This is a genomic window from Vibrio sp. Y42_MX_L11 (assembly GCF_024181785.1).
GTDB lineage: Bacteria > Pseudomonadota > Gammaproteobacteria > Enterobacterales > Vibrionaceae > Vibrio > Vibrio diabolicus.
In genome coordinates this window covers 115343-173013 of the sequence record NZ_JAMZAP010000001.1, presented here as the reverse complement: position 1 = coordinate 173013, position 57671 = coordinate 115343, and the positions used below count along the sequence as shown (strand labels likewise).

Annotated in this window: 58 protein-coding genes, 1 riboswitch and 1 other annotated feature (2 of these 60 running past the window's edge); of the genes, 33 read left to right on the top strand and 25 right to left on the bottom strand. The window is 44.3% G+C overall.

Annotation, left to right across the window (positions count from 1 at the left end; translation table 11 throughout):
- The 5 genes in view from NL643_RS00745 to NL643_RS00725 are tightly spaced (at most 11 nt apart) and all read left to right on the top strand, a layout consistent with a single transcriptional unit that may run on beyond the window.
- On the top strand, positions 1-367 hold the 3' end of the coding sequence (locus NL643_RS00745; RefSeq protein ID WP_253643740.1) for a DUF1365 domain-containing protein. It extends 452 nt beyond the left edge of the window; only the last 367 of its 819 coding nucleotides appear in the window; the start codon falls outside the window, past its left edge; it ends in the stop codon at positions 365-367.
- Positions 361-1617 (top strand): cyclopropane-fatty-acyl-phospholipid synthase family protein, encoded by a 1257-nt coding sequence (locus NL643_RS00740; protein ID WP_253643739.1) that lies wholly within the window; start codon positions 361-363, stop codon positions 1615-1617. Before NL643_RS00745 ends, NL643_RS00740 begins: the two co-directional genes overlap by 7 nt.
- A gap of 6 nt (positions 1618-1623) precedes the next feature.
- Positions 1624-2136, top strand: a complete 513-nt coding sequence (locus NL643_RS00735) for a DUF2878 domain-containing protein (RefSeq protein WP_182036695.1) — start codon at positions 1624-1626, stop codon at positions 2134-2136.
- Positions 2096-2689 (top strand): chalcone isomerase family protein, encoded by a 594-nt coding sequence (locus NL643_RS00730; RefSeq protein ID WP_253643738.1) that lies wholly within the window; start codon positions 2096-2098, stop codon positions 2687-2689. The genes NL643_RS00735 and NL643_RS00730 overlap by 41 nt, the downstream gene beginning before the upstream one ends.
- A gap of 11 nt (positions 2690-2700) precedes the next feature.
- Positions 2701-3222, top strand: a complete 522-nt coding sequence (locus NL643_RS00725) for a DUF3833 domain-containing protein (protein WP_041853046.1) — start codon at positions 2701-2703, stop codon at positions 3220-3222.
- Positions 3223-3338: 116 nt separating this feature from the next.
- On the opposite strand, the gene purB is transcribed toward NL643_RS00725, so the two are convergent.
- The 3 genes from purB to mnmA form a co-directional block, all read right to left on the bottom strand.
- On the bottom strand, positions 3339-4709 hold the full coding sequence (purB, locus tag NL643_RS00720; RefSeq protein WP_005390853.1) for an adenylosuccinate lyase: 1371 nt from the start codon (positions 4707-4709) through the stop codon (positions 3339-3341).
- Positions 4710-4856: 147 nt separating this feature from the next.
- Positions 4857-5474: a high frequency lysogenization protein HflD gene (gene hflD, locus NL643_RS00715; protein WP_253643737.1), complete on the bottom strand. Its 618-nt coding sequence runs from the start codon at positions 5472-5474 to the stop codon at positions 4857-4859.
- Positions 5475-5484: 10 nt separating this feature from the next.
- A complete protein-coding gene (mnmA, locus tag NL643_RS00710; protein ID WP_005390857.1) occupies positions 5485-6609 on the bottom strand; it encodes a tRNA 2-thiouridine(34) synthase MnmA in 1125 nt (374 codons plus the stop codon).
- Positions 6610-6797: 188 nt separating this feature from the next.
- Here mnmA and NL643_RS00705 point away from each other — a divergent pair, with 188 nt between their 5' ends.
- Together NL643_RS00705 and NL643_RS00700 are read left to right on the top strand one after the other, a co-directional pair.
- A complete protein-coding gene (locus tag NL643_RS00705; RefSeq protein WP_005390859.1) occupies positions 6798-7067 on the top strand; it encodes a hypothetical protein in 270 nt (89 codons plus the stop codon).
- A 117-nt stretch (positions 7068-7184) separates the two neighbouring features.
- Positions 7185-8489 carry an inosine/guanosine kinase gene (locus NL643_RS00700; RefSeq protein ID WP_005390861.1) on the top strand — a complete coding sequence of 435 codons (1305 nt, stop codon included), beginning with the start codon at positions 7185-7187 and terminating at the stop codon, positions 8487-8489.
- 127 nt (positions 8490-8616) lie between these two features.
- Here the strand turns inward: NL643_RS00700 and NL643_RS00695 are convergent, their stop codons facing one another.
- Positions 8617-9024 carry an H-NS family nucleoid-associated regulatory protein gene (locus tag NL643_RS00695; RefSeq protein WP_005390863.1) on the bottom strand — a complete coding sequence of 136 codons (408 nt, stop codon included), beginning with the start codon at positions 9022-9024 and terminating at the stop codon, positions 8617-8619.
- Between the two features lie 582 nt (positions 9025-9606).
- Positions 9607-9789: riboswitch (Lysine riboswitch) on the top strand.
- A 109-nt stretch (positions 9790-9898) separates the two neighbouring features.
- Between NL643_RS00695 and tet(35) the strand changes: the two genes are divergently transcribed.
- Complete coding sequence (gene tet(35), locus NL643_RS00690; RefSeq protein WP_253643736.1) at positions 9899-11500, top strand: tetracycline efflux Na+/H+ antiporter family transporter Tet(35); 1602 nt, start codon at positions 9899-9901, stop codon at positions 11498-11500.
- 326 nt (positions 11501-11826) lie between these two features.
- Here the strand turns inward: tet(35) and NL643_RS00685 are convergent, their stop codons facing one another.
- On the bottom strand, positions 11827-12780 hold the full coding sequence (locus NL643_RS00685) for a sigma-54-dependent Fis family transcriptional regulator (protein WP_005390867.1): 954 nt from the start codon (positions 12778-12780) through the stop codon (positions 11827-11829).
- Between the two features lie 365 nt (positions 12781-13145).
- Positions 13146-13283 (top strand) — a sequence feature (His leader region).
- Between the two features lie 53 nt (positions 13284-13336).
- Between NL643_RS00685 and hisG the strand changes: the two genes are divergently transcribed.
- The 8 genes from hisG to hisIE all read left to right on the top strand — a co-directional run bounded on the left by hisG (position 13337) and on the right by hisIE (position 20507).
- A complete protein-coding gene (hisG, locus tag NL643_RS00680; RefSeq protein WP_005390869.1) occupies positions 13337-14233 on the top strand; it encodes an ATP phosphoribosyltransferase in 897 nt (298 codons plus the stop codon).
- Between the two features lie 5 nt (positions 14234-14238).
- Entirely contained in the window at positions 14239-15531 is a 1293-nt protein-coding gene (gene hisD / locus NL643_RS00675) for a histidinol dehydrogenase (protein ID WP_005390871.1), read from the top strand.
- Between the two features lie 18 nt (positions 15532-15549).
- A complete protein-coding gene (hisC, locus tag NL643_RS00670) occupies positions 15550-16590 on the top strand; it encodes a histidinol-phosphate transaminase (RefSeq protein ID WP_006743044.1) in 1041 nt (346 codons plus the stop codon).
- 65 nt (positions 16591-16655) lie between these two features.
- On the top strand, positions 16656-17729 hold the full coding sequence (gene hisB / locus NL643_RS00665) for a bifunctional histidinol-phosphatase/imidazoleglycerol-phosphate dehydratase HisB (RefSeq protein WP_005390875.1): 1074 nt from the start codon (positions 16656-16658) through the stop codon (positions 17727-17729).
- A 26-nt stretch (positions 17730-17755) separates the two neighbouring features.
- Entirely contained in the window at positions 17756-18370 is a 615-nt protein-coding gene (hisH, locus tag NL643_RS00660; RefSeq protein ID WP_047008596.1) for an imidazole glycerol phosphate synthase subunit HisH, read from the top strand.
- A 12-nt stretch (positions 18371-18382) separates the two neighbouring features.
- Positions 18383-19120 (top strand): 1-(5-phosphoribosyl)-5-[(5-phosphoribosylamino)methylideneamino]imidazole-4-carboxamide isomerase, encoded by a 738-nt coding sequence (gene hisA / locus NL643_RS00655; RefSeq protein WP_253643735.1) that lies wholly within the window; start codon positions 18383-18385, stop codon positions 19118-19120.
- Complete coding sequence (hisF, locus tag NL643_RS00650; protein ID WP_004749837.1) at positions 19102-19875, top strand: imidazole glycerol phosphate synthase subunit HisF; 774 nt, start codon at positions 19102-19104, stop codon at positions 19873-19875. Before hisA ends, hisF begins: the two co-directional genes overlap by 19 nt.
- Complete coding sequence (hisIE, locus tag NL643_RS00645; protein WP_104969276.1) at positions 19872-20507, top strand: bifunctional phosphoribosyl-AMP cyclohydrolase/phosphoribosyl-ATP diphosphatase HisIE; 636 nt, start codon at positions 19872-19874, stop codon at positions 20505-20507. The genes hisF and hisIE overlap by 4 nt, the downstream gene beginning before the upstream one ends.
- 283 nt (positions 20508-20790) lie before the next feature.
- Here hisIE and NL643_RS00640 read toward each other — a convergent pair whose 3' ends face one another.
- The 4 genes from NL643_RS00640 to NL643_RS00625 all read right to left on the bottom strand — a co-directional run bounded on the left by NL643_RS00640 (position 20791) and on the right by NL643_RS00625 (position 23992).
- A complete protein-coding gene (locus NL643_RS00640; protein WP_193448130.1) occupies positions 20791-21306 on the bottom strand; it encodes a YchJ family protein in 516 nt (171 codons plus the stop codon).
- 80 nt (positions 21307-21386) lie between these two features.
- Complete coding sequence (locus tag NL643_RS00635) at positions 21387-22601, bottom strand: EAL and HDOD domain-containing protein (protein WP_253643734.1); 1215 nt, start codon at positions 22599-22601, stop codon at positions 21387-21389.
- Between the two features lie 98 nt (positions 22602-22699).
- Positions 22700-23437, bottom strand: coding sequence for a UDP-2,3-diacylglucosamine diphosphatase (lpxH, locus tag NL643_RS00630; RefSeq protein WP_006743038.1), 738 nt, complete (start codon positions 23435-23437; stop codon positions 22700-22702).
- Between the two features lie 60 nt (positions 23438-23497).
- On the bottom strand, positions 23498-23992 hold the full coding sequence (locus NL643_RS00625; RefSeq protein WP_005390900.1) for a peptidylprolyl isomerase: 495 nt from the start codon (positions 23990-23992) through the stop codon (positions 23498-23500).
- Between the two features lie 203 nt (positions 23993-24195).
- Here NL643_RS00625 and cysS point away from each other — a divergent pair, with 203 nt between their 5' ends.
- A complete protein-coding gene (gene cysS / locus NL643_RS00620; protein ID WP_253643733.1) occupies positions 24196-25578 on the top strand; it encodes a cysteine--tRNA ligase in 1383 nt (460 codons plus the stop codon).
- An 87-nt stretch (positions 25579-25665) separates the two neighbouring features.
- The gene (locus NL643_RS00615; RefSeq protein WP_005378154.1) at positions 25666-26244 is read left to right on the top strand and encodes a thymidine kinase; all 579 of its coding nucleotides are present in this window, start codon (positions 25666-25668) and stop codon (positions 26242-26244) included.
- Positions 26245-26305: 61 nt separating this feature from the next.
- Here NL643_RS00615 and NL643_RS00610 read toward each other — a convergent pair whose 3' ends face one another.
- The 3 genes from NL643_RS00610 to NL643_RS00600 are packed head-to-tail and all read right to left on the bottom strand — an operon-like array spanning position 26306 to position 28669.
- Complete coding sequence (locus tag NL643_RS00610) at positions 26306-26944, bottom strand: YdcF family protein (RefSeq protein WP_005390904.1); 639 nt, start codon at positions 26942-26944, stop codon at positions 26306-26308.
- A complete protein-coding gene (locus NL643_RS00605) occupies positions 26941-27768 on the bottom strand; it encodes an NAD-dependent epimerase/dehydratase family protein (RefSeq protein WP_161445668.1) in 828 nt (275 codons plus the stop codon). Before NL643_RS00605 ends, NL643_RS00610 begins: the two co-directional genes overlap by 4 nt.
- Before the next feature lie 22 nt (positions 27769-27790).
- A complete protein-coding gene (locus NL643_RS00600; RefSeq protein ID WP_253643732.1) occupies positions 27791-28669 on the bottom strand; it encodes a LysR family transcriptional regulator in 879 nt (292 codons plus the stop codon).
- 89 nt (positions 28670-28758) lie between these two features.
- Between NL643_RS00600 and NL643_RS00595 the strand changes: the two genes are divergently transcribed.
- Positions 28759-29217 (top strand): PACE efflux transporter, encoded by a 459-nt coding sequence (locus NL643_RS00595; RefSeq protein ID WP_253643731.1) that lies wholly within the window; start codon positions 28759-28761, stop codon positions 29215-29217.
- A 36-nt stretch (positions 29218-29253) separates the two neighbouring features.
- On the opposite strand, the gene NL643_RS00590 is transcribed toward NL643_RS00595, so the two are convergent.
- Entirely contained in the window at positions 29254-29487 is a 234-nt protein-coding gene (locus NL643_RS00590; RefSeq protein ID WP_005378148.1) for a TIGR02647 family protein, read from the bottom strand.
- Between the two features lie 299 nt (positions 29488-29786).
- On the opposite strand from NL643_RS00590, the gene focA reads away from it, so the two are divergent.
- Entirely contained in the window at positions 29787-30647 is an 861-nt protein-coding gene (focA, locus tag NL643_RS00585) for a formate transporter FocA (protein ID WP_005393324.1), read from the top strand.
- A gap of 83 nt (positions 30648-30730) precedes the next feature.
- On the opposite strand, the gene NL643_RS22740 is transcribed toward focA, so the two are convergent.
- Together NL643_RS22740 and NL643_RS00580 are read right to left on the bottom strand one after the other, a co-directional pair.
- Positions 30731-30856, bottom strand: a complete 126-nt coding sequence (locus NL643_RS22740; protein WP_254903806.1) for a hypothetical protein — start codon at positions 30854-30856, stop codon at positions 30731-30733.
- Between the two features lie 366 nt (positions 30857-31222).
- Complete coding sequence (locus tag NL643_RS00580) at positions 31223-32035, bottom strand: ABC transporter permease (protein WP_065645351.1); 813 nt, start codon at positions 32033-32035, stop codon at positions 31223-31225.
- A gap of 462 nt (positions 32036-32497) precedes the next feature.
- Between NL643_RS00580 and torE the strand changes: the two genes are divergently transcribed.
- From torE to NL643_RS00560, 4 genes are all read left to right on the top strand, one after another.
- Positions 32498-32677, top strand: a complete 180-nt coding sequence (torE, locus tag NL643_RS00575) for a trimethylamine N-oxide reductase system protein TorE (RefSeq protein ID WP_005378141.1) — start codon at positions 32498-32500, stop codon at positions 32675-32677.
- Between the two features lie 50 nt (positions 32678-32727).
- Positions 32728-33912: a pentaheme c-type cytochrome TorC gene (gene torC, locus NL643_RS00570; RefSeq protein ID WP_031780338.1), complete on the top strand. Its 1185-nt coding sequence runs from the start codon at positions 32728-32730 to the stop codon at positions 33910-33912.
- A 25-nt stretch (positions 33913-33937) separates the two neighbouring features.
- Positions 33938-36400 (top strand): trimethylamine-N-oxide reductase TorA, encoded by a 2463-nt coding sequence (torA, locus tag NL643_RS00565; RefSeq protein WP_065645350.1) that lies wholly within the window; start codon positions 33938-33940, stop codon positions 36398-36400.
- A gap of 199 nt (positions 36401-36599) precedes the next feature.
- Entirely contained in the window at positions 36600-38339 is a 1740-nt protein-coding gene (locus tag NL643_RS00560; RefSeq protein WP_253643730.1) for a glycoside hydrolase family 36 protein, read from the top strand.
- A 76-nt stretch (positions 38340-38415) separates the two neighbouring features.
- Here the strand turns inward: NL643_RS00560 and NL643_RS00555 are convergent, their stop codons facing one another.
- On the bottom strand, positions 38416-39630 hold the full coding sequence (locus NL643_RS00555) for a putative manganese transporter (protein ID WP_253643729.1): 1215 nt from the start codon (positions 39628-39630) through the stop codon (positions 38416-38418).
- 186 nt (positions 39631-39816) lie between these two features.
- Here NL643_RS00555 and NL643_RS00550 point away from each other — a divergent pair, with 186 nt between their 5' ends.
- On the top strand, positions 39817-40722 hold the full coding sequence (locus NL643_RS00550) for a manganese-dependent inorganic pyrophosphatase (protein ID WP_005393312.1): 906 nt from the start codon (positions 39817-39819) through the stop codon (positions 40720-40722).
- A 75-nt stretch (positions 40723-40797) separates the two neighbouring features.
- Entirely contained in the window at positions 40798-41187 is a 390-nt protein-coding gene (locus NL643_RS00545; RefSeq protein WP_005378129.1) for a DUF2750 domain-containing protein, read from the top strand.
- Positions 41188-41269: 82 nt separating this feature from the next.
- Here the strand turns inward: NL643_RS00545 and NL643_RS00540 are convergent, their stop codons facing one another.
- The 6 genes from NL643_RS00540 to pspF form a co-directional block, all read right to left on the bottom strand.
- On the bottom strand, positions 41270-42061 hold the full coding sequence (locus NL643_RS00540; RefSeq protein ID WP_006742848.1) for an ABC transporter ATP-binding protein: 792 nt from the start codon (positions 42059-42061) through the stop codon (positions 41270-41272).
- Positions 42058-43053 carry an oligopeptide/dipeptide ABC transporter ATP-binding protein gene (locus NL643_RS00535; RefSeq protein WP_005378126.1) on the bottom strand — a complete coding sequence of 332 codons (996 nt, stop codon included), beginning with the start codon at positions 43051-43053 and terminating at the stop codon, positions 42058-42060. The genes NL643_RS00540 and NL643_RS00535 overlap by 4 nt, the downstream gene beginning before the upstream one ends.
- On the bottom strand, positions 43053-43940 hold the full coding sequence (locus NL643_RS00530; RefSeq protein WP_005378123.1) for an ABC transporter permease subunit: 888 nt from the start codon (positions 43938-43940) through the stop codon (positions 43053-43055). Before NL643_RS00530 ends, NL643_RS00535 begins: the two co-directional genes overlap by 1 nt.
- Positions 43927-44889, bottom strand: a complete 963-nt coding sequence (locus tag NL643_RS00525) for an ABC transporter permease subunit (protein ID WP_237308453.1) — start codon at positions 44887-44889, stop codon at positions 43927-43929. Before NL643_RS00525 ends, NL643_RS00530 begins: the two co-directional genes overlap by 14 nt.
- Positions 44889-46508 (bottom strand): ABC transporter substrate-binding protein SapA, encoded by a 1620-nt coding sequence (sapA, locus tag NL643_RS00520; RefSeq protein ID WP_005393298.1) that lies wholly within the window; start codon positions 46506-46508, stop codon positions 44889-44891. Before sapA ends, NL643_RS00525 begins: the two co-directional genes overlap by 1 nt.
- 205 nt (positions 46509-46713) lie before the next feature.
- Entirely contained in the window at positions 46714-47724 is a 1011-nt protein-coding gene (gene pspF, locus NL643_RS00515; RefSeq protein WP_005393296.1) for a phage shock protein operon transcriptional activator, read from the bottom strand.
- A gap of 232 nt (positions 47725-47956) precedes the next feature.
- On the opposite strand from pspF, the gene pspA reads away from it, so the two are divergent.
- The 7 genes from pspA (at position 47957) to NL643_RS00480 (ending at position 55297) form a co-directional block, all read left to right on the top strand.
- Positions 47957-48628 carry a phage shock protein PspA gene (gene pspA, locus NL643_RS00510; RefSeq protein ID WP_005393294.1) on the top strand — a complete coding sequence of 224 codons (672 nt, stop codon included), beginning with the start codon at positions 47957-47959 and terminating at the stop codon, positions 48626-48628.
- A gap of 14 nt (positions 48629-48642) precedes the next feature.
- Positions 48643-48876 (top strand): envelope stress response membrane protein PspB, encoded by a 234-nt coding sequence (gene pspB, locus NL643_RS00505; protein ID WP_005393293.1) that lies wholly within the window; start codon positions 48643-48645, stop codon positions 48874-48876.
- A complete protein-coding gene (gene pspC / locus NL643_RS00500; protein ID WP_253643728.1) occupies positions 48869-49258 on the top strand; it encodes an envelope stress response membrane protein PspC in 390 nt (129 codons plus the stop codon). Before pspB ends, pspC begins: the two co-directional genes overlap by 8 nt.
- 162 nt (positions 49259-49420) lie before the next feature.
- Positions 49421-50452: an efflux RND transporter periplasmic adaptor subunit gene (locus NL643_RS00495; RefSeq protein ID WP_253643727.1), complete on the top strand. Its 1032-nt coding sequence runs from the start codon at positions 49421-49423 to the stop codon at positions 50450-50452.
- A 1-nt stretch (position 50453) separates the two neighbouring features.
- Entirely contained in the window at positions 50454-51551 is a 1098-nt protein-coding gene (locus tag NL643_RS00490) for an efflux RND transporter periplasmic adaptor subunit (RefSeq protein ID WP_006742843.1), read from the top strand.
- Positions 51548-54658, top strand: a complete 3111-nt coding sequence (gene vmeI / locus NL643_RS00485; protein ID WP_253643726.1) for an efflux RND transporter permease subunit VmeI — start codon at positions 51548-51550, stop codon at positions 54656-54658. The genes NL643_RS00490 and vmeI overlap by 4 nt, the downstream gene beginning before the upstream one ends.
- 72 nt (positions 54659-54730) lie before the next feature.
- Positions 54731-55297, top strand: a complete 567-nt coding sequence (locus NL643_RS00480; protein WP_048626232.1) for a DNA-3-methyladenine glycosylase I — start codon at positions 54731-54733, stop codon at positions 55295-55297.
- A 25-nt stretch (positions 55298-55322) separates the two neighbouring features.
- Here the strand turns inward: NL643_RS00480 and NL643_RS00475 are convergent, their stop codons facing one another.
- The 3 genes from NL643_RS00475 to NL643_RS00465 form a co-directional block, all read right to left on the bottom strand.
- Positions 55323-56183 carry a lipase secretion chaperone gene (locus NL643_RS00475; RefSeq protein WP_253643725.1) on the bottom strand — a complete coding sequence of 287 codons (861 nt, stop codon included), beginning with the start codon at positions 56181-56183 and terminating at the stop codon, positions 55323-55325.
- A gap of 12 nt (positions 56184-56195) precedes the next feature.
- The gene (locus tag NL643_RS00470; protein ID WP_253643724.1) at positions 56196-57125 is read right to left on the bottom strand and encodes a triacylglycerol lipase; all 930 of its coding nucleotides are present in this window, start codon (positions 57123-57125) and stop codon (positions 56196-56198) included.
- A 221-nt stretch (positions 57126-57346) separates the two neighbouring features.
- Positions 57347-57671, bottom strand: partial view of a cystathionine beta-lyase gene (locus tag NL643_RS00465; RefSeq protein WP_253643723.1) — the final stretch only. It continues 884 nt past the right edge of the window; only the last 325 of its 1209 coding nucleotides appear in the window; the start codon falls outside the window, past its right edge — the gene reads right to left on this strand; the stop codon is at positions 57347-57349.

The following is a 57671-nucleotide window of genomic DNA, read 5'->3' as shown; positions in this document are numbered from 1 at the left end:
ACAAGAGAAAGCCTTTCATGTTTCTCCGTTTAATCCAATTGACCAACAGTATCACTGGAAGATTAAACCATTGACGGACAAGTTAAGGATTCATCTTGAATGCCACAAAAGCGAAAAGCACTTTGATGCGACGATGACAATGAAAGCTCAAGTGTTTTCGAGCAAAAGCTTATTGAAGTGTTTGATCGTTACGCCAATACAGACGGTAAAAGTAATGGTTGGTATTTATTGGCACGCATTAAAACTTTGGGTGAAAGGCGCGCCTTTTTATTCTCATCCTAAATATTCAACACACGACGAAATAGAAGCCGACACTAAAAAAACAGACAAAAAAAATAAAAAGCACAAGGAGAATTCTGCATGTTAAATACCAGTTCTATGACATTGCCGCGCAAATTGACGACAACACAAAAGGCGGCTCGCGGAGTTATTTTTCAATGTCTACAAAAAATGGAAATCGGCTGCTTAACTGTTATTGAAAGCTTTAAGACGGAAACGACAGAAAGAAGCGAGCGCTTTAATGCGCCCAACGGTGAATACAGCGGTCAGTCTGTTGTGGCGACGATTGAGGTAAAGCATCCTGGCTTTTACTCGCGAATCTTGCAAGGTGGCAGCATTGCAGCGGGTGAGGCTTATATGGATGGTTGGTGGGACAGCCCGGATCTAACCTCGTTAATGAAACTTATGGCTCTCAATATGCGCGCGCTAGATAAACTTGAAGAGAAAGGAAGTTGGCTAACTAAAATACTGTACAAGTTCAGTCATTGGACCAACCGCAATTCTCAAGAGAACTCTCGTAAAAACATTCATGCGCATTACGACTTGGGCAACAATTTGTACGAGTCATTTTTAGACGACAACATGCTGTACTCATCGGCATTATATGTGCAAGACAACGATACTTTGGAACAAGCGCAAATCAACAAGATGGATCGTTTGTGCCAGCAACTTGAGCTTCAACCATCCGATCGAGTGATTGAGATAGGTACAGGGTGGGGGGCTATGGCCATTTACATGGCAGAGCAATATGGTTGTCATGTAACGACAACGACGATTTCTGAAGAGCAGCATGCTTACGCTGAACAAAAAATTAGAGAGCGAAATTTGGGCGACAAGATCACTCTATTAAAACAAGACTATCGAGACCTTTCGGGTCACTACGATAAGTTAGTCTCGATAGAAATGATCGAAGCGGTTGGAAAACAATTTTTGCCTTCCTACATCAAGCAATGCCAATCATTACTCAAGCCGGGTGGTTTAATGGCAATTCAAGCCATCACTATCGCTGACCAGCGTTATGATTACTACAGTAACAACGTTGACTTTATCCAGAAATACATCTTTCCAGGTGGTTTTTTACCTTCGGTTACATCTTTAACTCAAGCTGCGACCAAATACAGTGACTTGGTGGTGAGAGACTTATTTGATATTGGTCTGGACTATGCGAAAACCTTGAGCGAGTGGCACTCTAGATTTAATCAAGCTGAAGAGCACGTACGATCTCTCGGTTATGACGACCGCTTTGTCCGCATGTGGCGCTACTACCTGAGCTATTGTGAAGGTGGCTTTTTAGCTCGAAGTATCAGTGCCGTTCACATGACATTCCAGCGACCTTAAACCGTTATGAAGTTGCTGATTGCCTCTACATGGTTCCAGCTCTGTTGGTTCTCTGCAGTGCTTGGGACCTATCAATGGCAGTGGCTAACACTGATCTTAACATTCCTTACTCTTGTCTATTGTTGGAGGACGGACGCTTCTGCCTTGAAGCACATCGCGAGTATCGTTTTGGCGGGTGTAGTGCTCGATACGCTCAATCAACAGTTTTCTGTTTTTGTCTTTCCAACACAATGGCTACCCATTTGGTTGTTGTGCCTTTGGATTTTGTTCTCTTGGTATGCCTATCAGCTCAAGCCTGTTTTGTACCGTTTCCCAAAAATCTACGTATCAATTGTAGGTGGCGTTGGAGGAACCGTCAGTTACTACGCCGGTTACAAGCTCCAAGTCGTTGAATATGGATTTAATACCAGCGTTACGTTGGTCATTCTATTTGCTGAATGGTTTGCCATGACGCTTTTGATACTCAAGGTATACGGATATGAAAAGCTTGAAGAGAGATTTAACCCAGAGGCTGATTAAGGTAGTTTCTTCTCTAGTAGTTATGGGCTCCTTTGCTCTACAAGCTCAGTCAGTTGGAAACAGTGAAAACGCAGATAAGATGTCGAGTTGGAAGGGGTGGAAAACCGTCGGTGAGGCACAACTCACATGGTTCATCTTCGATATATATCAGTCTCGACTAAGAGCACCTGATGGAAAGTTTATTGTAAATGGCGATGTATCACCGCACCCTCTGGTATTGGAAATTAACTATCAAAGAGACATCAGCAAGCAGCAGTTGCTTGATGTAACTGATGAGCAATGGGCAAAACTTGGTTTTACTGAATCATATCGAAAAAGTTGGATCAGTGAACTAAACCGTATGTTCCCTGATATAAAAAAAGGGGATGAGCTTTCTTACTTAACCGATGGTAAAACTGGTCAGCTTCTATACCGACAAGCTGGCATTGCACAAATCAAGACAGTCGGCTTCGTTCAAGATGAGCGAATGAACGATGCGTTTTTGTCTATATGGTTGTCACCTAATACAGAGTTCCCAAAACTTCGAAAACAATTAATAGGGCAGGTTAGATAGTGCTTAAACGAATTTTAAAATCAGTCGCCTTGGCCGCTGCGGCCTTACTTTCAGCATGCTCAGCAGATATCGATAATTATCAATCATCTACACCGACTTTTGATTTATTCGGCTATTTTGAAGGCGAAACTAAGGCGTGGGGGATGGTCCAAGATTACACTGAACAACAAACTCGTCGTTTTGAAGTCGACATCGTGGGTACTGTGGAAGGTAACACGTTGACGCTGGTGGAAGACTTTGTGTTTGATGATGGAGAGGTTGACCAGCGAATTTGGGTTATTACCAAATTAGAAGATGGACGCTATGAAGGTAAAGCAGAGGATATTATTGGTGTAGCAACAGGGGCTGAGCAAGGCAATGCGTTGCAGTGGCGGTATGACTTTGAGTTGCAAATGGATGACTCAACAGTAACGGTCGCTTTTGATGATTGGCTTTATCGTCAGGACGAGAAGCATGTTTTCAACCTCACCAAAATTAAAAAGTTTGGTATAGAGGTCGGGACAATAACCTTATTCTTCCAAAAACAGCCATAATAGTTGAGGGGTTTATCCTCTTGCATTACTACCAAATAACCGAAATTATTTCTTCCTAACTAAAAAGGTTGACGCTTTCACGTCAACCTTTTCAATTGCAGATCATCAAGGTGTGATTACAGCTTATCTGTCAGCTCAACCGCTTGACCAATGTAGTTTGCTGGCGTCATCTCTTTCAGACGTGCTTTCTCGTGCTCAGGAAGCTCAAGACCGTCGATGAAGTTGCGCATTGCTTCGCCGTCTACACGCTTACCACGAGTTAGCTCTTTTAGCTTCTCGTATGGCTTCTCGATGCCGTAACGACGCATTACTGTTTGTACTGGCTCTGCTAGTACTTCCCAGTTTTTATCTAGTTCAGCAAGAAGCGCTTCACGGTTTACTTCTAGCTTGCTGATGCCTTTAAGCGTAGAAGTGTAAGCGATAATAGCGTAGCCAACACCAACACCAAGGTTACGTAGAACCGTTGAGTCAGTTAGGTCACGTTGCCAACGAGAGATAGGCAGCTTTTGTGCTAGGTGGCCGAATACTGCGTTCGCAAGACCTAGGTTACCTTCAGAGTTTTCAAAGTCGATTGGGTTAACTTTGTGCGGCATTGTTGAAGAACCGATCTCACCAGCAATGGTTTTTTGCTTGAAGTGGCCTAATGCAATGTAACCCCAAACGTCACGATCGAAGTCAATCAGGATAGTGTTGAAACGAGCGATAGCGTCGAACAGCTCAGCGATGTAATCATGCGGCTCGATTTGTGTTGTGTAAGGGTTCCAAGTTACGCCTAGAGACTCTGTAATGAATTCTTCAGAGAACTTGTGCCAATCTAGCTCTGGGTAAGCAGAAAGGTGTGCGTTGTAGTTACCTACTGCACCGTTGATTTTCGCTAGGATCTCAACGTTTTCGATTTGCTTGAATTGACGCTCCATACGGTACGCCACGTTTGCCATTTCTTTACCCATTGTAGATGGAGAAGCAGGCTGGCCGTGTGTACGAGATAGAAGAGGAATGTCGCGGTATTCAACTGCGAGTGCTTTGATAGCGTCAATTAGGTTACGGATTTCTGGAAGAATCACTTGCTCACGTGCTTCTTTTAGCATTAACGCATGAGAGGTGTTATTGATGTCTTCAGAAGTACATGCAAAGTGGAAGAACTCATTAACAGCGTGCAGTTCAGGAACGTCTGCTACTTTCTCTTTTAAGAAGTACTCAACCGCTTTAACGTCGTGGTTAGTTGTACGCTCGATTTCTTTAATACGGCGTGCATCTTCTTCAGAGAAGTTAGCAGCAAGGTCGTCTAGGAATTGGTTAGCTTCTGCGCTGAATGCTGGCACTTCTGCAATTTCAGCAGTAGCCGCTAGCTTCTGTAGCCAACGAATTTCTACGATAGTACGGTATTTTAGTAGACCGTACTCGCTGAAAATTTCGCGTAACGCAATCGTCTTACTTCCGTAACGGCCGTCTACTGGTGAAACAGCAGTCAATGCTGACAGTTCCATGATGTTCTCCTGAATTGGGTTTCTAAATTTCGTGAGCGTTATACCAATAACTGTGGCAATTGTCACGAATATTGCGCAAACGTTTGCGCGGGATTTGTTTTATTCGAAAAAAAGTAGCTCGCGATAAACGCGAGCTAGCAGAGTATTCTACATTCTGGCTAACAGGATTTGAGCCTGTTCGACCATTTTCTTTCGGCCAAAAATTAGATGACGACGTTTACCGCCTACTTGGCGCCACAGAACAGCACTACGAATGCCAGATAGCAGTAGAGCACGGACTTTGTGTTGGCTGGTCGTTTGTTGTAGTACAGAAGGCGTGCCTGTTACTTGAATGCGTGGTCCAATAGGGCTAACAACATCCAAGTAGATGCTCGCTAAATTGCTGATCATTTGATCATCTAGCAGTTCAAAATGCTCTGACTGGCGCTTGGCCATCTGGATACGGTCACCAAGCTGGGACATGGCATCGTTGCGAGCGCTTAACTTACGTTCTAGCGCCATCAAGCTAATGATGTAACGAGTGATCTCACTGCCTGATGGGGTGCTATCAATCCCTTTAACCAGACACTCCAGACCGAGCTTTAGATCGGCTTCGCGACCGAATACGCCAACGGTGTTAGCAGGGTTTGTGCTCAAAATAGCTTTGATTGATGTTTCAAAAGCATCTTGATCACAATGCCCGTTTCTCGCAACTTGTTGAACCAAAGCGACAGCTTGGCAAATACCAGCGAAAGCGATAGTACGGTCATAAAGTGTATTCGCCACGTAACGACTCCTAAGCTTGAGAATATTTAATGCGTTGCTCGATGATGCCGCCACCTAGACATACGTCATCTTTATAAAACACTGCTGATTGACCAGGCGTCACTGCAATTTGTGGTTCATCAAAGATCACTTTAATGTTTTCATCATCGATCGGGATGATTGTACAAGGAATATCTTCCTGACGGTAACGAGTTTTCACTGTGCACTTCATAACATCGCGAATTGGCTCACGATCTACCCAGTGAAGTTGTGACGCAAGTAGACCTTCTGATTTTAGCATCGGGTGGTCTTTACCTTGGACTGCGATTAGCACGTTACGCTCTAGGTCTTTTTCACCGACAAACCACGGCTCTTCGTTACCACCGCCGCCTTTACGGCCACCGATGTGTAGACCTTTACGCTGACCTAGTGTGTGGTACATCAAACCTTGGTGTTGACCGATCACTTCGCCTTCTGGCGTTTCGATATTACCAGGCTGAGCAGGAAGGTAACGACCTAGAAAGTCGGTAAATTTACGCTCACCGATGAAACAAATACCTGTCGAGTCTTTCTTCTTCGCTGTTACTAAACCTTGCTCTTCCGCAATACGGCGTACTTCAGGTTTCTCTAAATCACCAACAGGGAAGAGACTACGGCCAATTTGTTCGTGGCTTAGTGTATATAGAAAGTAGCTCTGGTCTTTGTTGCCATCTAGGCCACGCAACATCGCTGGTTTCTCACCGTTATCCGGGAAAGAGCGACGTACGTAGTGACCCATTGCAATGTAGTCAGCATCAAGCACTTCATCAGCGAATTCTAGGAATGCTTTGAACTTGATTTCTTTGTTACAAAGAATGTCAGGGTTCGGTGTACGACCCGCTTTGTATTCAGCAAGGAAGTACTCAAATACGTTATCCCAGTATTCGGCAGCAAAGTTGATGGTGTGTAGATGAATGCCTAGCTTGTCACATACTGCCTGAGCATCAGCAAGATCTTCTGCTGCTGTACAATATTCTTCGTTGTCATCTTCTTCCCAGTTCTTCATGAACAGGCCTTCTACTTGGTAGCCTTGTTGCTTGAGAAGATACGCAGAAACAGATGAATCAACGCCGCCGGACATACCGACGATGACTTTCTTTTGGCTGTTATCAGACATTACTAAACACCACTTAAATAAACGGGATGCAGATTCTATCAGAATCCACAGACCGGTGACAGATCCGAGATCGAAATCACAATTCGTTTCGCTGCATTTTTCTTCAACAGAAATTCGAACGGGCAATTTCGCAAGTATAGAAGAGGTATATATGGCATAGTTGGCAAAAATCCAAGAGGAAAGTCCAAATGACCGAAGAAAACCAGTTTATGCAAGAAGCCGAGTTGATTGAAATTGTTGAAAACCAACTTGAGGACGGCAATCCATTAAAAGTTAAAGAGACGCTAATGCGCTTAATGATGACAGGGACACCTAGAGAAGAAGCGGTTGCAATGATGGCATGTGCCATGTCGATTGAAATTTTCGATGTGATGAAAAATGAAGGTGAGTTCAACCTAAAGCGTTACTGCGAGCACCTTGAGCAACTGCCAGATCTAAGTTTTATGGAAGGTGAATAAGGAGTCTAGAAGAAAAAAGTGGCTAGCAAACGTTTGCTATAATTGCTTTTATTGCCGCTTTATTATTAGCGGTATAGAATCCGTTCTCCTTTTCATCCCCTTACTCAGACTGACAATATGAAATTTCCTGGACAACGCAAATCGAAGCACTATTTTCCTGTTCATGCTCGTGACCCGCTGGTGAGCCAAGCACAAGAAAGCAAGAAGATGACGCGCACTCACATCATTGGTATTGACCAAACTTTGGTTGATATTGAAGCTAAAGTTACAACGGATGTGATTGAAAAGTACGGTCTGAGTAAAGGTCACTCTTTGGTTATTGATGACGAAAGAGCAGAAGAGTTGTACCAGCAACTTAAAGAAGAGAACTTAATTACCAATGAGTATGCGGGTGGCACAATTGGTAACACGCTACACAATTACTCTGTGCTAGCAGATGATCGCTCTACGCTGCTTGGAGTGATGAGCCAGGATATCAAAATTGGCAGCTATGGCTACCGTTACCTTTGTAATACATCAAGCCGCATGGACTTGAACTACCTACAAGGTGTTGATGGCGCTATCGGTCGTTGTTTCGCTCTTATTACAGAAGATGGTGAACGTACTTTTGCGATCAGTGAAGGGCAAATGAACCAACTGCATCCTGATAGCATTCCAGAAAAAATCTTTAAAAATGCATCGGCGCTTGTACTAACGTCATATTTAGTACGTTGTAAAGAAGGCGACCCAATGCCTGAAGCAACAATGAAAGCGATTGAGTACGCGAAAAAGAATGATGTGCCCGTTGTTCTGACTCTTGGGACGAAGTTCGTTATTCAAGATGACCCGAAATATTGGCAAGAATTCATTCGAGATAACGTTTCAGTCGTTGCGATGAATGAAGATGAAGCAGAAGCACTGACGGGTGAGTCAGACCCACTTGCTGCATCTGATAAAACACTGGAGTGGGCAGATCTAGTATTGTGCACCGCGGGGCCTGTAGGCCTATTTATGGCGGGTTATACGGAAGACAGCGCGAAGCGCGAAACTTCCTTACCATTACTTCCGGGGTCAATCGCTGAATTTAATCGCTATGAATTTAGTCGTCCGGCGAAAAAAGATACATGTGAAACACCAATAAAAGTGTACTCACATATCTCGCCATATATGGGTGGTCCAGAAAAAATCAAGAATACCAATGGTGCAGGTGATGCTGCGTTATCTGCTGTTCTTCATGATATGGCGGCAAACAAATACCATAAAGAAAATGTGCCTAATTCAAGCAAGCACAGTAACGAATATTTAACTTACTCTTCTTTTTCTCAAGTATGTAAATACGCAAACCGTGCGAGCTACGAAGTTCTCGTGCAACATTCTCCACGTTTGTCACGTGGGCTTCCTGAGCGAGAAGATAGCCTAGAAGAAGCATACTGGGAACGTTAATACACAGTAGTTTAATTAACCATTCTATAACTAAAGTAAAAGGCGCATTAAAAAATGCGCCTTTTTTATTTGTAATGAACCAAATAAAAAAGGCTCCCATTGGGAGCCTTTTAAAAATAGCGCGGATTTAGATCAGGAAATCATCCAGAGATTTACCTGCATCAAGTTGCTCTTGAATTGCAGAAGGTGTACGACCTTGGCCTGTCCAAGTCTTCTCATTACCGTTTGAGTCTGTGTATTTGTATTTAGCTGGACGAGGTGCACGCTTCGCTTTGCCTTTCGTCTTAGTTTCGCCAGATAGCGCAGTAATAAGCGCTTCTACGTCAATACCGTCTTGAGCAATTTTCTCTGCGATCTCTGCTAGCTTAGCTTCTTGCTCAGCTTGTGCTGCACGTTCTGCTTCTTCTGCTTCACGACGCTCTTCTACAACAGTAGTTAGTTTATCTAGAGCTTCTTCCAATTGTTCTAGAGTCAGCTCACGAGAAAATGCACGAAGGCTACGGATATTTAGAAGGGTTTTAGTCAGCTCTGACATAACGATTCCTATTAAAAGGTTAATGTGTTGGGCACTTTTTATCGTTACGATTAAATAATGCCAATCTATAAATAAACAAAGAGTCCTTATATTTAACTTTATCTTTTCCTTATGTGCAAATACTAAATCAAGATTTTGTTTAAATTTAGCTACTTTTTTAAAGCAATAAATATTATTACACTCGAAATAAATCTTATTAGATGAGAATTGAAATCAACACTCGTTATTGTATAGAGATAGAGCCAGCTTGGTTTTTATAAAAAAAGTTGAGTTATTACTTAAAAATATGAAGCGTCCATCTTTGATGGAGTGTCATATATCCTTAATTTATTGATACAAGATAAACCATGATATTTTTAAGGTAGTAATAATGTTTCATAAATAACAAAATTGATGTGATTTCAGTTGCACAAAACTAACTTGAAGTAGACAAGGTTTATAAATTATCTCAGTCATTATTTATTTGTTTAATTTAGTTTGATGTGTTGCATTGACTCTCATCATAAGTACAATGGCTGCTACCTGATGCAATATTGCAGACAATTTGTTGTTAATTTGTACAGTTAGTGGTTAATTGTTTGTTGTTGCCGTAGAGGCGCGGTCTCGAAGAGTAGCTATTATTGGGGTGATGCCAATGAATAATAGTGGAAGGCGAAGATTGCCGAAGTAAGTAACTCATCAAAGTTACTTGCTGGGGTTGTATCTGAAAGGAACAACACTGCCATAGTATATATTCACATTAAACTATGGAGCGCTACTGTAGGGTTGGGTGGAGTGTTCGCTTCCCTGTCGCTAAGTTCAACATGAGCACGTATCGTATGCTACGTGACTTGTCTGCAGTAGATCTCTAGCCAAACTTTGGTTTTTGAAGATCATGAATTTAATAGATTTTTCTAGTTCTCCTGTTTCATTATTGCCACCTATTGTCGCTTTGACTTTGGCGATTCTGACTCGACGTGTATTAGTTTCCTTAGGTGTAGGTATCGTGCTGGGTGCGGTTCTACTTAATAGCTGGTCTATCGGTGATACCGTTAGTTACGTGAGTTCTCAAGTTTCTTCTGTCTTTATTGAAGATGGCGGAATTAACACTTGGAACATGAGCATTGTTGGTTTCCTAATCTTATTAGGTATGACAACTGCATTATTAACGCTATCTGGTGGTACTCGTGCATTTGCCGAATGGGCACAATCTCGAGTGAAGAGTAAACGCGGCTCCAAACTTCTTGCTGCCTTTTTAGGCGTATTCATTTTTGTCGACGATTACTTTAACAGTCTTGCTGTTGGTGCCATTTCTCGTCCAGTAACCGATCGTTTTTATGTGTCTCGCGCGAAGCTTGCATACATTCTAGACTCAACTGCTGCACCAATGTGTGTGATCATGCCTGCTTCTAGCTGGGGTGCTTACATTATTACGATTATCGGCGGTATCTTAGTCTCACATGGGATCACTGAGTATTCGGCTCTTGGCGCGTACGTTCGTCTTATTCCAATGAACTTCTACGCAGTTTTTGCACTGCTTATGGTGTTTGCTGTGGCGTGGTTTGGCCTCGATATCGGTAAGATGCGTGAGCATGAAATCTCTGCATCTCAAGGCCGCGGCTTTGATAAAGACAAAGAAAACGACTCGCAAGAAGCGCATGATCTAAACGAAGAGCTAGATATCCGTGAAAGCGAAAAGGGTAAAGTGTCAGACTTGGTACTTCCTATCGTGACGCTGATTATTGCGACTATCGCTTCTATGCTTTACACGGGTGGCCAAGCATTGGCTGCTGACGGCAAAGATTTTGCGCTTCTAGGTGCGTTTGAAAATACAGATGTAGGTACATCACTAATCTACGGTAGCTTGCTTGGCTTAGCAGTTGCACTGTTTACTGTTGTGAAGCAAGGTCTTCCAATGGGTGAAATTGCACGCACACTTTGGATTGGTGCTAAGTCTATGTTTGGCGCGATTCTAATCCTGGTATTTGCCTGGACTATCGGTTCGGTTATCGGTGACATGAAGACGGGTTCTTACCTTTCTACAATGGCGCAGGGCAATATCAATCCACATTGGCTACCAGTTATCCTATTCTTGTTGTCTGGTCTAATGGCATTTTCAACAGGTACTTCTTGGGGTACGTTCGGCATTATGCTTCCAATCGCGGGTGATATGGCTGGTGCAACCGATCTTGCGCTAATGCTCCCAATGCTAAGTGCAGTTTTAGCCGGTGCCGTTTTTGGTGACCATTGTTCACCTATCTCCGATACCACTATTCTGTCGTCGACTGGTGCACGTTGTAATCATATTGATCACGTATCGACCCAGTTGCCTTATGCATTGTCCGTGGCGCTAGTTTCCTGTGTTGGCTTCATTACTTTGGGGATGACTGCGTCAATTGCATTCTCATTCATTGCTGCATCAATCACATTTATTATTGTATGTGGAGCACTTTCTTGGTTGTCGAAGTCTAAAATGGCATCGTGCCAAAATGTCTAGTACAGCTCAGTATTTTTAATAAAGAGGAAGCTCCGCTAAATTTAGCGGAGCTTTTTTTTAACGCGATTTAGGTGAGGGGGGCAATCGCGTTTTTGGGGATAATCGTTTCGTGTTAAAAGCGAGCTATTTGTGTTCTGAGCACTCCTTTCTGTGCTGTGATAGAAAATCTATCAACCGACTTCTTCTTAGCTCTAAGCAAAGACTATGCCTAGTTTAAGTTGTTGATTTTAAAGGCGGTAATATCAAGAGATTTATGATGAGGGGCTAAGTAAATGATATATGATGAGTTGTCTGTTACACAGTGTCACGTTACACCTGTACAGCAACTAAACATTTAAGTTGTATTTCTTTATTAGACGATAAAGCGTTGTTCTTGAAATACCAAGATGACGTGCAGCCGCACTCATATTGTGCTTATTTTCTTCGATAGCTTGCAGTAGGTAGTCAAGATCAATTTGGTCCACTGAAGGGAGTAATTGCCTTTCATTATTATCAAGGCCCAAGTCAGCGACGAGAAGCGTGTGATCTTCACACATGACAATCGCTCGTTGGATTACATTTCGAAGTTCTCTTACGTTACCTGGCCAACGATGCTTGAGGAGCTTGGCTTTCACTTTATCCGACATTTTTTGTACCTGACCATGAGACAAATCTGTTAAGAAGTGTTCTGATAACATAAGGATATCTTTCCCACGCTTTCTCAGTGGAGGAATAGTTAATGGCAAGATATTAAGCCGATAGAATAAATCTTCACGGAATCCGCCTTGTACAACCTCATTTTTCAAATCCACGTGGCTCGCAGCAATGACTCTACAGTCCACATCAATGAATTTATCAGCGCCGACTTTATGGATTTGCTTACTCTCTAAAAAGTGCAGAAGGTGGATTTGTAGATCCGGCGGCATATCACCAATCTCATCTAGGAATAGGGTACCTTTATGCGCTTTTTGAATAAAACCGATACGATCTGAAATCGCTCCTGTAAATGCTCCTTTTTCGTGACCGAAAAGTTCGGACGCAATAAGACCACTTGGAATTGCGCCGCAGTTAACTTCAACAAAAGGTGCCGAGTGTCTGTTCGACAACTGATGAATAAGACGAGCACAGAGACCTTTGCCCACCCCTGTTTCACCCTGAATGAGTACTTCAGCATCACATTGAGCGTACTTTTGGATTGCCGTGCGAAGTTCTTGGATACATGCACTATTGCCGATTAATGGGTATAGTGTTGTATCGCTGAAATCCACAGCTTGTTTGTTACTACCGTTACGCAGTTTCATGGTTAATCACTATTTTTTGCCCCACTAAAATAATAGTTTTGAATGAGTCGTCTCAAACGTGAGTGGATGTCTCTTTATTGAGAATGATGCCAATTACTAAGGGCGGTGAGATCTAAATAGTTGTTTTGATGAAAATTCATACTATTCTTCTTTTTCTTTAAGAATAGGGTTGAATAGAAACCTAATTTCTACCCATATACTCAACTGAAATTAAATTTAAATCCTTTAAAATCAAGTGATTATAAAAAATAGTTAGAAAATGCTAAATTCAGTATTGAAAAATATAGAATCCTTGGTTAGTGTGGTTACTAACGAAGCAACTCAATAGAGCCTTAAATAAGTATGCGTAATTTTGTAATGAACATTCATCACCATCATCACCCAATCTAGTCTTTCGGGCGATGTACGCATACCCGGGAGGCAGGAAACTCCCGGAGGTGAAATCAAAGTAAAAGCAGATTTTAAACCCTCGGGAGACTCCAATCTCTCGAGGGTTTTTTAGTTTTATTAATTCAAAAATTACTTAGATATCAAAATCTTGCACAGGGAAAAAGCAATGCAAACACAACGCTTAAGAATCGCAATTCAGAAAAAAGGTCGCCTTAGCAAAGAGAGCCAAGCTCTGCTAAAACAGTGCGGCGTAAAATTTAATGTAATGGGTGAGCGTTTAGTGGTTCACTCGGAGAACATGCCAATTGATTTGCTTTTGGTTCGTGACGATGACATCCCTGGCTTGATCATGGATGGTGTTGTTGATTTAGGTTTCATTGGTGAAAATGAATTGGAAGAAGTTCGTCTAGATCGTAAAGCTCTGGGTGAACCATGTGAGTTTGTTCAACTTCGTCGACTGGATTTTGGCGGTTGTCGCTTGTCTATCGCTATCGACAAGGATGAAGAGTACAACGGTCCACAAGACTTAGCTGGTAAGCGTATTGCCACAACTTACCCTCAACTCCTAAAAGCTTACATGGATGAAGCAGGCGTTCCATTCTCCACATGTATGCTAACTGGCTCTGTAGAAGTTGCACCTCGCGCAGGTCTAGCTGACGCTATTGCTGATTTGGTATCGACTGGCGCAACGTTAGAAGCGAATGGCTTAAAAGAAGCGGAAGTGATCTTTAAATCTAAAGCGACGCTGATTCAACGTATCGGTGAGTTTGATGCAGACAAAACAGCACTGATTGAAAAACTACTGACTCGCATGCAAGGCGTACAACAAGCGAAAGAGTCTAAGTACATCATGCTTCACGCGCCAGCTGAAAAGCTCGATCAAATCAAAGCACTACTTCCTGGTGCTGAGGATCCTACGGTTCTTCCTCTTTCTGCAGATAAGCAGAAAATGGCTGTTCACTTAGTGAGTTCTGAGAACCTGTTCTGGGAAACCATGGAACAGCTAAAAGAGTTAGGTGCTAGCTCAATCCTAGTGCTACCAATTGAAAAAATGATGGAGTAAACATCATGAGAACAGTCGTTTGGCAATCTTTAAGTGAAGAGCAGCAAGATTCGATCTTAGAACGTCCTGCTATTGCAGAAGGTGCAAATATCACTGCAGCAGTGTCTGAGGTTATCGCTAAAGTTAGAAATGAAGGCGACTCTGCTCTCAACGAGCTGACAGAAAAGTTTGATCGCGTTAAACCTGAGTCCATTCGTGTTTCTTCTCAGGAAATTAAAGCCGCTTCAGAGCGCTTGTCTGAATCAATGAAAAACGCATTAGAGCAAGCTTATGCCAATATTTCTAAATTCCACAAAGCGCAAAAGCCACAGCCAATTAAAGTCGAAACTCAACCGGGTGTGCTTTGTGAACAGGTAACACGTCCAATTCAAAAAGTGGGTTTGTACATTCCTGGTGGTAGCGCGCCATTGCCATCGACGGTTTTGATGCTTGGCGTGCCTGCGAAAATTGCTGGCTGTCGTAAAGTTGTGCTTTGCTCTCCGCCTCCAATCGCTGACGAAATCCTTTACGTAGCAAAATTGTGTGGCATTGATGAAGTGTACAACGTCGGTGGTGGTCAAGCTGTTGCTGCAATGGCATATGGTACAGAGACCGTATCAAAAGTTGATAAGATTTTTGGCCCGGGTAACGCTTACGTGACGGAAGCAAAGCGCCAGGTGAGCAATGATTTCCGTGGCGCAGCGATTGATATGCCAGCGGGTCCTTCGGAAGTTCTTGTGATTGCGGATGAAACAGCGGACCCAGATTTTATTGCGGCGGACCTTCTAAGTCAGGCAGAGCATGGACCTGACTCTCAAGTTGTACTTGTGACGCCATCAGCCATTATTGCAGATCAGGTGACAGATGCCGTTCGTCGTCAATTGAAAGAGTTGTCTCGTTCAGAGATTGCAGAAAAAGCGCTCGCATCGAGTTTAATCATTATTGCTGAATCGATCACCCAAGCAATCTCTATTTCTAATTATTATGGTCCTGAGCACTTAATTGTTCAGACTAAGAACCCTCGCGAGCTTCTTCCTCTATTAGATAACGCAGGTTCGATCTTCCTTGGTGATTGGTCGCCTGAATCTGCAGGTGATTACGCATCGGGCACTAACCACGTTCTTCCTACTTACGGTTATACACGGACATATTCAAGCTTAGGTTTGGCTGATTTTTCTAAACGAATGACGGTTCAAGAGCTTTCAGCTGACGGTCTTAAAAATCTTGCGCCAACGGTTGTCACCATGGCTGAAGCAGAAGGTCTGGACGCCCACAAACGTGCTGTTACTATCCGTGTAGAAAAATTAGCAAGTAAGTAAGAATAAGAGAGTAAAGAGATGGAAAAGCTAGCGCGTAAACAAGTCCAACAACTAACACCTTATCTTTCGGCTCGCCGAATTGGTGGTACAGGTGACGTATGGCTGAACGCCAACGAATCGCCATTCAACAATGAATACAAAACAGACTTTGCTCGTCTTAATCGTTACAGTGAATGCCAGCCGAAAGAACTGATTTCTGCTTACGCCGCATATGCTGGAGTGAAGCCAGAACAAACGCTGACTTCTCGCGGTGCAGATGAAGGTATTGAGTTATTGATTCGTGCTTTCTGTGAACCGGGTGAAGACGCGATTTTATACTGCCCACCGACTTACGGTATGTACGCCATCAGTGCAGAAACCATCGGTGTAGAGCGCAAAACGGTGCCGCTAATGTCAGATTGGCAACTAGACCTCGCAGGTATCGAAGCGAATCTAGATAACGTGAAACTGGTTTTCGTATGCTCGCCAAACAACCCAACGGGTAACTTAGTTAAGCGTGACGATATTGTCTCTCTGCTTGAGATGACAAAAGACCGCGCAATCGTGGTCATGGACGAAGCGTACATCGATTTTTGTCCAGAAGCGTCAACAGTAGATTTATTGGCAGAATATCCAAATCTAGCGATTCTGCGTACTCTGTCGAAAGCTTTCGCGCTTGCTGGTCTTCGTTGTGGATTTACGCTAGCAAACGAAGAACTGATTAACGTCCTTCTTAAAGTGATCGCACCATATCCAGTACCGGTTCCAGTTGCTGAAATTGCTACTCAAGCGCTCTCTGAAGCAGGCCTAGCGCGAGCGAAGTTCCAAGTTCTCGACTTGAACGCAAACCGAGCTTACTTACAAGTTGGTTTGTCGATGATTCCGGGTCTGGAGGTTTTTGAAGGGTGGGGTAACTACTTATTGGTGAAATTCCCAGATGGCGATGCTCTTTTCAAAGCCGCTTGGGATACGGGCATTATCCTGCGTAACTCGCCAATTGAGAACTGCGTGCGTATCAGTGTTGGTAACCGCGACGAGTGTGAAAAGACACTGGGTTTCATTAGAAACTACTATTCATAAATAGAATTCTCAACGTTCTCGGTTTATGCCGAGAACGAAACAAGATTAGTAATAAGGAAGTTCGAGTGAGCAAGCAACAAAAAATCCTATTTATCGACCGAGATGGCACGCTGATTGTTGAGCCACCGATTGATTTCCAAGTTGACCGCTTGGATAAGTTAAAACTAGAGCCATTTGTTATCCCAAGCCTGTTGTCGTTGCAGGATGCTGGATACCGTCTAGTGATGGTCACTAACCAAGATGGTTTGGGTACTGACAGCTACCCACAAGCTGATTTTGATGCACCGCACAACATGATGATGGAGATCTTCGAGTCTCAAGGTGTGAAGTTCGATGACGTGTTGATTTGTCCTCACTTTGAAGAAGATAACTGCTCTTGCCGTAAGCCTAAGCTAGGCATGGTGAAAGAGTACCTTCAAGGTGGCAAAGTTGATTTCCAAAACTCTGTCGTGATTGGCGATCGTCAAACCGATCTTCAACTTGCAGAAAACATGGCAATTCGTGGTATTCAATACAACCCAGAAACCATGGGTTGGAAACAGATCCTGAAAGATCTGACGGTGAAAGCTCGTGTTGCTGAAGTTATTCGTACCACGAAAGAAACGGACATCAAAGTTGCGGTTAACCTTGATGAGCAAGGCGGTAACGATATCTCAACGGGTCTTGGTTTCTTCGACCACATGTTGGATCAAATTGCGACGCACGGTGGATTCCAGATGGTGTGCAAAGTAGAAGGTGATCTACACATTGATGATCACCACACGGTCGAAGATACAGCTCTTGCTTTGGGTCAAGCATTGAAAGAAGCACTGGGTGACAAACGTGGTATTGGTCGCTTTGGCTTTAGCCTGCCAATGGATGAGTGCTTGGCACAATGTGCACTAGATCTATCTGGTCGTCCTTACCTTAAGTTCGACGCGCAGTTTAGTCGTGAGCAAGTGGGGGACCTTTCAACAGAGATGGTGGTTCACTTCTTCCGTTCTTTAACTGACACACTAGCGTGTACACTGCACCTTTCTTCTGCGGGCAACAATGATCACCACATCATTGAGAGCCTATTTAAAGCGTTTGGTCGTACTCTGCGCCAAGCAATCAAAGTAGAAGGCACTGAGCTACCGAGTAGTAAAGGCGTACTTTAAGGCTAACCTTAGCAAGGAGAAAAACAGTGACAGAACAGAAAGTTGTCATTATCGATACTGGCTGTGCCAACGTCTCTTCGGTGAAGTTTGCTATTGAACGCCTAGGTTATGACGTAACGATTTCAAAAGATCCACAAGTTGTATTGGCGGCTGACAAGCTATTTCTACCGGGCGTGGGAACCGCTAGTGAAGCGATGAAGAACCTAGAAGAACGTGACCTTATCAGCTTAGTAAAACAGGTAGAAAAGCCACTGCTAGGTATCTGTTTAGGCATGCAACTGCTGGGCAAAGTGTCTCAAGAAAAAGGGCAGAAAGCCGACGAGTTAGTTGAGTGTCTTGGACTTTGCGATGGCGAAGTGAAGCTGCTTCAAACCGGCGATTTGCCACTGCCGCACATGGGGTGGAATACCGTTTCTGCAAAAGCAGGCAATCCGTTATTCAAAGGTATTGAAGAGGGTGAGTACTTCTATTTTGTGCACAGCTTTGCGATGCCAGTTGGAGACTACACCATTGCCGAATGTGATTACGGAAATCCATTCACTGCTGCGGTTCAAAGCGGTAACTATTATGGTGTGCAATTCCACCCAGAGCGTTCTTCAAAAGCGGGCGCGAAGCTTATTCAAAACTTCTTAGAATTATAAAAGGGATTTAGTGTGATTATTCCAGCTCTTGATTTAATTGAAGGACAGGTGGTTCGCCTTTATCAAGGTGATTACGGCCAAGTAACTGAGTACAAAGTCGACCCAGCAGAGCAGTTCAATTTGTACCACCAAGCGGGTGCTAACTGGCTGCACTTGGTGGATTTAACTGGCGCGAAAGACACGACAGCACGCCAGCTAGGTTTGATTGCAAAGCTACTAGCAAGCACACCAGCGAACATCCAAATCGGTGGTGGAGTGCGTACAGAGCAAGACGTGATTGATCTGTTAGAAGCCGGTGCGCAGCGTGTTGTAGTCGGTTCTACAGCAGTAAAACAGCCAGAGCTTGTGAAAGGTTGGATGGAAAAATACGGCGCAGAGAAAATCGTTCTCGCACTAGACATCAACATCGATCAAGACGGCACGCGCAAAGTTGCCATTTCTGGCTGGCAAGAAGATTCAGGCGTGACTATCGAAGCTCTGATCAACGATTATCTGACGGTAGGTCTACAGCATGTGCTTTGCACGGACATTTCTCGTGACGGTACGCTAGAGGGCTCAAACGTTGAGCTTTACGTCGACCTATGTAAACAGTACCCACAAGTGCAGTTTCAATCTTCAGGCGGCATTGGCTCATTAGCGGATATCGAAGCACTAAAAGGCAGCGGTGTTGCTGGTGTGATTGTTGGTCGCGCATTGTTAGATGGTAAGTTCACAGCAGAGGAGGCGGTTGCATGCTGGCAAAGCGAATAATTCCATGTCTTGATGTTCGTGATGGACAAGTGGTGAAGGGCGTCCAGTTCCGCAACCACGAAATCATTGGTGACATCGTTCCTCTTGCGCAGCGTTATGCTGAAGAAGGCGCTGACGAGCTTGTGTTCTACGATATTACCGCTTCAAGTGATGGGCGTGTCGTTGATAAAAGTTGGGTCGCTCGCGTTGCTGAAGTGATTGATATTCCTTTCTGTGTGGCTGGTGGTATTAAATCAGCAGAGGACGCGGCGCGCATTCTTGAGTTTGGTGCAGATAAGGTATCTATTAACTCTCCTGCCTTGGCGAACCCTCAGTTGATTACTGACCTTGCTGATAAGTTTGGTGTGCAATGTATCGTCGTTGGTATCGACTCATACTATGACAAAGAGACGGGCAAGTATCAGGTTTACCAGTTTACTGGTGATGAAGAACGCACCAAAGCGACCCAATGGGAAACGCGTGATTGGGTGCAAGAAGTACAAAAACGCGGTGCTGGTGAAATCGTACTGAACATGATGAACCAAGACGGCGTGCGTAACGGCTACGATATTGAACAACTTAATATGGTGCGTGAAGTGTGTAACGTGCCATTGATTGCATCGGGTGGTGCAGGTGCCATGGAGCACTTCGCAGAAGCCTACCAAAAAGCAAATGTGGATGGCGCGCTTGCCGCGTCGGTATTCCACAAGCAAGTCATCAATATTGGTGAACTAAAGCAGTATTTGAAACAACAAGGCATTGAGGTACGACTATGAGTGTGAAAGCCGCCGAAGTAAGTTCGCTAGCAGAGCGAATCAACTGGGAAAAGGTGGATGGTCTGGTACCTGCCATCGTACAAGATTTTCAATCAAGCCAAGTGCTGATGATGGGTTACATGAACCAAGATGCGTTGGCAAAAACGGGCGAAACGGGTCAAGTGACGTTTTTCTCTCGTACCAAAGAGCGTCTTTGGACCAAAGGGGAAACCTCAGGCAATGTATTACAATTGGTGAACATGCAGCTCGATTGCGACAATGACACACTGCTAGTTAAAGTGAATCCTATTGGTCCGACTTGCCATACTGGAACAACAACTTGTTGGGATGGAGATCCGCAAGAGGAGTCACAAATGGTGTGGCTTCATCAACTTGAGCAGCTATTGGCTGCCCGCAAGAGTGCCGACCCAGATTCCTCTTATACTGCCAGTCTTTATGCCCGTGGCACCAAGCGTATTTCGCAAAAAGTGGGCGAAGAAGGCGTTGAAGTCGCGCTTGCGGCGACGTCGGGCGATAAGGCGGAGTTAGTGTGTGAATCAGCAGACTTGATTTACCACTTAATGGTATTGCTTCAAGACCAAGGCTTATCGATGAATGACGTAGTGAACAAGTTGAAAGAACGTCATAAGTAAACTTGCTTATAGATAAGTGAAAGCCCCTATGCTCTCGAGTCTAGGGGCTTTTTTTAATTTAGTGTTCTTGATTCGGGGGTAAAAACCGGCAACAGTGCTGGTGGCGATTAGATTCTGAATCACGCTCGTCCCTCGCTGTTCAGAATGACGGTATATTTTCTAATGGTATTTGAAGTCGCGTTATCTATTTCAAACGAAAGTACATATTCACGTTATTCCGACGAGCTTAGGTGAGGTCAGGAATCTCATTAAAGCGAACTCAATAAGCTAGGCGTGGATGCCTTTACCCACAACACTTCTTAAACTTCTTACCGCTTCCGCAGATACACGGATCGTTACGACCTAGCTTTAGGCTACTCACTGGCTGGCTCAATCGTGGATCCTGTTCTGGTTCTTCTTCTGGCTCTTCTTCAGGAAATGTGCCGTCAATGTAGTACCAAAGCCCATTTTCTTTTACGAAGCGAGAACGTTCTGTCATACAGTAGCGTTTGCCGTCTTCATCAAAATAAGCGCTAAACTCGACAAAGCCTTCATTGTCATTACTGCCAGCTTCTGTTTTTAATACTTCAAGTTTGCACCAATCGCTGTCGATAGATTGGGCAATGCCTTCTCGTTGTTCTTCTGCATTACAGCTTGGGTGGTACGTGTTCACCACGTAATCTACTAGACCTAACACATGCGCACTGTAACGAGAGCGCATTAACTGCTCCGGAGTGGTAACGTCAGCATGGTTATTGTGGGCAATTTCACAACACTGTTGGTAGGTGCGGTTAGAGCCGCAAGGACAAGAAGAAGCCATAAAATGAAATCTCGATTAATTAAGCGGTAAAAACAAACAACCTCACAATTGCGAGGCTGGAGGTGAGGCATTATAGCGGTTTAGGGCGTTTGAGACAGCAGTTCTTGAGCCCACTCGGTAGATTGATTAAAAGCGTCTGCTAATTGAGGCTCGGTTAATTTAAGAACGGTGCAATACCGCTCAGCTAATTCCCAGTCTGCTTGTTCGTAGGCGATCGTCATTGAAAGTAAGTGGCCAAGTACGCCTTTTCGACTGGTTAATGCGAGTTTTATATCTTCGTCAACGGGGATATCTTCAATGACATCCGAGAGCGGTTGATCGAGCAAAGATCCGAGTAGAGAAAACATTCCTGTCAAAAAAGCCTGCCCAGGGTCATACCTAGTGTTCATTTGACTAAGTAACAGTTCACACATTCTTGCACGCTGAATCGCTAAAGAGTAAAGAGAGTCAGGTTTATCCTCTTGAACGGATGCAATTGCAACTAAGGAAATAAAGCGTCGTAGTCGCTCTTCACCCAGATAAATAAGTGCCTGTCTGAACGATTTGATCTTAGTCGTTAATGTATATCCTGAATTTACGTAAGTAAGCAACTTGTATGACAGCGTCACATCAATCGAAAACAGACGTTCAACCTCATTGAAGTCGATGGGCTTATCTGCAATCTCTTTACAAAGCTGGATGACGGTAAGAAACGCGGGGTTCAACCGTTTTTTCTGGATCATCTCAGGTTTGCTAAAAAAATACCCTTGAAAATAGTTAAAGCCGGCTTCTAAAGCTTGCTCAAACTCTTCGTAGGTCTCTACTTTTTCCGCAAGAAAGTCGATTTTAAATGGGCTCAATGCCTGAATAAAAATAGCGGCTTTCTTGATCGGTACGAGTCGAATGTCAAACTTGATCATGGAAACATATGGAAGAAAACGTTTCCAAGTCTTCGTCGGCACAAAATCATCTAAAGCAATTTTGTATCCGCACTCATGCAGGTGCTTGATGGCTTCTAGCAGCTCCTCTGTCGGTTCACAATCTTCAAGGACTTCAATGACGAGAGACTCTTTGGGAAACAGAGTTGGGACCAGATTCACCAAGCTTTGATGCGGAAAGTTAACAAAGCCAAGTTTGTTCCCTAATGTGTTGTAATGCGTCGACAAAAAATGATCGGATAGCAGTCGACTAGTAGCCAGCTCTGGTTCTACTTCAGGGAAGGTATTTTTAGGACCGTCTCGAAAGAGAAGTTCGTAACCTATGGTTCGTTTTTCTCTATCCAGAATCGGTTGGCGAGCTACGTAAGAATACTTCAATTAGGTACTTCGTTCTGTTTAACTTAGTATTAAGATAATAGCGATTTTTTACAAAATATCTACGACTTGAGCGTGAATCTTCTACACGCTCTACATGCTTAACGTAAATTCTGTATGAATGGTCTCGTTTGTAGGTCAAAGCCATCAGAATTTACTTGTAAAACTGAGCCTTGCGTATACCAATCCCCTAGAACTATCCGGGTCTTTTTAACGCCATCGACGTCAAAGAAATGTGTATTCGGACGATGAGTGTGACCATGAATCATTAAGTTGACGCAATTCTGAGACATCACTTTCTCGACTTCATTTTGATTGACGTCCATGATGTCTAAAGGCTTGCTCATTTTATCATCACGAATATCGGATTGAACTTTTGAGACAATTTTCTTCTTAATAAACCAAGGAATGTGATTAAACAGCCATTGCAACCAAGGTTGATGAACAGTCTTACGGAATTTTTGATAATCAATATCGTCAGTACACAGGGTGTCACCGTGGAGAATAACCGCTTTAGTACCATAAAGGTCTATGAGGCTAACTTCATCCAGTAATGTAATGCCTGTCTCTTTACAGAAGCGTTTTCCCAATAGGAAGTCGCGATTGCCCTGAATGAAATAAACAGGAACGCCAGTCTTTGTTAGTTGCTGGAACTCTGTACGGATTTGATTGGCAAAAGGAGTTTTGTCATCGTCTCCAACCCAAAACTCGAACAGATCGCCTAATACATAAAGTGCATCGGCTTTCGTTGCTTCTGTTCGCATGAACGTCACAAAACATTCCGTAATATCCGGACGCGATGGGGTGAGGTGAAGATCGGAAATAAATAATGTTGTCATAGAAATAAGGGGAAGCGATGCCTCCCCATTAACTTATCTCTTAGAAATAATTCTTACGAATTATTCTTCAATTGTTGTACCAGTGATTACTACGTCCTCTAGAGGCACGTCTTGGTGCATGCCGTAAGAACCAGTGCTAACGCCTTTGATCTTATTTACGATGTCCATGCCTTCTACAACTTCACCGAATACACAGTAACCCCAACCATCTAGGCTTTCGCTACGGAAATCTAGGAATGTGTTGTTGTTTACGTTGATAAAGAATTGAGAGCTTGCTGAATGCGGTTCCATAGTACGCGCCATAGCAAGTGTACCCACTTTGTTGCTTAGGCCGTTGTTTGCTTCGTTCTTGATAGGTGCACGTGATGCTTTTTCACGTAGACCAGGTTCCATGCCACCACCTTGGATCATGAAACCGTCAATAACACGGTGGAAAAGAGTGTTGTCGTAAAAGCCATCGCGGCAGTACTGAAGGAAGTTTGCGCTAGTCTCTGGCGCTTTCTCTTCGTTTAGTTGAATCTTGATGTCACCAAAATTAGTGTGAAGGGTGATCATGCTACTTTCCTTTACTGTGTTGTGTTGAGCCCGAGATTCTAGCCTAAGTTCTAGTGCATTAAAAACTCAGGAAGAGGAAATTCTTCGTTTTGTGCTTGAAGTTTAGCCGATTATCGTTTTATCGGTTAATTGCTATTACCTAACCAGGTCGGAGTTGATATACTCGACCTTCTTTTATTCATTCACAATCATAGATAGAGATCATGTTAAAGATATATAACACACTCACAAGACAGAAAGAGGAATTCAAACCAATTACAGCTGGCAAAGTCGGCATGTATGTCTGTGGAGTTACCATCTACGATCTCTGTCACATCGGTCACGGTCGCACTTTTGTCTCCTTTGACGTGGTATCACGTTACCTTCGTTACCTAGGTTACGATCTAACGTTTGTACGCAACATCACAGACATCGATGATAAGATCATTAAACGTGCGGCTGAAAATGGCGAGTCTTGTGACTCACTGACTGAGCGCTTGATCGGTGAAATGCACGCAGACTTCGACGCATTAAACATGAAGCGCCCAGATATTGAGCCTCGTGCAACCCAGTTTATTCCAGAAATCATCGAACTTGTTCAAAAACTGATTGAACGTGGTTTTGCTTACGTTGCGGATAATGGCGATGTAATGTTTGAGGTTCGCAAGTTTGACGAATACGGCAAACTGTCTAAACAAGATTTGGATCAGCTGCAAGCGGGCGCGCGCGTTGATGTCGAAACAGCCAAACGCAGCCCACTAGACTTCGTTCTTTGGAAGATGTCTAAACCAGGTGAACCTACGTGGGAATCACCATGGGGCCTTGGTCGTCCAGGCTGGCACATTGAATGTTCTGCTATGAACTCTTCAATCCTAGGTGATCACTTTGATATTCACGGTGGCGGCTCTGATCTTCAGTTCCCACACCACGAAAACGAAATCGCGCAATCATGCTGTGCACACGACACTAAGTACGTAAATACTTGGATGCACAGTGGCATGGTGATGGTAGATCGCGAGAAGATGTCTAAGTCTCTAGGCAACTTCTTTACTATCCGTGACGTACTTGGTCACTACGATGCAGAAACGGTTCGTTACTTCCTTATGTCTGGTCACTACCGTAGCCAGTTAAACTACAGCGAAGAGAACCTAAACCAAGCACGCGCTTCGCTTGAGCGTCTATACACTTCTCTACGTGGTTTGGATCTAAATGCTGCTCCTGCTGGTGGTGAAGAGTACGTATCTCGCTTTACAGCAGCGATGAACGATGACTTCAATACGCCAGAAGCGTACTCAGTTCTGTTCGACATGGCGCGCGAAGTTAACCGTCTGAAAACAGAAAACCTAGAGAAAGCGAGCGAGCTAGGTGCGCTAATGCGTGAACTAGCAGATGTGATCGGTATTCTTCACCAAGATCCAGAAGCCTTCCTAAAAGGTGATGCAGGTAACGATGATGAAGTGGCTGAAATCGAAGCTCTTATCAAGCTGCGTAACGACTCTCGCGCTGCGAAAGATTGGGCGAATGCAGATATGGCTCGTGACAAGCTAACCGAAATGGGCATTGTTCTGGAAGATGGTCCAGAAGGCACAACGTGGCGTCGTAAGTAATTGAATTTTCAATTTTAAAGGGCTGATAATTCAGCCCTTTTATTTTCCATTTCCATAAATTAAAACTTTAACTTTAGGTAATGCTCTGTGGCTCAGATGTATTTCTATTACTCAGCAATGAATGCGGGTAAATCAACAACGCTTCTTCAATCCTCTTTCAACTATCAAGAACGCGGCATGACGCCAGTTATTTTTACGGCGGCACTAGATGATCGCTTTGGTGTCGGTAAAGTGAGCTCTCGTATTGGTCTTCAATCTGACGCACACTTGTTTCGTCAGGATACCAATTTATATCAAGAGATCGCAGCTCTGAATGAGGTTGAGAAACGTCACTGTATTCTTGTTGATGAGTGTCAGTTCTTGTCGAAAGAGCAGGTTTACCAACTTACTGAAGTTGTTGATAAACTGCATATTCCAGTATTGTGTTACGGCCTTCGCACCGATTTTCTAGGCGAACTTTTTGAAGGCAGTAAGTACCTGTTATCTTGGGCAGACAAGTTGGTTGAGCTCAAAACGATCTGCCACTGCGGTCGCAAAGCGAATATGGTTATTCGTACCGATGAACATGGCGTGGCGATTAAAGAGGGCGATCAAGTTGCGATCGGCGGTAACGACAAATATGTCTCCGTGTGCCGTCAGCATTACAAAGAAGCACTCGGTAAATAATCCGTATTAATACAGAAAAGCCACCGTAATCGGTGGCTTTTTGTTGTCTGCTAGAAAGGGCTTAGACTAAGTCAAAACCAAATCTCTCTAGCAAAACTTGGTAAGACGATTCGACTTGCTGAGGGATGTTCTGCTCGGTTTGAAATCCTTTCTCTGGATAGCTTTTTACACGAGAGAAATCTTCCATTAGTGCTTCTAGCACCATCATTAATGGCATGTCTTCATTAATATACTCAAAAAACGGATGAGCCGTAGAGCTTACTTGGAGCTGGGAGTAGGGTGACTGCCACTGTTTTTCAAATGTCGCTATAGCTCTGCGTTCCATAAATGGTTTTTGCACCAGAATAAACGATGAGCAATTTTTTCCTTCCTCTTTCAATCGTTGCTCAGTAAAGCGAACGTTTTCTCCACTGTTGGTGGATTCAGTTTCGAGCAAAATTGCTTCACTGGGCACGCCTGACATCTTGGCAATTTCGGCAAAAGTTTCCGCTTCGCTTTTTTCAAACAGTCCATCGGTAAAACGACCTTCTCCCCCTGAAAATACAATCAAAGGCGCTAACTTTTGGTGGTACAGATTTGCTGCATGTTCTGCTACACGCACATCGTTACTGCACATCACAAACAAACAGTCTGCGGGTTTCAGCTCATGTTTGAGTTGCATGTAATCCCAAAGTGTTTCTATGTGTCGATAGAGTTTCATAGCGCGTCCAAAGTTGAGTTGAAATGAAATTGATAGCCAAGTGAGAGTAGTTTGTCTGCGAGAATGCGCTTATCTGTTTGTTCTGTGACTGGGGGAAGAGGTATCTCACTTTCGCTCTTATTTATAGCGGCTTGGTAGAACTCCGCCTTGCTGACGGTATGCGGTGTGGTCACGTTAATGACTTGGTTGCTTAAATTATCTAAAGCAAATTTGACCGCCGATACCGCATCATCTTGATGAAGCATATTAGCAGGCGCTTTACGACTGACTTGTTTTAGTCTCATTGCAAAGCGAGAAGGGTGCCTATCTGGCCCAATTAGCCCGCTACAACGCATAATAACGAAGCTAATATTAGAGTCGATAACATGCTGCTCGGCTTGCAGCATAATACGTGCATTGTCAGAGAAATAAGGGCTGTCGGCTGCTAAAGAGAGTGACGCATCTGCTTCTTCCATATCAGAAGCTAGGTTGGGATACACCGTTGTAGAGCTAATCATAACGAGCTTTTCAACGTTGTTTTGCTTTGCTGCGTTTGCGAGCATTTGCCATTGTTGGGCGTATTCTTGTCCGCGTCCTTTACGAAAACCAGGGGGAAAAGCACCGACAACGTGAGTAATTTGATGTTGCTTAAGCAACTCATCTAGCCGTTTCGCCGCGTTAAGTTGATTAAAATCGAATAATGCGGAGTGAGTTAATGAAGCGGGTAACTCGTTTAACCGAGCTTGGTTACGACGAGTAACGACAACGTGGTGTCCGTCTTTCATCAAAGTTTCTGCTAGCGGAGTTCCGAGCCAGCCTGCACCTACGATCAATGTATTTGCCATTTGGGTCTTCCTACTTACTTATTTATGTCTGCTCGAATAGATTGAGCAGCTCTGCTTTGGCTTGTTGATGGAGGGGATCTGAATGCCATTTCTGATGTTGAATAAGGTCAACATTGACTTGCCAAGCCAGCTTTGTGAAATCATCCCCAACTCTTGTCAGTGTGTTCGGTGAATACGCGACTAAATGCTCTGGAAGAAAGCACCAACCAAACCCTTTATTCGCTAATTCCAACAAAATATAGTAGTTATCAGCGTACCAGATATCCGGGCTGAATGCTTGATTGAGACCACATGGCTCTGCGTTTTTGGAGCGTATGACCAGTTGACGATGTTGTTTGAGTTGATCAATGTGAGTGACGCGTTGTTGTGCCAGAGCGTGTGTTGAAGAGACATAGACATCGAACGCAATGTTACCAAGATTAGTGAAATCGATATGTCTTGGCATTTGTAAGTCACTCAAAATAATCCCAGTAGTGGCGCGCTCCGATTTGACCAATTCAATGATATCCGGACTTGAAGCTGTTAAGCATTCAACTTGCAAGTGTGGAAAGCGTTGCTCTAAATTTTTTAGCGCGTCGGGCAAGCGAGTCAGAGGAATCCCTTCATCAATGGCTAAAACCAATTTATTCGTTGGTGTTGAAAAAAGCTGTGATGCTCTGTTGTTTAATCGGTCGAGTTGGCTGATTGCCGCTTGTGCATAAGGTATGAGTGTGAGGCCACTCTCGGTTAATTTCGGATATCGACCAGAGCGATCAAATAGATCAACACCACAGTCGACCTCCATATTTATAATGTGTTGGCTGACTACGGATTGAGCTCGCCCCAGTTTTCTTGCCGCGCCTGAAAATGATCCGGTTTCTGATGTAGCAATGAAAGCTTGCAGTTGTTCGATGGTAAACATATCGCTTTTGCCGATGGTATCTAACTTTTTGTTATCTGAATAATAGATAAAATTCTAAGCATTGAGTAGAACTATTTGGACAGAGAAATATGACTCGTAACGAACGAATTTTTCATGCAGTACTTTTTGAGTTAATCGCACTCGCGATCATTGTGCCAGCGGCTTCATTGATCACCGGAAAGGGATCGAGTGATCTCGCGTTAGTTGGGATTGGGTTGAGCATGTATACCGTCGTGTGGAATTACATCTACAACTTGTACTTTGATAAGTGGTTTGGCAGCAATCGAATTGAGCGAAGTTTAGCGATGCGTTTTGGGCATACAATTGGATTCGAGGGAGGGTTGATCTTTATCTCTATACCCGTCATTGCTTGGTTCTTAGAAATTACGCTTCTTCAAGCTCTGGTGTTGGAAGCTGGCTTCCTAGTGTTCTTCCTATTTTATGACACGGGCTTTAATTGGTTGTACGACAAGGTTCAGCCATTTAGCAAAATGAAAAAACGATTAGCGCCGCAGGTTTCGGCAGGAACAAAATGCAGGGACCAATAAAAAACGCCACCGAATTCGGTGGCGTTTTTGTTCAAATTACACGGAAAGGACTCTTAAAATCTTATCCGCATGCTCTGCGACTTCAATACCTTCATCTGTTAAATAACCACCATCAGGCTGTGTACAAAGTTGCTTCTCGTATAGACGAGCAACGGCTGCCTGCATTTCTTCTGACGCGTCTGTATGAACTTTAATACCAGTTGCAGCACTACTTAGGTCGAACTGAAGAAGTAGGTTCAATTCGGCGATATGTTCAGCTGAATATTTCATAAATGATTCCTTTACGCTTTTTTTACCAAGCTAGTCTGAAAAGAAGAGTTGAGCAACATTAAACGATAAGAAGTGTTAAGTATGGCGCTATCAGGCTGATATAACGCAGGATCTTTGTTCGAAAGGCAGAATACTTGTTAAGTATCAATGATAGTTACGATTGCGAATGATAGTTGACCTTTATCGGTTGATCTATCGATAACAACATTTTTAGTAAACATGTCAAATAGCGCTTGAAAAAGTAGGGAAATGGAGCGATTATCCGCGCCTCTTTAATTGTTTCTAAATGTTACACCACAATGAACTTCAATCAGTTTGACTCACTATTACCGCCTCAGGCTGCGGAACGCGCGGCTGAAGTGGGGGTAGGTAAAGCAACTAAAGCACCGATCAAATCTTTTTTATTGGCAATTTCTGCCGGACTTCATATTGGTATTGCGTTCATCTTTTACACCACGGTGACAACCGGTGCAGGCGACCTTCCATGGGGTATTACCAGGCTAATCGGTGGCCTAGCCTTCAGCCTTGGTTTGATTCTTGTTGTCGTTACAGGTGGTGAGCTTTTCACTAGCTCAGTATTAACATTGGTAGCGCGAGCGAGTGGAAAGATCTCGTGGCAAGCGCTAATCAAAAACTGGTTTGTGGTTTATTTCGGCAACATGGTTGGTGCTCTTTTGTTGGTAGCATGCATGTTGGTCACCAAGCAGTATATGTTTGATCACGGCCAAGTTGGCCTCAACGCGATGGCGATCTCTCAACATAAATTGCACCATGGTTTCTTTGCTGCTGTTGCGCTTGGCATCATGTGTAACGTGCTGGTGTGTATTGCTGTTTGGATGACGTTTAGTGGACGTACATTAACTGACAAAATAGCGGTCATGATTCTGCCAGTGGCTATGTTTGTATCGGCAGGTTTCGAGCACTGTATTGCGAACATGTTCCAAGTACCCATGGCGATTGGAATCAAATATTTTGCACCGGAAGCATTTTGGCAAATGACAGGGGCGGATATTGCAAACTATGCGGACTTAAACATGATGGGGTTCATCGTAAATAACCTTATCCCTGTAACGATAGGGAACATCATTGGTGGCGGTGTATTCGTTGGTATGTGGTATTGGATGATTTATCTGCGTGATGAAGACAAGCATTTACGATAAATCTAAAAGAATAAAAGAAAGGCGAGCCAAATGGTTCGCCTTTCTTTTATTCATGTCGATAAGTTTCACACAAATCGAGTGAGTTAAATCAGCTCTTCATTGATGCCAAAATCGGTTGGGAGCCAATGAGAAGTCACTTCCTTTGGTTCTTGAACGAGCCAGTCCAGAGGTGCATCGGATAGGAGTTCATCGTAATTTTCTTTGATCATTAAGACATCCATGTACGTCTCTCCAAGTTTGTGGTCACTATCTTTACTCTAAAATTAGAATATGTCAGGCAAGTGATCAAAGCATGACGATTAGATTGATCACTTATGTTGCTATGTTTCTGGTTGCGTATGGGTTTAGGGTGTTTATCCACATTTTCTGTGGATAACCTGTCTCAAAGGCCGTGCGTATCTAAACTTGCAAAGAAAATTTCATAAAATTAGAGGCTTATACTCGAGAGAATTCTGTCTGACTTTTCTCCAGAAAGCGTCTTGATGAATGTTTAAAGAATGGATGAGTTATTCAGTTAAAAGTGCGTTTGACTTGATAATACAAGCCCTTCCACTGGCTTTGTTCACACGCTTAAACTATCTATGAGTTTTGGTAGGTTCTGGTTGTTGGATTTTTATTTTGATCCGGCCTTCTTTCGTTTGTACCCAGCTCAGTGTCATCTCCAGCGTAATAGCGACGGAGGTACTCAACATGACGAAAATAGCCAGCATAATCACCAACTGATATTTAATTGCAACCATCGGGCTTGCGCCACCTAGAATTTGACCAGTCATCATGCCTGGCAAGGTAACCAGCCCTGTAGTGGCCATAGAGGCTAAAGTTGGAGCAAGTGACTTTCTAAGGGCCTCTTGAATGAAGGGGAATGATGCATAACGAGGAGAGGCACCAAGTGAGATAGCAGCCTCGTATTCTGATTGTCTCTGTTCAAAAGCCGTAAATAAATTCTGCAGTGCGATGATGTTACTACTTAAGCTGTTACCCAATAGCATGCCCGCAAGTGGGATCATGTACTGGGCGTTGTAAATAGGGGATGGCTGTACTAGGCCTGCGGTAATCGCTATAAGAAGTGGAATTAGGCCACAGGTTAAGCCTGTAAGAAGAGGAAGCATAAGTGGCTTTTTAGGCAGGCGAGCTTTTCCTGCAATTGAGCTTGCACCAATCAGTAACATGATGGCAAGCCAAAGTATATTGACCAGTAAGCTGTTTAATTGAAAAAGATATTCTAAATACACGCCAATCAATATGAGCTGAAGTGTCATACGAATAACACTGATGATCGTGTCTTTCGCAATCCCTAATTTGTAGCGGGCATTAATAAAGAAGGGAACCAACAAAATCAGACCAAACAATGCCAGTTTGGTCCAACTTATATCCACCACGCTATCCATAATCGCTCCTCGAAAATCCGCGAATAATTGTAACTAAGCTCCTCCTTTATATGAACATCAATGTGCATTTTTTGATGTTCTCAACGTAAACCTTTAGCGCTATTCCTGTCATTATTTTGCATCATTTTATTTACAATTGATTATCTTTTGACGGGTTTTTAAGCCAATTTATGACCCGTTAATTACTATCCAAATGTAACTTATGTTTGGTAAATGTTATTGTTTTAACAATTAGTTAAAAGACTTATTTTGTCACATCTGTTCATGTTTTTTAATAAATAACATCAATCAATCACATCTCTGGATGAGCTCAAAAAAGTGTTGAATTACAAGGCCTGAGAGCTCTTATTTGATTGAACCTTACTATTAGTATGGTCTAACATTTTCCATTAGAGATTGTAAAAAACTTAAGCTTGGTTACGCGGGCTTTTCAATAACACTAGATACAAAATAGGCAAATGTATGAGTGATGTTAATAAAATTGAGAGTGGTGAAAAACGCTCCCTGGAGTGGAAGTCGTTCCTCTTCATTGCAGTTGTTCTCTTCCCAATTCTGAGTGTGGCTTTTGTCGGCGGTTACGGGTTCATCGTTTGGATGTTGCAAGTGTTCTTCTTTGGACCTCCAGGCGCGCACGGCATGTAAGCCTGTGAGCTCATAACCACACTTTTGAAAAGATTTTAAGAGAGCAAATAATGAAATCATTAATCATTAAACTGTGGCGTACCATGACGCGCCCAGCTGTACATATCAGCCTAGGTGTGCTGACTATGGGCGGCTTCATTGCTGGTGTTATCTTTTGGGGTGGCTTTAACACCGCTCTAGAAGCAACCAACACAGAAGAATTCTGTATTAGTTGTCACACAATGCGTGACAACGTGTACGTTGAGCTGCAAGAAACGGTTCACTGGAAAAACCATTCAGGTGTTCGTGCTACTTGCCCTGACTGTCACGTTCCTCATAACTGGACAGACAAAATTGCTCGTAAGATGCAAGCTTCTAAAGAAGTATTTGCACAAGTATTTGGCAACTACGACGAACCGGGTGTGTTCGAAGAGCGTCGTATCGAACTTGCGAAACACGAATGGGATCGTTTCTCGGCAAACAAATCTTTAGAGTGTAAGAACTGTCACAACTACGAATCGATGGATTTCGAGCAAATGTCTCCAACCGCTCGTATCCAAATGAAGCAAGCAGCAGAGAAAGATCAAAGCTGTGTTGACTGTCATAAAGGTATCGCGCATAACCTGCCAGCAGGTATGGACAGCATCGGCGGTATCGTGGGTGACCTAGAAGGTATGACTTCAAATACAGATTACTCAGTAGGTCAGCAACTAGTGAGTGTTCGTCACCTACCTATTTACTTTGATGCACAAGGCACTAAAGAAGCCGGTCTTCTTAACCCAGCATCGACCGTTAAAGTTCTTGAAGACAAAGGCGAGTTTGTTGAAATCGAAATCGATGGCTGGCGTAAAGCGAAAGGCTTTGGTCGCGTAATTCAAGAAGACTTCGGTAAGAACATTGCGACTGCGTCTCTGATGAAAGAAGCAGCGACAGATAGCAACATTGTGACGACTGGTGAGAAAAAAGTGGATGAGCTAACGGGTCTTCCATGGGAAAAAGTGGCGGCGAAAGTATGGCTTAAGAAAGAGTCTATGCTGAACGACATCAATCCTGTTTGGGAAAAATCTCGTGAAGCGTACAAAACCAACTGTTCAGTATGTCACACGCAACCTGCGGAAGCGCACTTCGATGCGAACACCTGGCCAGGTATGTTCGACGGTATGTTGGCGTTCGTTAACCTAGATACAGACAGTGAAGCCCTGATCTTGAAGTATCTACAGAAACACTCTTCAGATTATGCTGAAGGTCACCACTAATAAGCGTCGGATTGGAGTAATTTAAATGGCTATTACACGAAGAAGTTTTCTTAAAGGTGTAGCAACCACAAGTGCAGCGTCAGTTATTGGTCCTAGCTTATTGGCGTCAGCCTCTGCCAATGCTGTTGAGACGACAGGTACTTGGAAAGTAACAGGTTCTCACTGGGGCGCGTTTCGCGCCCACATCTACGCGGGTAAAGTTCAAGAGATCAAACCGCTAGAGCTAGACAAAAACCCAACTGAAATGCTAAACGGCATCAAGGGCATTATTTACAGCCCTTCACGTGTACGTTACCCAATGGTTCGTCTAGATTGGTTGAAGAAACACAAATACAGCGCCGATACTCGCGGTAACAACCGTTTCATCCGCGTGACTTGGGATGAAGCGCTAGATTTGTTCTACCGCGAACTAGAACGTATTCAAAAAGACTACGGTCCATGGGCGCTACACGCAGGTCAAACAGGTTGGAACCAAACAGGTTCATTCAACAACTGTACCGCGCACATGCAACGTGCAGTGGGTATGCACGGCAACTTTATCACGAAAGTAGGTGACTACTCGACGGGTGCAGGTCAAACCATCATGCCTTACGTACTTGGTTCAACCGAAGTTTACGCACAAGGTACGTCTTGGTCTGAAATCCTAGAGAACTCTGACAACATCGTTCTTTGGGCTAACGACCCAGTGAAAAACCTTCAAGTAGGTTGGAACTGTGAAACGCATGAGTCGTTTAAGTACCTGGCACAACTAAAAGAAAAAGTAGCGAAAGGTGAGATCAACGTTCTATCTGTAGACCCAGTGAAGAACAAGACTCAGCGCTACTTAGAGAACGATCACTTGTACATTAACCCGCTGACAGACGTAGCGTTCATGCTTGCTGTGGCGCACGTGCTGTACAACGAAGACTTGTACGATAAGAAGTTCATTGATACTTACTGTCTAGGCTTTGAAGAGTTTATTCAATACGTTCAAGGTAAGACAAAAGATAAAGTAGAGAAAACACCAGAGTGGGCTGCGGCTATCTGCGGCGTGAAAGCGGACAAGATTCGCGAATTCGCGCGTATGCTAGTAAGTGGTCGTACACAGATCCTGATGGGTTGGTGTATCCAGCGTCAAGAGCACGGTGAGCAGCCATACTGGGCAGCGGCTGTGGTTGCTGCAATGGTTGGTCAAATCGGTTTACCTGGCGGTGGTATCTCTTACGGTCACCACTACTCAAGTATCGGTGTACCTTCAACTGGTTTCGCGGGCCCTGGTGGTTTCCCTCGCAACCTTGACCAAGGTATGAAGCCGAAGTGGGACAACAACGACTTTAACGGTTACAGCCGTACTATCCCAGTTGCACGTTGGATCGACTGTCTGCTTGAGCCAGGCAAAGAGATCAACTACAACGGCGGTAAAGTGAAACTGCCAGACTTCAAGATGATGGTGATCTCGGGTTGTAACCCATGGCACCACCATCAAGATCGTAACCGTATGAAGAAAGCGTTCCGCAAACTTCAAACGGTTGTAACGATCGAGTTTGCTTGGACTGCAACATGTCGTTTCTCGGATATCGTTCTACCTGCGTGTACGCAATGGGAACGTAACGACATCGACGTATACGGTTCATACTCGAACAAAGGTCTGATTGCAATGCATCGTCTCGTCGATCCATTGTTCCAATCTAAGCCTGACTTCCAAATCATGAGTGAACTAACTCAGCGTTTTGGTCGCCGCGAAGAATACACTCGTGGTATGAGCGAGATGGAGTGGATCGAAAGCCTATACAACGATTGTAAGAAAGCGAACGAAGGTAAGTTCGAAATGCCAGAATTCAATGAGTTCTGGGAGAAGAGCGTACTAGACTTCGGTGAAGGTAAACCTTGGGTTCGTCACGCGGACTTCCGTAAAGACCCTGAGCTTAACCCTCTAGGTACACCGTCTGGCTTCATCGAGATTACATCACGTAAGATCGGCCGTTACGGTTACGAACACTGTCAAGAGCACCCAATGTGGTTCGAAAAATCAGAGCGTTCACACGGTGGCCCTGGTTCAGACAAATACCCATTCTGGTTGCAGTCTTGTCACCCAGACAAGCGTCTGCACTCTCAAATGTGTGAGTCTGAAGAGTTCCGCGCGACATACGCGGTGCAAGGTCGTGAGCCTGTTTACATCAACCCAATCGATGCAAAAGCAAAAGGCATCAAAGACGGTGACTTGGTACGCGTATTCAACGGCCGCGGTCAGCTACTAGCTGGCGCTGTTCTAACTGACAGTTACCCACGTGGCGTTATCCGTATCGAAGAAGGTGCATGGTACGGTCCTCTAAACGAGAAAGAAGGCGCAATCTGTACTTACGGTGACCCTAATACGCTAACGCAGGACATCGGCTCTTCTGAGCTTGCTCAAGCTACTTCTGCGAACACATGTATCGTAGACTTCGAGAAGTTCACAGGCAAAGTACCGCCAGTGACTTCATTCGGTGGTCCAATCGAAGTTGCTTAATTAGTGCAATTTGCATAAATCGAAATACCAGCCTTCGGGCTGGTATTTTTTTAACCAAAATTTCAGTGAGCGTTATCTCAATAATAAATTTGTGACGCTAAACGACAGTAGGATTCGTGACGTTGATAACGAATTGGGTGGGACAAGCAGGGGATAATGAACCAAGCTAAACAATAATAATTAAGTGAGTAGACTCTTTATGGCTCAGAGCATTCAATTGGCAAATCACATTGAGATCACTGTGAATAACAACGACCTCCAAGTTGAAGTTGAGGGTAATCAATTACATTTTTCTTTTGCTGGGCTTCACAATAAAACGTTTACCGACCGTGAAGTGTTGTTCGAGATGCCGTTTTTATACGAGCACGAGGCCAATGTGATTGGCGATGGCTTCCAAATGCTGGCGCAAACAGCGGGAACGGTTAGCTATCCCGTTGATATTGGTCGCTGTCCAGACAATAACCCTTCTTATCGAATCTATCCCAAAGATGCCCCTAAGCGTTACTACAACTATTTAGTGGTGGAAGGCTCGGCTGGCTATACCTTGTTTGGCTTTACTTCATGTCACCGTTTTGCGGGCTATTTTGATGTTGTACTGCGTGATGGACATTGGGTTTTATCGGCCGCGATTGATGGTGAGTTTACTCAAGTGGCGGATTGGGAAAGTAATCAACTTGAATCCGTGGCGGTACTCTGCGGCCAATCTCTGTCTGAGCTTTATCAAATCTATGGAGAGATGATTGCAGAGCATCATCCTGTTCGCCAAGGTGTGACACAAGATGCGCCTGTCGGTTGGTGTTCGTGGTATGCCTACTACGCAGACGTGACAGAGCAAAACATCATGCAGAACGTTGATTGCATGCAAGATAAGCTCGAAGACCTAGAGTGGGTACTTCTGGATGATGGCTATCAAGCCTTTATGGGCGATTGGTTAACCCCATCGGATAAATTTTCTGGTGGCGTGAAAGAGCTCATTCATAGTATCCGTGCAAAAGGCAAAAAGCCGGCAATTTGGATGGCCCCCTTTATTGCTCAACCTGAGTCGGAGATCTTCAAACAACACCCAGAGTGGTTTGTTCGTCACAAAGATGGAAGCTTACTTAAAGCAGAAGATGTCACATACGGTGGTTGGCGCTGCACACCTTGGTACATACTCGATACCTCAAATCCAGAAGTACAAGACCATCTGACGAATGTGGTCTCTGTCATGAGACAAGAGTGGGGCGTTGAATTGTTCAAGCTAGACGCGAACTATTGGGGCACCTTGAAAGGTGTGCGTAAACAATCTGGTATTACAGGCGTTGAGGCGTATCGCTTAGGAATGGAAGCGATTGCTAAAGGCGCTGGTGATGCGTGGCTTTTAGGTTGCAACGCGCCAATGTGGCCATCTCTAGGGCTTGTGGATGCAATGCGTGTTTCTGATGACGTAGAACGCCATAGTCGTCGTTTCGAGCAGATAGCCAAAGAAACCTTTTACCGTAGTTGGCAGCATCGAAAACTGTGGCAAATTGACCCGGATTGCGCGACATTCACGTCATTAGCTAATCAAGCCGCATCCAGAGAAGAGTATGAATTTCATCGCACGGTGTTATTGGCGTGTGGTGGTTTGCTGCTGTCTGGCGATCCGCTCCCTGAGATTACGCCATTTGCAAAGAAGACATTGGCTAAGCTCATGCTACGTCAACAACGTAACCAAGAGTCAGCAAAGTTTACCGCTTTGAGTTTAAATCACGCGTTTTTAAAACTAACGACGAAGAATGACCTCCATTGTTTGTTTAATTATGCGAGTTACGGAGCGATGGAATTTACGCTGACGTCTGATCAACCGGTGGACTGGTATGATTACTGGACAGGGGAAAAGCTAAACCAAGAACCTTGCCAGTTGTTAATGGTGAGCGTGGATAAAGGGCTCAATGCGAAAGCGATCGTTACAGCATAACGTGAAGTAAATCGCCCAATACCAAGATCAAGAAAGGAGCCTATTGCGGCTCCTTTCTCGTTTGATGCTCTGAGCGTTAGAACTCGAATAAAAAGTAATACCCGTATCCAACAATAAACGCAGGAATGGACGAGTAAATAGTCGCGACCAATGCAGCTTTCGGTGCCATTGCAATGGCGGGGAATAGGGCGTCACCATCGTTAGAAATCGCATTGGCCAGTTGCGCAGAAAGTGGCGCTGCACCAGAAATGTATAGGCTAGTGACTAAAATTTGCGGTCCGCAACCAGGCAACATACCAATGGCTAGGCCAGCTAATGGCATCCAAATTCCCCAATGAGAAAAGGTTTCTACAAGGTCGAGTCCAGAAAAATAGGTTGTCAGCTCAAACGCCAGAAAAGCAACGATCACCCAAGCACTGACGAAATTCGTATCTTGTGCTGCTTTTTGAATCGGGTGTGAGTCCACGATTTTTTCATCTTCAGAGACCGTTGACTGATAATCGCCAAGTTCTTTTGTCATCGCCCATAATGACATTGTGATCACTGCAAAGATAGCGCCCAGCCATTCAATGGTGTTGGCTTTCAAAGATAGCAACTGATTAATATCTAGTTGGAAAGACATTAACACAGCAACGACACTAGCAGGTACAATAAGCCATTTCCAAAATGCGCCTTGTAGATTGATTGCACGTTGTTCAAGAGGCGTGTGTCGGTCTGTCTGGTGTTGGCAACAAGCATGTGTCTGAAGTGCTTCTTTTGGCTCTGGGCGCAGAAAGTTATCAGCATGAAAAGCATTAACGACCAGCCCTGAAAGAGTACCCACGATTATGCCTAATCCAACCACGCCTAATCCAACACTTGGTTTGGCGGCAAGAAGTAAAAAGGCAGCGTCACCCATTGTTGAAGTAAGTACCGCGACAATCGCACCAAATCCCACTCGGCCACTAATAAATTGCGTTGTCACAACAATAGCGCCACCACAGCCAGGCAAAGCACCCAATAAAGAAGCAAAGAAAACCTGATGATTACGCGAGCGATGGTAGAGCTCGGTAATTCGATTGGTTTTCGACATAAAGTTTGAAAGATAATGATAAATAGCCAATGTGGCAGCAACATAGCATGACACCGCCCAGAATGAGTCGGATAGCGTCTGTACGGCAACGTCACGTGTATTTTCATTGCCTAGCAAAATGAGCATGACGATAGGGATCAGCAATCGCTTATAAGCTAAACGAAACTGAGTAGGCTGAAACAACTGTTGTGCAGAGTGTAAAAATTGGGTCGCGTTCATCGTTTACTCAAATGCAAATAGGAATAATTATCATTATATGTAAATGAGATTTATTCGCAATAGCATTGTGAACTTTTCTTCGTGTCAAACTCTCTGAAATCAGGTAAAGTATCGGCCTTTGTGAGCAAACACGCCCTAATTAACTGTATTAGGCGGCGTATAAAATTGACTTGAATAGGAAGAAACATGATTCTAGTTGTAGGTCATAAGAACCCAGACAGTGACAGTATTTGTAGTGCACTCGTTGCAACTGAACTTCTAAAAGCGCGTGGCGTTGAAGCTATGCCAATTCGCCAAGGCGAAATCAACCGTGAAACTCAGCACATCCTAGAAGTTGCTGGCGCTGAAGTTCCTGAGCTTCGCACATCAGTCGCGGGTGAGACCGTTTGGCTAGTAGATTACTCAGATCTAGCACAAGCACCAGACGATATCGCAGAAGCTGAAATTGCGGGTATTGTTGACCACCACCGCCTAGGTGACGTGATGACAGTAAACCCAATGGAAGCATGGATCTGGCCTGTTGGTTGTACCAACACTGTTCTATTCAACATGTTCAAGATTGAAGGTCACGCGATTACTCCACAAATCGCTAAGCTAATGATGTCAGCAATTCTATCTGACACAGTAGGCTTCGCTTCTCCAACTTGTACACAAAAAGACAAAGATGCCGTTGCTGAGCTAGCGGTAATCGCAGACGTACAAGATGTTGACGCATTCACTAAAGATCTTCTCATTGCTAAGACAAACATCGAAGGTCTATCTGCGGCTGAGCTTGTTGAGAAAGACCTTAAAGGTTACCCATTCAACGGTCGTGACGTAGTAGTAGGTCAGGTTGAGCTTGCAACACTAGAGCAAGTTGACGGTATGATCGAAGCACTAGAAGCGGATCTAGAAGCGCGTTGCGAAAAAGATAACCTTGCATTTGCTGCTGTAATGCTAACAGACATCACGACTGCTCAAACTCGTCTTCTATACAAAGGTGAGTGGGCTGAGAAGCTTGTTAAGCACGAAAAAGACGGCATGCTAATGATGGAAAACACGCTAAGCCGTAAGAAGCAAGGTTGGCCTTGGCTTCAAACTGAGCTAGCGTAATTTCATTATTACCAGCATATACTGTAAATGCCCGCTTAGCTGCGGGCATTTTTCTATGGGAAACAGGAGACGAATATGTCTGAGCAACTCACCCAAGAGCAGATGGATACCATCAATCGCTACAACGAAGAGCAACGCTTAAAGTACTGCGTAAAAGAGATTGTGGCGAATCGTAAAGTTTGGATTCTGAAAGATGAACATGGCTGTGTCATGTTAAATACAGAAGATGATGATTGTGTACCAGTATGGCCAAACGAAGAGTTTGCTTTGCAATGGGCGAATGGTGATTGGGAAGATTGCGAGCCAGAAGCGATCTCTCTAAACAAGTGGCACAGTCGTTGGACCTCTGGTCTAGAGGATGACGAGCTATCGATTGTTGTATTCCCAAATCAAAATGAAGAAGGGGTCGTATTGTTTCCTGACGAGTTTGATTTTGAACTGCGCAAACAAGCGAGCCGCCGTTAGTTTTTTGATTAGTACCCATACAATAAAGAAGCCTGCTTTAACGCAGGCTTCTTTACATTTGCACGATGACATCCTTGATAGGCTATTTTGTTTGGTGGCTTGGCGCCTTATAGAAGTGGCTTTCGACTAGGCGTTGAGTGATCGGATGTTCTGGGCTAGTGAGTACCTGGTTAGTTTCGCCAAACTCGACCACTTCACCTTCATGCATCACCATCACTTTGTCAGTGATGTGCTTAACAATGCCAATGTGTTGAGATACATACACAAATGACAATCCCATCTCTTCTTGTAACTCGAGGAATAAGTTAATGATCTGTGAGCGCATGGCCATATCCAAACCGTTTAACGCCTCGTCAGCGACAATGATGGAAGGTTGAAGAATAAGCGCACGAGCTAAACACACACGCTGTTTTTGACCTGCCGCTAGCATTTGTGGGTAAAAATAGGCGTGCTCAGGCAACAATCCGACGCGGAGTAGGGTGTTCTTCACACGCTGCATGCGTGCATCTGGCGGCATGTTGGTGTTTCGCTTTAACGGACCTTCCAAAATACGGCCAATCTGGATACGCGGGTTGAGCGATGTGTTTGGATCTTGGAAAATCATGCGAATGAGCTTGCAGCGTGTCGCGTAATCTTTGTGCTCCAAACGTTCGCCATTCACACGGATCTCTCCGGAGCTTGGCTCTACAACGCCTGCAAGCATGCGGGCAAGAGTGGATTTTCCTGAACCGTTTTGGCCAATAAAACCGATAGTTTGCCCCGGCTCTAACGTAAAGCTCACCGGTTTGACAGCCTCATTAACCTGACGTTTAAATAGTCGGGAGCGCGTAACAAACTGCTTCGATAAATTATCGACTTCAAGTAACGCACTCATGACTTTTTCTCCGTGTTCAATGGAAAGTGGCAGTTAAATTTATGATTCTTAATTCGTCTGGTGTGTGGAATTTCAACACATTGTTTCTGCGCATACGGGCAACGTGGACCGAGTCGACAACCGATGGGCAGATGCTGCAATGGCGGAATCGATCCCGGTAGGGATTGGAGTTTTTGCTTGTGTGGTACCCAATCATTAAAGTCTGGCATCGCTTTAAGCAAGGCATCTGTATACGGGTGCTTGGGTGCCGCAATGATTTTACTGGTATCGGCAGACTCTACCGACTGACCACAATACATTACCGTAATGCGGCCCGCCCATTGTGTGATGGTCGCTAAGTCGTGACCGATAAGCAGAATGGTCGTGTTATTGAGCTGGTTCATACGGCTCAATAAACGCAATATTTGCGACTGGGTAATCGGGTCTAAGTCGTTGGTTGGTTCATCTGCGATCAGCAACTTTGGTTTGGTCGCTATCGCCATGGCAATCATGACTTTTTGACACTCACCATCGGTCAGTTCATAAGGATAGCTACCCATTAAGCGTTTATGGTCTTTAATCCCCACTTTGTGCAAAAGCGCGATGGCCTGTTTTTTACGCCATTTAAATCGCTCCCACCATTTCCCTTCAAACGCGCGAGATGGGATGGACTCGATCAATTGACGTCCCACTTCTTCTGAAGGATCAAGACAGGTTGATGGCTCTTGGAAGATCATCGCAATATCACGAGCAATGACACGTCGACGCTCTTTTGGCGTAAGCTGAAGCAAGTCAATATTGCCAAGGCGCATACGGTCCGCGGTAATGCGCCAGTTATCTTTACTTACCCCGACAATTGCTTTTGCAACTAAGCTTTTCCCTGAACCAGACTCACCTACAAGACCACGAATCTCACCTTCATTCAAAGTTAGGCTCATTCGGTCCACGGCTTTGACCAACCCTTGAGGGGTTTCAATCTCAATAGTCAAATGTCGAATATCTAACAACGGCATTATTCGATCCCCGCATTAAGCGCTTGACGTACACCTTCACCTACTAAGTTTAGGGTAATAACGGTAAACATGATGGTTAGGCCGGGTAGGGTTACGGTCCAAGGTGCAATATAAATCAACTCGACAGAGTCACCTAATATTGCTCCCCACTCAGTACTTGGTGCTTGTGCGCCTAAGCCAAGAAAGCCCAGCGCAGTAATATCTAAAATCGCAGCAGAGAGCGCGAGCGTGATTTCAGCAGCAATAACCGTCAATATGTTGGGAAGAATTGAACTCCACAACAAGTAGAAATCGTTCGCGCCATCAAGACGTGCTGCCATGATGTAGTCTTTTTCAACTTCGGTGTGGACTGCGATATAAACAGAACGAATAAAACGCGGAATCAATGCCAAGCAGATCGCGAGTAAAATGTTGAACCCACCAAAACCTAGAAATGCCACAAAAATGATCGCTAATAACAACGAGGGAATCGACATGACAGTATCGAGCAAGTGATTGAGAGTACTTGAGAGTAAGCCTTTCGTCATACCTGCTAATACGCCAATCAAACAACCTACGACCGCGGCAATCGCAGTGATGGCAACGGCTGCACCAAATGTAAGTTGAGAGCCCATGATCAAGCGTGACAGAATGTCTCGGCCTAAGTCATCGGTTCCCAAAAAGTAATCAACCGTTCCAGCTGGGGCCCATGATGGCGGCACAAGCAATTCGCCTGACTGTGCTTGGGCATCAAACGGCGCAAGCAGTGGCGCAAAAATGGTAATTAGGACGATAAATACCAAGCACCATAGGCCAAACATGGCTAGCCCGTTGGCGCGGTAACTTCGCCAAAATCGCTCAAACTGAGTTGGAATGCGTTCTTCCTGATAAACGTTATTTGTTAGCATACCATTCCTTTCGAACTAGAGGGTTAATCATCGCGCCAATCAAATCAGAGAGAATATTAGCGGTGAGAACCAAAGTCGCAAGTACCATCACGCCAGCTTGGATTGATGCATAATCTTGGTTTGCCAATGCATCTAACAACCAACGACCAATACCTGGCCAGTTAAAAATAGATTCAGTGATGATAGCCAAGGTAATCATACTGGAAAGTTGAACACCGACTTTGGGGATGATAGGCGGTATTGCATTACGCAGCACATGTTGAGTAACGATCTCGCGGTTAGAGAGACCTTTGATTCTCGCTGCACGAATGTAGTTTTGGCTCATCACTTCCGCCACCGAAGAACGCATTAGTCCGACAACCTGCGTGGTTGGAGCCAAAGCGAGCACCAAACATGGCAGCACCATATGCTCAATGACGCTTTGCAGTGCGTGAGCGCGGTATTCACCTTTCGCCATGAAAGCGTCGATAATGGCAAATCCGGTTACATGATCAATTTCGTAAAGTAGGTCATACCGTCCTGCCACGGGAAAGAGTTGGTATTCCAATGAAAAAACCATGATAAGTAACAAAGCAACCCAAAAAATTGGAGCGGAATAACCAGACATCGACATGAATGAAATGCTGGTGTCGAGCCATTTACCTTGCTTCATCCCAGCCACGGTTCCAAGTGGAATGCCGATCAAAAGGGACACCAAAAAGGCAAAAAAGCACAGTTCCAAAGTGGCAGGGAATACAACGGCGAGTTCGTCATAAATCGCATTACCATTTTTACTTATGCCAAAATCAAGCTTAGAAAGGTTGATTAAGTAAGTTTGCCAGCCAGACCAAAAATCAACGTTTGCCCAGTGCGAGAGCGGGTCGAGGCGAAGCAGAGAAAAGCCCACTAACGTGAGGATCATCAAAGTGATGAAAAATAGGTTAAAGCGTCGAACGGTATACCAAAACATCAGTGAATTCTCTCAACTCTATCAAACGGTTGGGCATTGAAAGGGCTTGATTTGAAGCCTGTCAGTGATTTGTCGTGAACACGGAATTGCACACCATGTGCCAGAGGAATTACCGGGAATTCTTGATTTAAAATGTTCTGCGCTTGGCGATATAAGTTCAGACGGTAACGCGGTTCTTGGGTTTCCAATGCCAAATCGAGCAAGAAATCGAAATCATCGTTACACCACATCGATACGTTGAGGCCAACGCGATCAGACTCACAAGATAATAACGGGCGAAAAAAGTTGTCAGGGTCCCCGGTATCACCAATCCAACCAGTTAAAAGTAAATCGATGTCGTTGATGTTCTCTAAATCCACACGTTCGAATCTATCATCGGTTAGCAACGTTAACTCAACCCCAATATCGGCAAAATTCGCTTGGATTAGCTCCGCGGTCTTGCGAGGACTTGGGTTAAAGGCGCGTGGTTCAAGTGGTACCCACATGGTCAGCTCTAGACCGTCTTCATAGCCAGCATCACGGAGTAGTGCTAATGCGTAGTTACGGTCATAACGAATTTTTACGCTGTCCTTTTGATAGGCCCATGAATTAGGCGGTAGCAATGTATAAGCTTGCGAGCCAGTTCCGTAGTAAACCGAATCTAAAATGTTCTGACGGTTAATCGCTAAGTTAAGTGCTTGGCGGACGCGAGCATCACTCAGTGCCGTCGTTTCAGTGTTGATCGCAATAAAGGATACGTTGTTGGCTGGCGTAGCAGTTAACTCAAGATTGTCATTTTCTTGAATAACGGGTATTTGGCTTGAAATAGGCGAAGAGAGCACATCACACTCGTTTCTTAAAAGTTTCGCCAAGGTACCAGTGCCTCTGTGAGAGATATCGAACACCACTTGTTCCATTTTTGCTGGTGACTTCCAGTAATTAGAATGACGCTCTAATCGAATCAAGTCGTTCACTTGGTACTCTTTTAGTTGATATGGGCCGGTACCGATAGGAAGTTGGTCGATTTCTTCTTTATGATCTTTTGCTGCCAGTTGCTGTCCGTACTCCGCAGACAATATGACAGCATGGCTGGTGGCAATATTTGCCAAGAAGGAAAAATTTGGCTGAGATAAGGTAAACCTTACCGTATGCTCGTCAATCGCAGTCACGTCTTGCAACAGGTTTTGAAAATCTAACCCTGCAAACCATGGATAAAAACCACCACCAACTTGGTGAAAAGGATGGTCTACATCAATGATTCGCTTGAAGCTAAATACCACATCTTTGGCATTCAATGGTCGAGTGGGAGTGAACCAGGACGTGGTTTGGAATTGAACATTACGTTTAAGCTTAAACGTGTATTCCGTTCCTGACTCATTCACAGACCAACTCTCAGCGATATTTGCTACTGGCTGATGTGATTTAGGATCGAGCGTGAGCAGCGTATCGTACAACTGCGGGCTCAGTGCCTCTGCGGTAATACCGCTATCAATAAGCTGAGGGTTAAACGTGGTTGGCTTACCTTGTCCGCAAAACACAAAGCCAGCTTTGCGAATGTCATTGTGGTCAATTTCATCACCACAAGCGGTCAGTAGGCTAATCCCAATAAGGCTCAGCGATAATCTTATAAAAGCATTCATAATATGAAATGTTCATTGGATCTTGCTTGTTTCATTTGATCTTACTCTTTCAGAGCTAACAAGCGAAAATGATCTCGCTAATTTATCACCTTTGTGAACTCGCTCCAAACATAAAATCCATACACTGTAAGGTGTTATGCTTGAAAGACATACAAATTAGAGCGCTGTCACTCGCTCGCTAACCGATCAAGCACCTTCGACCAAGCTAGCTTTGCCCGACTAAACCATATTTTCTAACCATCCCTCGTAATTGGTGGTAGCTCAAACCAAGTAGCTCGGCTGCTTGTCGTTGATTAAACTTGGCTTCTTCCAATGCGCGATTGAGTAAGTGGATGTCTTGCTCTTCTTGCCACTGTTTATAGTCTAGAGGGAATTGAACTGCGCTGCTTGGTGCTTCCTCTTCTTGCTGCTGTTCGGCTTGCTCGGCGTTATGACCAAGCGTGTTATTCCAAACTGTTTCAAAAGGATTGAAAATCAGTTCATCAATTGGATCGGCACTGAGACCATGTTGGTAAATAGCACGTTCAATCACGTTTTTTAGTTCACGGACATTACCTGGCCATTCATATTCAAGAAGCGAATGCTGTGCTTTTGAGGTAAAACCGACAAAATATTCCAGTTGAAGTTCACGACACATCTTCATCGCGTAGTGCTCTGCTAAAGAGAGGATGTCTTCTTTTCGTTCACGAAGAGGAGGCAGCATGATGACATCAAACGCTAAACGATCGAGTAAGTCGGCACGGAAATCGCCTTGTTCCGCCAATTTTGGTAAGTCCGCATTGGTTGCACAAACAAGTCGAACATCCGCATTGAGAGCGGTATGACCGCCAACTCGTTCATATTCACCATATTCGATGACACGCAACAGCTTTTCTTGAACTAAAAGTGGTGCGGTGGCCAGTTCGTCAAGAAACAAAGTGCCGCCTTCGGCGCGTTCGAAACGTCCTTTATGCTTGCCCTTAGAACCTGTAAAAGAACCGGATTCATGACCAAATAGCTCTGAATCTATTAGTCCTTCGCTTAAGGTCGCACAGTTGAGTGATAGTAGTGGCTTATCCCAACGTCTTGATAAATAATGCAAACGCTGAGCGATGAGTTCTTTACCCGTTCCTCGTTCACCGATAATGAGGACTGGACGCTCAATAGGCGCAAGTTGTGATACTTTATCTAGTACGGCGAGAAAAGCAGGTGATTCACCAATCAGGTTTTGCTTCATAAAGTCCTTCTTATTTAACAGCCGAGCCATGATTTACATATGGAGTTGGTGAATTTCACCAACAGTTGGTGAAAAACATCATAGCATAATAGTACATAACGACAACAAAATGCATAAACTGCTGATTTTAAATGTAATTTTAAGTTGGCATGCTACTTGTAATGTATTCAGGGAGACGCAAGGTCAATCACCACCTTGTCGAGTTTTAATAGGAAAAAAGAGGAGTTCCGTTATGGGTATTTTTTCTCGATTTGCAGATATCGTTAACTCAAACATCAGTGCATTGCTGGACAAGGCGGAAGATCCTGAAAAAATGATCCGTCTTATCATTCAAGAAATGGAAGACACACTTGTTGAAGTGCGTACTAACTCGGCTAAAGCGATTGCAGACAAAAAAGAGTTGGCTCGTAAAGTTGAAACGTTAGAAGAGCAAATTGGCGAATGGAGCCAAAAAGCGAGCCTAGCGTTGGTAAAACAGCGTGAAGATTTGGCTCGTGCAGCGTTAATTGAAAAGCAAAAGCTTGAGCAAGTGATAAAAGGTCTTCACACTGAGCAGACGTTAGTAGAAGAAACGATCGACAAGCTTACAGGCGAGATCGGTAAGTTAGAAAGCAAAATTGCAGAAACGCGTGCAAAACAGCAAGCACTAGCAATTCGTAACCAAACAGCCTCTAACCGTCGTGATGTGCAAAAACACCTGCACACTAGCCGTACTAATGAAGCGATGGCAAAGTTTGAGCAGTACTCGCGTAAAGTGGATGAAATGGAAGCGGAAGCAGATTTGTACGCACAAACTGGTAATGCAAAATCGCTAGAGCAAGAGTTTGCAGAGCTTCAAGCTCAAGACGAAATCGAAAAAGAGTTGGCAAAACTGAAAGAACAGATGTCATCGAAAGATAAATAACAAAGGAGCCATTTATGTCGGCATTTTTTATAGCAGGACCAGTGATTGTCTTTTTAATCTTTGTCGCTCCACTATGGCTCTTCTTACACTATCGCAGCAAACGCAAAACAGATAGTGCACTGTCGAGCCAAGATTTAGAGCGCCTTCAGGTACTATCTGAAAAAGCGGAAGCGATGCAGTCCCGAGTCGATACATTGGAGCGCATCTTGGATGCTGAGTCACCAACATGGAGACGCAAGTATGACTAATCGAGAGCTGTATCGTGACCCAGTAAATGGCAAAATCTCCGGTGTTTGCGCCGGAATTGCCAACTACTTTGGTGCAGAGGTTTGGTTGATTCGTATTGTAGTGATTTCTGCAGCGCTGTTGGGCGGTACGTTTTTGGTGTTGTTAGCATACGTCGCGATGGCGTTTATGTTAGAAAAGCAACCAGTGACGTATTCTGAAAATATCCGAGCGCAACAAGAGCACACACTTAAAAGTAAGCCTTGGCAGAAAGGACAAAGTCCGGACCAATTGCTCAGTGTGTTGGAACGCGATTTTGACTGTCTTGATGGCAAAATCCGTAACATGGAAGCGTATGTTACGTCTGATACATATAGGGTGAATCGGGAGTTCAGCAAGCTCTAAACACTCCGCATCCAAAGAAGATTTAAACGAAGCAGGCACAAAGCCTGCTTTTTTGTCACAAATTACTAATTTTAAAGCACTATTAATCTTTTCAACTCTGGAAGTTCGCCCAGAATTCATCTACTTTAAAAATAATCCCTTAATTTTTTATGGATGAATGTAATGAGAAGATTGCTCATTCCTGTCGCCATCTCGGTTGTGTTGTCGGGGTGTGGCAAAGAACTTCCCCCTGTTCCAGAACCTGAATCCCGCCCCGCGAAGCTATTTACAGTATCTGTTGGCAATGCCCAATTTGAACGACACTTTCCTGCCACGACGGAAGCTGGTGATAAAGCGGTACTGACGTTTCGAGTTCCTGGACTTCTTCAAACGATTGAGGCGAATGAAGGTCAAGTTGTCAGCAAAGGCGATGTATTGGCTTCACTGAATCCTGATGAATATTCTCTGCTTGAACAGCAAGCTCGGGCAAATTTCGCGCTCGCAGACGTGCAGTACAAGCGATACCAAAAGTTACGTAAAGACCAAGTGGTGTCCGAACAAGACTTTGATGAGGCAAAAGCGAATCACAACTCAGCCAAAGCTCAGTGGAATCAAGCAAAGGCAAATTTAAGGTATACCAAACTTGTCGCGCCATATGATGGTACGATTTCGTATATTCCAGCAGAAAACCATGAGTATGTTGCTGCAAAAGAAGGCGTGATGAATATCCAATCCAACCAACTGCTTAAGGTGATATTCCAAGTCCCTGACTATCTGCTAAACCGTTACACGCAGGGGAGCGATGTCTCTGCCAGAATGGTCTTTGACGCTTTCCCCGAGCAGTCATTTGACTTGACCTTTCAAGAAATCGATACAGAAGCCGATCCTAAAACCGGTAGTTACAAAGTCACTATGGTTATGGAGCGACCATCAGAAATAGGCCTTTTACCGGGCATGTCAGGTAATGCTTACCTCCTATCAAAAAATGCTGGTGCAACAAAAATTCCTAATTCCGCGCTGCTAGAAGAGAACGGCAAAACGTACGTTTGGCGTGTTGATGAGCAAGGCATTGTGTCCAAAGCCGCTATTCAGATGAATGACAAAAACCAAGTGTTAGCTGGGCTTAACGATGGCGATCAAATCATTATCTCTGGTGTTAGTGTAATTGAACCCGGAATTAAGGTAAGAGCGTGGATTAAGGAAAGAGGGTTGTAATATGAAAGGAATCATCTCTCTAGCGGCATTATTTTCAACGTTTCTTCTTGTTGGTTGTGGCGATAAGGCACCAGAAAAAGCTCTTGAGACACCGCGTGTAAGAGTTACCTCACTAGCGGGAAATCGGGTGGATGACAACTTATATTTCCCTGCGGTTGCGAATGCAGCGGATCGCTCTCATTTGAGTTTCCGAGTGGCAGGAGAAGTCAGCCGCATCATGGTAAAAGAGGGCGATAAAGTCACGAAGGGTGATGTTATCGCAACGTTGGACCCTACGGACTATGAGTTGGATGTAGATAATGCGAGTGCGCGTTTTTCTGTTGTTGACAGTCAGTATCGCCGTTCACGTCCTTTGGTTGATAAAGGCCTATTAGCTAAGTCTCAGTTTGATGAAATTGCAGCACAACGACAAATCGCTCTGGCTGAGCTTAAGTTAGCGAAACTCCGTTTATCATTTACTGCCTTAAAGGCGCCTGTGGATGGGATCATTTCTCGAGTTAATATCGAGCAATTCGAAAATGTCCAAGTCGGACAGCATATCGTCAATATTCATAGTTTGGAGCGAGTAGAGGTGCTGATTCAACTTCCAGACAGGCTCTATGTGAACCAACCGCCAACGGAAGAAAGACTTACCGCGATAAAAGCATTGGTGCGCGTGCCTAGTGGTAACGAGTACAACGCGACCGTGAAAGAATTTACGACTGAGCCAGACCCAACAACAGGCACGTTTACCGTCACATTATCGCTTCCTATGCCGGAAGAAGAATACATCCTAGATGGGATGGCCGTTGAGGTGACCTCCAAAGATAAGAACGTTGGCTTGGATCTCAATTTAGGAATTAATGTTCCTATTGAAGCCATTTTCAATGCGGACGGTGACGAGCTGGGGCGGGAAAACAAATTTGTTTGGGTACTGAATGATGACAATACGGTATCGCGCAGACAGGTTCGAGCAGGTAAAGCATCTAAAACATCCATTCAAATCCTTGATGGTCTCATGCTGAAAGACAAAGTTGTGATTGCCGGTGTTTCTCGGTTAAGGGATGGCATGAAAGTGGAAGTGATACAGGAAATGGCTACGCAGGAGGCCGGTCTATGAGAGATCTTAATAAATCAGTGCCTCAAAGTGATGATGATGTGACCGGTATTGCTGCGTACTTCATCCGAAATCGTGTCATCAGTTGGATGGTCGCACTGATCTTTTTGATTGGTGGTATCGCTGCATTCTTTGGGTTGGGGCGTCTTGAAGACCCTGCTTTTACCATCAAAGATGCTATGGTGGTGACCTCTTATCCTGGTGCGACGCCGCAACAAGTCGAAGAAGAAGTGACTTATCCGATCGAAAAAGCGATTCAGCAGCTTACTTATGTTGATGAAGTGAATTCGATTTCTAGCCGAGGATTATCGCAAATCACAGTCACGATGAAGAACAATTATGGCCCTGATGATCTGCCACAAATCTGGGATGAGTTACGCCGTAAAGTGAATGACCTTAAAGGGACGTTGCCTCCGGGTGTGAATGAACCTCAAGTGATCGATGATTTTGGTGATGTTTACGGGATTTTGTTAGCGGTGACTGGCGACGGTTATAGCTATAAAGAGCTACTGGATTACGTTGATTACTTACGCCGAGAGCTCGAACTGGTTGATGGCGTGAGTAAAGTTTCGGTATCCGGGCAACAGCAAGAGCAAGTTTTCATCGAAGTATCGATGAAAAAGCTGAGCAGTATAGGACTTTCCCCCGATACGGTCTTTAATCTTCTCTCGACGCAAAACGTGGTTTCTGACGCAGGGGCGATCAGAATTGGTGACGAGTACATCAGAATTCAGCCGACTGGCGAGTTCCAGAGTGTGGATGAGCTAGGCGATTTGTTGATTACTGAGTCGGGAGCTCAGGGGCTCATCTTCTTGAAAGATGTAGCGGAAATAAAACGTGGTTATGTAGAAGTCCCGAATAATATTATTAATTTTAACGGCAGCCTCGCACTAAACGTGGGTGTTTCTTTTGCTGAAGGCGTCAATGTCGTTGAAGTCGGAAGAGCGTTTGATCATCGCCTTGCAGAGCTAAAGTACCAACAACCTGTTGGTATCGAAATCTCGGAAATTTACAGTCAGCCTAAAGAAGTGGATAAATCGGTTAGCGGTTTTGTTGTCAGCTTGGCTCAAGCCGTTGGTATCGTCATTATCGTACTTCTGTTCTTTATGGGGCTACGTTCAGGTCTGCTTATCGGTTTGATTTTACTGCTGACGGTGTTGGGTACGTTCATTTTCATGAAGTATCTCGCGATAGATTTGCAGCGGATTTCATTAGGTGCCTTGGTTATCGCGTTAGGTATGTTGGTGGATAATGCGATTGTCGTGGTTGAAGGGATTTTGATTGGTACTCAAAAAGGACGAACTCGACTCCAAGCGGCGACTGATATCGTTACCCAAACCAAGTGGCCATTACTTGGGGCAACTGTGATCGCGGTAACTGCATTTGCGCCCATTGGACTGTCTGAAGACTCGACGGGTGAATACTGTGGCACTTTGTTTACGGTTCTGCTGATCTCATTGATGTTGAGTTGGTTTACCGCTATCTCGTTGACACCATTCTTTGCTGACATCTTCTTTAAAGGCCAGAAGATTAAACAAGGTGAAGGGGAAGAAAATGATCCATATAACGGGGTTATTTTCGTTATTTATAAAAAGTTTCTTCAGTTTTGTATGCGTCGAGCTTGGTTTACCGTTGTGGTGCTGATTGCGGGATTAGCGGCAAGTGTTTACGGGTTCACCTTTGTGAAGCAAGCGTTTTTCCCATCTTCGACAACGCCGATTTTTCAGTTAGATGTATGGATGCCGGAAGGAACTGATATTCGCGCCACCGACACAACGCTTAAAGAGCTAGAAAGTTGGTTAGCTAAGCAAGAGCATGTCGACCATATCACGACGACTGCAGGTAAAGGCTTACAGCGCTTTATGCTAACGTACGCGCCAGAGAAAAGTTATGCGGCTTATGGTGAGATAACCACTCGTATGGAAAATTACGAAGCGTTAAAACCATTGATGGCGAAGTTTCGAGAGTATTTAAAAGCCAACTACCCAGAAATCAATTACAAGCTCAAACAGATTGAGTTAGGCCCTGGTGGTGGTGCAAAAATTGAAGCACGCATTATTGGCTCTGATCCAACAATCCTTCGTACGATAGCCGCTCAGGTCAAGGACATCATGTACGCCGATCCTCAGGCAACAAATATCAGGCATGATTGGCGTGAACGAACCCAAGTTCTTGAGCCTCAGTTTAATGAGAGTCAGGCACGTCGCTATGGCATTACCAAATCAGATGTCGATGACTTCTTGTCCATGTCATTCTCTGGAATGACGATAGGCCTTTACCGAGACGGCACGACGCTCATGCCTATCGTGGCTCGTTTACCTGAAGATGAACGCATTGATATTCGTAACATTGAAGGGATGAAAATATGGAGTCCAGCACAGAGTGAGTTTATCCCACTTCAACAAGTCACAATGGGTTACGACATGCGTTGGGAGGATCCTATCATCGTACGTAAGAACCGTAAGCGTATGCTCACTGTGATGGCAGACCCTGATATTCTAGGTGAAGAAACCGCATCGACGTTGCAAAAACGTTTACAGCCCCAAATTGAAGCGATTCAAATGCCTCCTGGCTATTCACTAGAATGGGGTGGTGAATACGAATCTTCAGGTGATGCTCAAGAGTCGCTGTTTACTACCATGCCAATGGGGTACTTGTTCATGTTCTTGATCACTGTATTCCTATTTAACTCTATCAAAGAGCCACTCATTGTTTGGCTTACCGTGCCGCTGGCGTTAATTGGTGTCACCACCGGTTTGTTGGCACTCAACACGCCGTTTGGTTTTATGGCATTGCTCGGCTTCTTAAGCTTATCGGGAATGGTGCTCAAAAATGGCATCGTATTACTGGACCAAATTGAAATAGAAATGAAATCGGGTAAAGAGGCTTATGATGCGGTCGTTGATGCTGCGGTAAGCCGTGTTCGTCCTGTGTGTATGGCTGCAATCACGACGATCCTTGGTATGATCCCACTATTACCAGATATTTTCTTCAAACCAATGGCGGTTACGATTATGTTTGGTTTGGGCTTTGCGACAGTACTGACACTGATTGTCGTGCCAGTGTTGTATCGTTTATTCCATAAAGTGGCAGTACCGAAACAGGCTTAGTGCTACTGATATAACGATGAAAAGTATCGCGCCTCTAGCTCATCAGTTAGAGGCGCTTTTTAAGGAAGAATAATGACAGAACAAAAAACGTGTGCGTGGGCGATGAATCACCCATTAGAGCGCGAATATCATGATTCCGAATGGGGCGTGCCAGTATATGACGACCAAACCCTGTTTGAATTTATTACGTTGGAAGGTGCGCAAGCTGGGCTTAGTTGGATCACCATTCTTAAAAAGCGCGAAGGGTATAGAGAAGCGTTCGAGAATTACGACCTAGATGCGTTGGAACAAAGAAATGAAGAACGCACTGAATACATCGTGGAAAACTTCGATGTTGTGAGACATCGCGGAAAGGTTAACTCGGTTTTCAGTAATGCCAAAGCGGCAAAAGCGTTAATTGCTGAATACGGAAGTTTATCAGACGCGTTGTGGCAGTTCGTGGATGGCGAACCAATCGTCAATCAATGGCAGCATATGAGTGACGTACCAGCTTCGACAGAGCAATCCAAAGCCATGAGTAAGTTCCTAAAAAAGAAAGGCTTCAAGTTTGTCGGTGAAACCATCTGTTATGCTTTCATGCAAGCCGTTGGCATGGTGGATGACCATATCGTTGGATGTCCTAAAAAGCAGAATAAGTAACGTTTGGCTTGTTCAGTTTATATCGTTAATTCTGGCTATCATGGATACGTTCCAAAGCTTCGATTCGACGCCATTGAGCTGCATCGAAGCTTTGTTTTCTTAAAGCAATGATTTCTGACTGTTTTTCATCTTGCCCTAGAAAATCCCTATTCAGAATATCTTGACGCTGTTTTAAGTAAGTGGCGAGTTGAGTCTCAAATGATGCTCTTTGCTCATCAAGCTTTTGCAGCCTTTGCGCTCCAGCGTCTCCCACCAGAGCAACACGGGCGATGTACTTATCTTGTGAATCAAGCTGAGAAGCTCGCTCGAGTTGCTCCGTTAATGCGTTATTGCGTTCACTCTCTCGGATATAATCTGGTTGTTCTGATAACGCTTGATTGAGAAGGTGTGTTTGACTCTCGATATCCGATGCCTGTTTTTTAATCGTCAGCTTTTCCAATGCAAGTTGGCGAAGTCGGTTTTCTTCGTCAAACAATTGAGCTATCTGGACCTCGCTAAAGTATTGAAGTTGTAAATTCAGTATCGCTTCATTCAGCTTGGTTAGCTGTTCAAGCGTTAGTTGGTTATGCTCAAAAGGCTCCAATGCAGAGAGCGCTTGCTTGTAGGAAAGGTAGGTCTGAAAAAGTTTGGCATCAATATTCAGTGTTTGTTTTGCTAAAGTGTCATCATTGACTTCCGCTTTGATCGTATCGAGATCTTCTTCGCCCAGTCGGCTAAGAGAATATTCGAAGAAGTCTTTTGGGGAAGAGACATCGGCGGCTATATCTTGCTGAGATGGCGAATGGTTAGAGGTTATCTCTTGTTGTTTGTCGCTTTGCAACAGAGAAAGCGCTCCCACGCCAAACATCGAGAGCAGGATAAAAGTGGTGAGAGCGACTTTCTTCATTGTGATGACCTCTTATAAACCTTGAAGTTTGAGACGATTTGCATGTTGGCGATAAAGCGTGACTGGATCGGTTTCAAAAAGATGATGAATACCGAGTAGGCCGTTAATTTCATCCAAATGGTTCATTTGATAATCATCACGTATGACTTTGCCTAAATGTGTGCTGCACGCACCAACTAAGCCATCATTCGGCCCATCAAAGGCTAAGCCAAGTACCATCATGGCAGCGTCAGTCGGATCGAAAACGTTTGTAAAAGTGGAAGATCCAGTCCATGAGTAGTAATAAACGCCATTTGAAGCCAGCAAGTCACCATTACCACATTCACTGGTAGGGACTCCCTCTGGGTAGTGTTGGTTAAACGCTAATGATCCTTCCGTGGTTAATGCTGCTAGTGAGGCTAAAGGGTCTTGGTCGAGATCAGAACCGCCTGATAGAAGATCAATAAGAGTGGTTAAGCCTTGCGCCAGTTTTACCGCGAGCTGCTCGCTGCCAGAACCCTCAGATACGGTGCCACGAACTAAATCTGCCACTTTAGACCCTTTATTAACGCCACCGATACTCGTAACTGATGCGACTAGGTCAGGACGGACAGAGGCGACGTAGCGCGTTGTTGGACCACCATGACTGTGACCGATGAGATTGACTTTCTCTGCGCCTGTTGCAGCAAGTAAGGTTTCTACTTGAGCAAGCAGTTGCTCCCCTCTAACTTCGCTGCTGTTGGTCGCGGATACCTGCGCGACATAAACTTTAGCGCCGTCTTTCGTTAAGGAATGTGGTATTCCGAAAAAGTAATCTACGCCTGCGAGGGTATCAAAACCAAATAATCCATGAACCAGAACAATTGGATACTTGGTTTGGGTATAACCCGTTGCGGCGTGTACGGTGGTTATTGGGACGGTAATTAAGGTAAAAAGTATTAGCGCTATGAATTTGAGTTTCAAAACTATCTCCTTGTGGTATGACCTCTTATGAATGATAAAAAGTAGGAGAGAAACTCTAAATTTGGAAAGCCTATTTGTGGCACATTATTTCATTCTGTGACTGCTCAATTGAAAAACAACACAAATGATTAACATTAACGAATAGGTGGTGGGAATGTTAGGTAATTCTAATTAAGTCAGCGAGTTATAAAAACGCCCCGCGAAGCAGGGCGATTCAATTACTATTTTAGAGAGACTTCTTTTTCTAAAATTAACGCGTTATAGCGTGCAAAACCAGCCTCTAGATCGGCGAGCAAGTCATCCACGTCTTCTAAGCCAATATGAATTCGAACTAAAGTGCCCTCAAAGTGTGGGTGCGCTACGGTTCTCAAGCTGTTAAAGCTCTTTGGTTCGTTAGCTAGAATGAGGCTTTCATACCCGCCCCAAGAATAACCCATACTGAAGTGTTTCATACCATCAAGCAGAGCCGTCGTCGCTTTTGGATAAGACGTTTTGAGAACAAATGAAAATAAGCCGTTTCCGCCAGTGAAATCGCGTTTGAAAAAC

Bases quoted from the DNA above. Each gene is read 5' to 3' on its own strand.
- pspB (WP_005393293.1), top strand. From the start codon at position 48,643: ATGTCGGCATTTTTTATAGCAGGACCAGTGATTGTCTTTTTAATCTTT.
- NL643_RS00580 (WP_065645351.1), bottom strand. From the start codon at position 32,035: ATGGATAGCGTGGTGGATATAAGTTGGACCAAACTGGCATTGTTTGGT.
- focA (WP_005393324.1), top strand. From the start codon at position 29,787: ATGAACTTCAATCAGTTTGACTCACTATTACCGCCTCAGGCTGCGGAA.
- NL643_RS00540 (WP_006742848.1), bottom strand. From the start codon at position 42,061: ATGAGTGCGTTACTTGAAGTCGATAATTTATCGAAGCAGTTTGTTACG.
- NL643_RS00490 (WP_006742843.1), top strand. From the start codon at position 50,454: ATGAAAGGAATCATCTCTCTAGCGGCATTATTTTCAACGTTTCTTCTT.
- torA (WP_065645350.1), top strand. From the start codon at position 33,938: ATGGCTATTACACGAAGAAGTTTTCTTAAAGGTGTAGCAACCACAAGT.
- NL643_RS00730 (WP_253643738.1), top strand. From the start codon at position 2,096: ATGAAAAGCTTGAAGAGAGATTTAACCCAGAGGCTGATTAAGGTAGTT.
- hisIE (WP_104969276.1), top strand. From the start codon at position 19,872: ATGAGTGTGAAAGCCGCCGAAGTAAGTTCGCTAGCAGAGCGAATCAAC.
- NL643_RS00535 (WP_005378126.1), bottom strand. From the start codon at position 43,053: ATGCCGTTGTTAGATATTCGACATTTGACTATTGAGATTGAAACCCCT.
- torC (WP_031780338.1), top strand. From the start codon at position 32,728: ATGAAATCATTAATCATTAAACTGTGGCGTACCATGACGCGCCCAGCT.
- lpxH (WP_006743038.1), bottom strand. From the start codon at position 23,437: ATGACAACATTATTTATTTCCGATCTTCACCTCACCCCATCGCGTCCG.
- NL643_RS22740 (WP_254903806.1), bottom strand. From the start codon at position 30,856: ATGATCAAAGAAAATTACGATGAACTCCTATCCGATGCACCTCTGGAC.
- sapA (WP_005393298.1), bottom strand. From the start codon at position 46,508: ATGAATGCTTTTATAAGATTATCGCTGAGCCTTATTGGGATTAGCCTA.
- hisC (WP_006743044.1), top strand. From the start codon at position 15,550: ATGGAAAAGCTAGCGCGTAAACAAGTCCAACAACTAACACCTTATCTT.
- torE (WP_005378141.1), top strand. From the start codon at position 32,498: ATGAGTGATGTTAATAAAATTGAGAGTGGTGAAAAACGCTCCCTGGAG.
- purB (WP_005390853.1), bottom strand. From the start codon at position 4,709: ATGGAACTGTCAGCATTGACTGCTGTTTCACCAGTAGACGGCCGTTAC.
- hisF (WP_004749837.1), top strand. From the start codon at position 19,102: ATGCTGGCAAAGCGAATAATTCCATGTCTTGATGTTCGTGATGGACAA.
- NL643_RS00600 (WP_253643732.1), bottom strand. From the start codon at position 28,669: ATGTTTACCATCGAACAACTGCAAGCTTTCATTGCTACATCAGAAACC.
- NL643_RS00735 (WP_182036695.1), top strand. From the start codon at position 1,624: ATGAAGTTGCTGATTGCCTCTACATGGTTCCAGCTCTGTTGGTTCTCT.
- NL643_RS00550 (WP_005393312.1), top strand. From the start codon at position 39,817: ATGATTCTAGTTGTAGGTCATAAGAACCCAGACAGTGACAGTATTTGT.
- NL643_RS00625 (WP_005390900.1), bottom strand. From the start codon at position 23,992: ATGATCACCCTTCACACTAATTTTGGTGACATCAAGATTCAACTAAAC.
- NL643_RS00740 (WP_253643739.1), top strand. From the start codon at position 361: ATGTTAAATACCAGTTCTATGACATTGCCGCGCAAATTGACGACAACA.
- cysS (WP_253643733.1), top strand. From the start codon at position 24,196: ATGTTAAAGATATATAACACACTCACAAGACAGAAAGAGGAATTCAAA.
- NL643_RS00590 (WP_005378148.1), bottom strand. From the start codon at position 29,487: ATGAAATATTCAGCTGAACATATCGCCGAATTGAACCTACTTCTTCAG.
- hisD (WP_005390871.1), top strand. From the start codon at position 14,239: ATGAGAACAGTCGTTTGGCAATCTTTAAGTGAAGAGCAGCAAGATTCG.
- NL643_RS00685 (WP_005390867.1), bottom strand. From the start codon at position 12,780: ATGAAACTGCGTAACGGTAGTAACAAACAAGCTGTGGATTTCAGCGAT.
- NL643_RS00525 (WP_237308453.1), bottom strand. From the start codon at position 44,889: ATGTTTTGGTATACCGTTCGACGCTTTAACCTATTTTTCATCACTTTG.
- pspA (WP_005393294.1), top strand. From the start codon at position 47,957: ATGGGTATTTTTTCTCGATTTGCAGATATCGTTAACTCAAACATCAGT.
- mnmA (WP_005390857.1), bottom strand. From the start codon at position 6,609: ATGTCTGATAACAGCCAAAAGAAAGTCATCGTCGGTATGTCCGGCGGC.
- NL643_RS00495 (WP_253643727.1), top strand. From the start codon at position 49,421: ATGAGAAGATTGCTCATTCCTGTCGCCATCTCGGTTGTGTTGTCGGGG.
- pspC (WP_253643728.1), top strand. From the start codon at position 48,869: ATGACTAATCGAGAGCTGTATCGTGACCCAGTAAATGGCAAAATCTCC.
- NL643_RS00610 (WP_005390904.1), bottom strand. From the start codon at position 26,944: ATGAAACTCTATCGACACATAGAAACACTTTGGGATTACATGCAACTC.
- NL643_RS00595 (WP_253643731.1), top strand. From the start codon at position 28,759: ATGACTCGTAACGAACGAATTTTTCATGCAGTACTTTTTGAGTTAATC.
- NL643_RS00560 (WP_253643730.1), top strand. From the start codon at position 36,600: ATGGCTCAGAGCATTCAATTGGCAAATCACATTGAGATCACTGTGAAT.
- NL643_RS00705 (WP_005390859.1), top strand. From the start codon at position 6,798: ATGACCGAAGAAAACCAGTTTATGCAAGAAGCCGAGTTGATTGAAATT.
- NL643_RS00530 (WP_005378123.1), bottom strand. From the start codon at position 43,940: ATGCTAACAAATAACGTTTATCAGGAAGAACGCATTCCAACTCAGTTT.
- NL643_RS00555 (WP_253643729.1), bottom strand. From the start codon at position 39,630: ATGAACGCGACCCAATTTTTACACTCTGCACAACAGTTGTTTCAGCCT.
- NL643_RS00700 (WP_005390861.1), top strand. From the start codon at position 7,185: ATGAAATTTCCTGGACAACGCAAATCGAAGCACTATTTTCCTGTTCAT.
- NL643_RS00605 (WP_161445668.1), bottom strand. From the start codon at position 27,768: ATGGCAAATACATTGATCGTAGGTGCAGGCTGGCTCGGAACTCCGCTA.
- NL643_RS00475 (WP_253643725.1), bottom strand. From the start codon at position 56,183: ATGAAGAAAGTCGCTCTCACCACTTTTATCCTGCTCTCGATGTTTGGC.
- hisG (WP_005390869.1), top strand. From the start codon at position 13,337: ATGCAAACACAACGCTTAAGAATCGCAATTCAGAAAAAAGGTCGCCTT.
- vmeI (WP_253643726.1), top strand. From the start codon at position 51,548: ATGAGAGATCTTAATAAATCAGTGCCTCAAAGTGATGATGATGTGACC.
- NL643_RS00545 (WP_005378129.1), top strand. From the start codon at position 40,798: ATGTCTGAGCAACTCACCCAAGAGCAGATGGATACCATCAATCGCTAC.
- NL643_RS00695 (WP_005390863.1), bottom strand. From the start codon at position 9,024: ATGTCAGAGCTGACTAAAACCCTTCTAAATATCCGTAGCCTTCGTGCA.
- pspF (WP_005393296.1), bottom strand. From the start codon at position 47,724: ATGAAGCAAAACCTGATTGGTGAATCACCTGCTTTTCTCGCCGTACTA.
- NL643_RS00640 (WP_193448130.1), bottom strand. From the start codon at position 21,306: ATGGCTTCTTCTTGTCCTTGCGGCTCTAACCGCACCTACCAACAGTGT.
- NL643_RS00480 (WP_048626232.1), top strand. From the start codon at position 54,731: ATGACAGAACAAAAAACGTGTGCGTGGGCGATGAATCACCCATTAGAG.